Origin of the sequence: Roseinatronobacter ekhonensis (genome assembly GCF_900499075.1) — a bacterium.
GTDB classification, from domain to species: domain Bacteria; phylum Pseudomonadota; class Alphaproteobacteria; order Rhodobacterales; family Rhodobacteraceae; genus Roseinatronobacter; species Roseinatronobacter ekhonensis.
Map to the genome: position 1 here is coordinate 1 of NZ_UIHC01000028.1, position 40,898 is coordinate 40,898.

The window sequence follows — 40,898 nt, forward strand, 5'->3', positions numbered from 1 at the left end:
CGCAAGCCTCAAGCTCGAGGCGGGCTGGTGAGGAAAGAAAGTCAGGGCGGATCATAAGCAATAGCTGAATCGTTCCAAACCCAGCAGTCAAGTCAACAAATTCGGCTTCTGCAGGACTCGGAGTATATCCCTGGGAAAGTTTCAGTAAGTTTGGGGCTTTGGGATATCGGGCAGGCGGCTGATGAGTACGATCAAGAACATGGAAGAATTTGCGCGATTGTCCGGCATTTCACGCCCGACAGTTTCCAAATACTTCAATGATCCGTCGAGCGTGCGCAGTTCCACACGAGAGCGCATCGAACAGGCGTTGGAAGTGTTCGACTATCGGCCCAACATTTATGCGGTCAATCAGAACCGCAGCCTGACAAAGAATGTCGGCATTGTCGTTCCGTATCTGGCCGACCCGTTCTTTGCCGAGATCGCACGCATTATCGAGCGCCGCAGCATTGAAGCCGGGTTTTCGCCGATCTTGTATAGCTCGCATGGCGAGCAGAAAATCGAGAACGAGATCATGGAAGGGCTGACAGCGCTCAAGCCCGCCGGAGTTTTTTTCGCGCCACTGGGTCGTTTATCGGACCGCCGCGCCATAGAAAGGTTCTGTCGTGACGTTCCGACGGTGCTGTTCGACAGCAATATCGAAGGCATGGGAGAGGCATTTGTCGGGTCCGACAACTACAGTTTCGTGCAGTTGACCGTCGAGTATCTAGGCCGGACCGGATCAAGCCCCTGTTTTTTCGAAATGTCAAAGCCGGTTAACCCCAATGCCAACAAGCGCAGGAACGCGTATATCGCGATCATGGAAGCGGAAGGGCTGGAGCCACATGTCGTGTCTGTCGAGGGGGAAGGCTGGGGATTCGAGGAAATCGGACGGCAAGGCGCGCATACGGTGCTTGATTCGCAATCCCTGCCCACAGATACCGTGTTGTTCAGCAATGACCGCCTTGCCATCGGGTTTCTGGCAGGGTGCTATGAGCGTGGTTTGCGCGTCGGCCGGGGCGAGGGATGCGCCCTGCGCGTGGCATCGCATGACGACCACCCGTTTTCGCGCTTTACCTGTCCGGCCCTGACCACGGCGGCGCATCAATATGACCTGGTCGCGGATAAGTGCATGGAAACATTGTTTTCCATGATCGAATCCGGGAGGCGCTTTTCTGCGAGGGACGATACATTGATCCCCGCAAAGCTAATCTTGCGAGCCTCTGCCTGACTGAATATTTACGCGCGTAAATAAAATTCTTGACGCGGGAAAGTTTCCACGCGTAAATTTACCTCGCGAATATAGCATCCAAGCCAGGGAGGATAAGGATGTCCATCAAGACCGCACTTCGTGCGACAAGTGCCATTGCGCTCTGCGCATTTGCCACGACCGCCATAGCCCAAGACACCACGATCACCATCGCCACCGTGAACAACGGCGACATGATCCGTATGCAGGGTTATGCCGATATATTCACCGAACAGACCGGCATCAATGTCGAGTGGGTGACGCTGGAAGAAAACGTATTGCGCCAGCGCGTGACGACCGACATCACCACCAATGGTGGCCAGTTCGACATCATGACCATCGGCATGTACGAGACCCCGATCTGGGGGGCCAATGACTGGCTGGTGCCGCTGGATGACCTGTCCGAAGAGTATGACGTGGACGACATCCTGCCCGCAATGCGCAATGGTCTGTCGCATGACGGCACGCTCTATGCAGCGCCCTTTTACGGCGAATCTTCCATGGTGATGTACCGCACCGACCTGATGGAAGCCGCTGGTCTGGAAATGCCCGAAGCGCCGACATGGCAGTTCATCCGCGAAGCGGCTGCCGCCATGGATGACCCCGAAAACGACATCAACGGCGTCTGCCTGCGCGGCAAGGCCGGTTGGGGCGAAGGCGGCGCGTTCATCACCGTCACCGGCAATTCGTTCGGCGCGCGCTGGTTCGACGAAGAGTGGAACGCCCAGTTCGACCAGCCGGAATGGGCCGAAGCGGTCAATTTCTACGTGAACCTGATGAACGACTACGGCCCCGAGGGCTACGCCACCAACGGGTTCAACGAAAACCTGTCGCTGTTCCAGCAGGGCAAATGCGGCATGTGGATTGACGCGACCGTTGCCGCGTCTTTCGTGACCAACCCCGAGGATTCGACCGTGGCCGACAGCGTTGGCTTCGCGCTGGCTCCGAATGCTGAAGGCGTTGAAAAACGCTCGAACTGGCTATGGGCATGGGCGCTGGCCATTCCGGCAGGCACACAGCAGGAAGATGCAGCCAAGCAGTTCATCGAGTGGGCGACCTCGAAAGACTATATTGAGCTGGTTGCAGAGAACGAAGGCTGGGCCAATGTTCCGCCTGGCGCGCGCACCTCGCTGTATGAAACCCCGGAATACCAGGAAGTGCCTTTCGCCCAGATGACGCTGGATTCGATCAATGCCGCCGACCCGACCAACCCGACGGTTGATCCGGTCCCCTATGTTGGCATCCAGTTCGTGGCGATCCCGGAATTCGCAGGTATGGCCACAGAGGTCAGCCAGGAATTCTCGGCGGCCTATGCCGGTCAGCAAACCGTTGAAGAGGCGCTGGCAAAAGCCCAAGCCATCACCAACGAGACGATGGAAGCAGCGGGCTACCGCTAACTCCGGCCTATGATTTCAGGGGCGGTCCTTGCGCCGCCCCTGGTCTTCTCTCCCGATTTCCCTGATCGTCTGTCGACACGGTGCCGCTGCTTGCGCCTGTCCACGTTAGAGGTGCATCCAATGGCCACCAAAGCGTCCCGATCCGCCGCCCGACTAATGATGGCGCCCGCCGTGATCCTGCTTCTGGGCTGGATGCTGGTGCCGCTGACGATGACGATTTGGTTCTCGTTTCGCAGCTATCTGCCTTTGCGCGGGGGCGATCTGGGCGCCGCTGGCTTTGACAATTATGTCCGCTTCATCTCTTCCAGTGCGTTCTGGCCATCCATCCAGACCACGCTGATACTGGTCGGCAGTGTATTGGTCATCACGGTCGTGTTCGGCACCCTGCTGGCGCTTTTGCTGGATCAGCCGATGTGGGGGCAGGGGGTTGTGCGCATCCTTGTCATCGCCCCGTTTTTCGTCATGCCGACCGTGTCGGCACTGGTTTGGAAAAACATGTTCATGGACCCAACGAACGGGTTATTCGCGCATCTTTGGCGGTTCTTCGGGGCCGAACCCGTCAGTTGGCTGTCCGACGCGTCGTTGCCGTCGATCGTGATGATCGTGTCGTGGCAATGGTTGCCTTTCGCCACGCTTATCCTGCTGACCGCCGTGCAGTCGCTGGATGGCGAACAGCTGGAAGCCGCAGAAATGGACGGCGCGACCAAGCTGAAACGGTTTTTCTTCATCATTCTGCCGCATCTCAGCCGCGCGATCACGATCGTAATCCTGATCCAGACGATCTTCCTGCTGTCGATCTTTGCCGAGATTTTCGTCACCACAGGCGGCGCGTTCGGCACCCGCACCCTGACCTACCTGATCTTTCAGCGTGTTCTGGAAAGCCAGAATATCGGCCTCGGGTCCGCCGGTGGCGTTTATGCCATCATCCTCGCCAACATTGTTGCGATCTTCCTGATGCGGATCGTCGGCAAGAACCTGGATAATTGACCATGGCCCGTGATGTGACCTCTCGCCGCAAGCTGATCAACACCGCCGCCGCATGGGCTGTCGGTTTGGTCATCTTCTTTCCGATCCTGTGGACCTTCCTGACCAGCTTCAAGTCCGAGGCGCAGGCGATCGCCGCCCCGCCCCTGTTCCTGAATTTCGACTGGACGCTGGAAAATTACGGCGTGGTCATGGAGCGGTCGAACTATGCCCGCTTCCTGTGGAATTCGATCCTGATCGCGGGCGGGTCCACCATTCTGGGCTTGCTGGTTGCGGTGCCCGCCGCGTGGTCCATGGCTTTCGTGCCGTCGCGCCGGACCAAGGATATCCTGCTGTGGATGCTCTCGACGAAGATGTTGCCTGCGGTTGGTGTGCTGTATCCCATCTACCTGCTGTTCATTCAGCTTGGGCTGCTCGACAGCCGCGCGGGGCTTATCATCGTGATGATGCTGATCAACCTGCCGATCATCGTCTGGATGCTGTATACCTATTTCCGCGAGATTCCGGTCGACATTCTGGAAGCTGCGCGCATGGACGGGGCGTCTTTGAAATCAGAGATACTTTATGTGCTGACGCCCATGGCGATCCCCGGCATCGCCTCGACCATGCTTTTGAACTTCATCCTTGCGTGGAACGAGGCGTTCTGGACGCTGAACCTGACCTCGGTCGACGCAGCGCCGCTGACGGCCTTCATCGCCAGCTATTCCAGCCCCGAGGGCCTGTTCTTCGCCAAGCTCAGCGCGGCCTCTACCATGGCCATCGCGCCGATCCTCATCCTTGGCTGGTTCAGCCAGAAACAGCTTGTCCGTGGCCTGACCTTCGGCGCGGTGAAATAAGGAATATCTGTTATGGGACGCATTACGCTCGACAAGATCACCAAGAAATTCGGCGATGTCGAAGTCATCCCGCCGCTGGACCTGACAATCGAGGATGGCGAGTTCGTGGTCTTCGTCGGCCCATCCGGCTGCGGTAAATCCACGCTCCTGCGTTTGATCGCGGGGCTGGAAGATGTCTCTGGCGGGGAAATCCGGATTGACGGGTCGGACGCCACGATGGTGCCGCCCGCCAAGCGCGGGCTGGCCATGGTGTTCCAGTCCTACGCGCTTTATCCGCATATGTCGGTGCGCAAGAACATCGCCTTTCCGTTGCGGATGGCGGGGATGAGCCCGGCAGAGCAAGACCGCCGGATCACTGCGGCCGCCGATGTTCTGAACCTGACCGACTATCTGGACCGTCGTCCCGGCCAGCTTTCGGGCGGCCAACGCCAGCGTGTGGCTATCGGGCGCGCCATTGTGCGCGAACCGGCGGCGTTCCTGTTCGACGAGCCTTTGTCGAACCTTGACGCGGCCTTGCGCGTGGGCATGCGGCTGGAAATCTCGGAACTGCACAAGCGGCTGCAAACCACGATGATCTATGTGACCCACGATCAGGTCGAGGCCATGACCATGGCCGACAAGATCGTGGTGCTGCGTGCGGGTCTTATCGAACAGGTGGGTTCCCCGTTGGAACTGTATCGCGCCCCGCGCAACCTTTTTGTCGCGGGCTTTATCGGCAGCCCCAAGATGAACCTGATCGACGGGGCCGCCGCGGACAAGCATGATTGCAAGACCATCGGCATCCGCCCCGAGCATATTTCAGTGTCACCCGAGAGTGGTGACTGGAAAGGCACGGTCGGCGTATCAGAGCATCTTGGGTCCGATACGTTCTTCCATGTCACCTGCGAGGGGATCGCGGCCCCGCTGACCGTGCGCGTGGGCGGCGAGGTCGATGTGAAGTATGGCGACACGATCTGGCTACGCCCGGGCCCCGAGCAGATTCACCGTTTCGACCAGAATGGGCTGCGCATAGCATGAAACGACTGGACGGAAAAAATGCGCTGATCACCGGCGCGGCGCGCGGGATTGGCCGTGCCTTTGCCGAGGCCTATATCCGCGAGGGCGCGCGCGTGGCGATTGCCGATATCGACATTGCCCGTGCGCGCGCCACAGCCCAAGAGCTGGGCGACGCCGCCATCGCGATAGAGCTGGATGTGACCTGTCAGGACAGCATCGACAGCGGCATTGCCGAAACAGTCGCGCGTTTTGGGCAGATCGACATTCTGATAAACAACGCCGCCATTTTCACCGCCGCCCCGATTGCCGAGATTGCACGCGAAGATTACGCGCGGTGTTTCGACATAAATGTATCCGGGACGCTCTTCATGATGCAGGCCGTCGCCCGCCACATGATAGAGCGCGGCATCAGGGGCCGGATCATCAACATGGCCAGTCAGGCCGGACGCCGTGGTGAACCGCTTGTCGCCGTCTATTGTGCGACCAAGGCCGCCGTGATCAGCCTGACCCAATCGGCGGCGCTGAACCTCATCGAGCACGGCATCAACGTGAACGCCATCGCGCCCGGCGTGGTCGATGGCGAGCATTGGGACGGCGTGGATGCGTTTTTCGCCAAGTATGAGGGCAAGGCGCCCGGTCAGAAAAAGCGCGAGGTTGGTGCCAGTGTGCCCTACGGGCGCATGGGGCAGGCCAAGGATCTGACTGGCATGGCGGTGTTCCTTGCCTCTGACGAAGCCGACTACATCGTCGCGCAATGCTATAATGTCGACGGCGGCCAATGGATGAGCTGATGATGAATACCCGCCCCGTTCCCCTGTCTAACGCGACTTTGGCCGAGTTGCCCGAATACGTTGTCGGCCCCGGCTACGACCGCGCGACCCTGACGCCGGGGATTGTGCATATCGGGCTGGGCAATTTCCACCGTGCGCATCAGGCGTGGTATACTCACCGGCTGATGCAGATGGGGTTGGCAAAGGACTGGGCGATTGTCGGGGCCGGCGTGCGGCCCGGCGACAGCGCCATGCGCGCACGGCTGCTGGCGCAGGACTGTCTGAGCACGCTGATAGAACTGGACCCTACAGGCAAATCCGCCGAGGTGTCCGGCGCGATGGTAGATTTCGTCGCGGTTACGCCCGAGAACGGACCATTGATTGCGCGCATGTCCGACCCTGCGATCCGCATCGTGTCGCTGACCGTGACAGAAGGGGGGTATTACACAGACCCTGCCACGGGCGCGCTGGATACCCGTCATCCAGACATTCAGCACGACGCGGCGAACCCGTCCACACCGCGCACCGCATTCGGGGCGATTGTTGCGGCCTTGCGCGTGCGCCGCGCGCAGGGGCTGGGGCCGTTTACGGGCCTGTCCTGCGACAACCTGCAAGGCAATGGCACGATCTTGCGGCAGGCGATTGTCGGCCTTGCGCTGCTGTCAGACCCTGATCTCGCCAGATGGATCGACTCAGAGTGCAGTTTTCCGAATTCCATGGTGGATTGCATCGTGCCTGCGACCGGACCGGCCGAAATCGCCTTGGCGCGGCAGATGGGCGTGGACGACCAAGCGCCGGTGACGCATGAGAATTTTCGCCAATGGGTGATCGAGGATGATTTCTGCGCCGGGCGGCCCGACTGGGACCGCGCGGGCGCGGTGTTTTCGTCAGATGTTCACGCGTATGAAATTATGAAAATCCGCATCCTAAACGGGGGGCATCAGGTTATCTGTGCCGCGGGCGAGCTGCTGGGTCTGGGCACGATTGCCGCGACGATGGCGCATCCGGGCATTCGCGCGATGTTTCGGCATATCGCCGCACATGAAATCGCACCCCATGTCGCGCCGGTTCCGGGCATGACACCGCAAGACTATATCACGTTGATAGAGACGCGGTTTTCCAACCCCGAAATCGCCGATACCACACGGCGCGTGGCGTTTGACGGGTCCAGCCGCCATGCCGGTTTCATCCTGCCATCGGTGCGGGACGGGCTGGCGCGTGGTGTATCCGTCGAAGGACTGGCGTTCGTGTCGGCGCTTTGGGCGCGGTATTGCACAGGCCAGACCGAAGCGGGCGAGGCCGTCGCGCCGAACGACCCCAACTGGCCCGCCTTGCACAAGGCGGCGCTGGCCGCCCGCACCCGCCCCATGGCGTGGTTGGAGCAAGAGTCGCTCTATGGCAAGCTGCACCAAGATGCGCGGTTTGCCGACAGTTTCTGCCGCTGGTTGACCGCGTTGAATGACCACGGCGTCGCGGCCACGATTGACCGGTTTTGCGCTGAAAGGGTGGCATGAGCTACCTTGGGCTTGATCTTGGCACCTCTGGCCTGAAAGCCCTTCTGGTCGATGCCGATGGCGCGGTCATTGGCCAAGCCACACGCAGCTACCCCGTAGACCACTGGCGTTCGGGTTGGTCCGAGCAAGACCCCGCACATTGGGTTGCGGCCCTGCATGGCTGCGTGGCCGATTTGCACGCGCGCCATCCTGCCTTTGGCGGGGTGCGCGGGATCGGTGTGTCGGGCCACATGCACGGGGCGACCTTGCTGGATGCGCAGGGCGCCGTTCTGCGCCCCTGTATCTTGTGGAATGACACACGCGCCCATGCCGAAGCCGCCGAGATGGACGCGGACCCACCGTTTCGCGGCATCAGCGGCAATATCGTGTTCCCCGGTTTTACCGCGCCCAAGCTGGTCTGGCTGCGCCGTCACGAGCCGGAGGTTTTCGCGCGGGTTGCCAAGGTTTTGCTGCCCGCTGCGTATATGAACCATGTTCTGACAGGCGACACCGTCGGGGACATGTCGGACGCGGCGGGGACATCATGGTTGGATATGGGTGCGCGTGACTGGTCGGACACATTGCTGCGCCTGTCGGGGATGCAGCCGGATCAGATGCCGCGCCTGGTCGAAGGCTGCGCCGCTGCGGGCCAGTTGCGCGACGATCTGGCCCGCGACTGGGGGCTGACAGGGCCGGTGATCGTGGCGGGCGGTGCGGGCGACAATGCCGCCGCCGCCTGCGGGCTTGGCTTGACCGTTGAAGGGCAGGGGGCCGTATCGCTGGGCACATCCGGCGTGGTGATGGTAGTGCGCGACGGCTACAGGCCCGCCCCTGAAACTGCGGTTCACACCTTTTGCCATGCGCTGCCCAAGCGGTGGTACCAGATGGGGGTGATGCTGGCGGCGACCGACAATCTGAACTGGTTTGCCCGACTGACCGGCCAGACGCCCGAAGGCTTGGTCGGGGAACTGGGCGACCAAGTTCAGCACCCCGGAGAGGCCGTGTTTCGACCCTATCTGGCAGGCGAGCGCACGCCGCATAACAGCCCGCATTTGCGCGCCGGTTTCGACAGGCTTGGCGCCAATACCAGCCGGGTGGACCTGACCCGCGCGGTTCTGGAAGGCGTATGCTTTGGTCTGCGCGACAATCTGGATGCCCTGCGCGCGACAGGCGCCGCGCCGCAATACCTGTTTGCAACCGGCGGCGGCAGCCGGTCCGACTATTGGTTGCATCTGCTCGCCACGGTGCTGAACCTGCCTTTGCGCGCGCCGGACGAAGGTGTGCATGGTGCCGCCCTCGGCGCTACGCGGCTGGGTATGATCGCGGCGACGGGGTGTGCGCCCGAAAGCGTGGTGACGCCTCCGCGTGCCTGTCGCAGCTATGACCCGATCCCCGGTCTTGTCGCCCCGTATGAGGACGCCCATGCCAGCTTCCGGGCGGATGTGTCGCGTCATTTGGCCAATCTTGGATAAACGAGGGGCTGCGATAAAAGCCCGCCTCAGCTCGCCAGATGCGGCGCGAAGACAAGCCGTGTGCCGTAGCGTATGCGGGGCGCGATGGTCCGCAGGTCGGCCCTGCCCAGCCCGATGCAGCCTGCCGTGGGCCGCCCCGCCCCGCGCCATTGATGGATGAAAATGGCCGACCCGCGACCGCGTATCGCGCGTGGCCAGTTCCAGTCTGTCAGGATGATCAGGTCATACATCGGGTCGGCGCGGCGCAGGCGTTCGTGGCTGAAGGCATAGGGCGCGCGGACCATCAGGTTGTAATCCTCGTGCGCGGGGTCATCCGACCACAGGTCGCGTGGGCCGATGGGCAAGGCCCAATCGGTCGGTCGTGCCATTCGGTCGGGCCGGTACAGCATGCCGACAATGCGGTGTGTGCCGACAGGTGTCGCGCCGTCGCCTTCGCGTTTGTCGGCGCGAATTCCGCCGCGCCCGATGGTGCATGGATAGCGCCGCCCCAGAAAGCGTAGGCCGGTTCGGGTCAGCACCATGTCGAACCGGTTCACAGCAAATGCCCCGATTTCGCGGCCTTTGTGGCCAGATACCGCGCGTTCTGGGCGGTTTCGCCAACCTTTAGGGCGACGCGTTCGACCACCTCCAGCCCGTGCGCGTTCAGCATGTCGACCTTGCGCGGATTGTTGGTCAGCAGCCGCACCTGAGAGAAGCCCATCTGGCGCAGCAACCCCGCGCCAATCCGGAAATCGCGTTCGTCATCTTCAAAGCCAAGGCGGTGATTGGCCTCTACCGTGTCAAAACCCTGATCCTGCAACGAATAGGCCCGCATCTTGTTGGCCAGACCGATTCCGCGCCCTTCCTGGTTCAGATACAGCAGAACACCCGCACCCTCTGCCCCCATCTGGGCCAGAGCGGCATTCAGCTGCGGCCCGCAATCGCATTTCAGGCTGCCCAGAACATCGCCTGTGAAACAGGCGGAATGCAACCGTGCCAGCACGGGTTGCGCGCGGTCGGGCTGGCCGATCTCGATGGCGTAATGCTCTTCTCCGCCATCGCGGGGGCGAAAGATATGGACGCGTCCAGCCTGTGACGCGACCATGGGCAGGCGGGCGTTGACCACGGGCGCCATGATGCTGGCGCCTGCCAGTTCCCGCGCAAGCGGTTCCAGCGGCAATTCGGTCAGGCCAAGACCGGCGGTCAGTTCTGGCGGCGGAGCACCCAGAACCAGCGCGGCGGGCAAAAGCTGCGCGGTCTTGACCAGCCCGATCGCGCTGCGGTGCAAATCGGCGGACCCGTCCCGCGCCGATTGGAACGGCCCTTTCATGGGGTGGCGCAGGTCATCGGCCGGGTCTGCCATGGCACGTAGCCAGCCAAGCCCGCCGTCGCGCGGCACAAGAATGCGCGCAACATCACCGTCATAGGGGCGAGCTTTCAAGGTTTCTGCACGGTGGCGCGTCAGAACCAGAACAAGGCCGGGCAGGCGCACCGCATCCAGCCGTTCGGTGGTAGCAGTTTCGGCGGCCATAACCAGCGCAGGGCCATCCGGCCCGCGTATCACAATCGGCACGCCAAGCCGCAAATCCGACCGCGCGCGGTTTATTTGTTCCACCAATGAAAGACCGAACGCCATGCCAGACCCTTTTCCCTTTCACGACATGTAGCCCGCGCGCCGCGATATTGAAATAAAACCTGCATGTCCGACACATACGCGTGACAGCATTGTAGCATTTGTTGCGGTTGGGCATGGCGCACCGACATGTGGGTAACATGCGACCAACATAGGAGTGACCGCCATGCCGAAGCTGAACAGCATTCTTTTGGTAGATGACGATGACGACCTGCGCGAGGCGCTGGCTGAACAACTGGTCATGACCGATGAATTCGACGTGTGCGAAGCCGCCGATGGGGCCGCCGCCATGGAACAGATCCGCGCCGGACAGTTCGATCTGGCGGTGCTGGATGTGGGCCTGCCCGACACGGACGGGCGCGAGCTGTGCAAACGCATGCGCAAAGCCGGGTTCAAATCTCCCGTGGTGATGCTGACGGGGCATGATTCGGATGCCGATACCATTCTGGGTCTGGATTCCGGCGCGAATGACTACATCACCAAGCCGTTCAAGCTGCCGATCCTGCTGGCCCGCCTGCGTGCGCAGTTGCGCCAGCATGAACAATCGGAAAACGCGGTGTTCCAGCTTGGACCCTATATGTTCAAACCGGCGCAAAAGATGCTGATCGACGAGAAAGAGCGCAAGATCCGCCTGACTGAGAAAGAGACCAACATCCTGAAATTCCTGTATCGTGCACCCGAAGGTGTGGTGCCGCGCGATATTCTTCTGCACGAGGTTTGGGGCTATAACGCGGGTGTTACCACACACACGCTGGAAACCCATATCTACCGCCTGCGGCAGAAGATCGAGCCCGATCCTTCCAACGCCTCGCTCTTGGTGACGGAATCGGGCGGCTACCGTTTGGCATCGTAATGACCAAAGCTGGTCTTATTGTTGCCAGAATCTAATGTAATGGTAGTATGACAATATGATTGTCCTCGAAATCCCTACTGCGTCGGGGTCTAGACGCAGAGTTCCTCCCTGTTGGACTGTCCGGGCACGCTTTGCCCGGACTTTTTTTGTTGGCGGCTAGGGCGCTCAGGCAATCCGTCGAAAGGTCGAAACCCCGGTCGAATTGTCGAAAAACGGGACCGTGTCGGGCATGTCCTCGCCCGCGGCGAAGGCTTGCACTTCGGCCAGAACCACTTCGGTTATGAAGGGCAGGTTCAGTTTTCGGGCCTCTGCCAATGGCACCCAATGCAGGTGTGACAGCTCCTCGCAGGCGGCGGAAAAATCATCCAGATCGCCGGTGATCGCGCCTGCATCGGCTAGGAAAAACCGCGCGTCGAACCGGCGGGGGCGGCCCGGCGGGGTGATCGCGCGAAAGATGAATCGCAGCCCCTTGGCGCTGGGCCGCAACCCATGGGCGGCAAAGCCCTGCCAGTCGGCGGGCGCATCGGGCCAGTCACCCGGCAGGCCCATCATCAGCCCGGTTTCTTCCCACATCTCGCGAATGGCGGCAGCGGCCAAGGCGTCGGGCAGGTCATGTGCCTGCGCCAGCCTTGCGCGGCAAGGGTCGGGCATGGTCACGGGAATATCGGCATCCGTGGTATCTACCGCGCCGCCGGGAAAGACGAATTTGTCAGGCATGAACGCTGCCTTGGCTCCACGTTGGCCCATCAACACATCCGGGCCGTGCGCGGTTTGCCTCAGCAGGATAATGGTGGCCGCGTCGCGGATCGCCGTTTTGTCGATGACGCCGGTATTAGTGCTCTCGCTCATCGCCGAACCCGTGCATGCGTTTCGCCCATTGGAACGCGACGATCATGCCCTTGAACCGCGGCAGAAGGAAGAGGGTCATCGCCACTAGCAACAAAGCGGACAATACGAACAGAAGCGTAGGGTTCATGTTGTAGTTGAACATGACATAGACCATCAGCGGCACGACGGTTTTAAGTGTGACCAGCATGGTCAGATAGGCCGGCCCGTCATCTGCGCGCTGATGGCTCAGGTCTTCGCCGCAGGCGGGGCAACATTCGCGCACGGTCAGGTAGTTGCGCAGCATAGGGGCCGCGCCACAGGCAGGGCATTTGCAGCGGATACCGCGTAGCACGGCCTCACCCAGCGGGCGGTCGTCTATCTGCTCTGGGCTGTCGGTCTGTGAAAGTGTCATGCGCTCGCTCCTACTATGCTAGCCCGCATACGCCCCTGCCGCGAAAAATGCACCTGCAATACAGAATTTGCGTCAGCGTGTCGCAAGTTTGTGCCGATGCGGTGCTTGCATTTCATGCGACGGAAACCGTGCGGGCCTGCGTTGAACACATATCGGGCGGCCAGAGGGGCCGCGCAACATGAAGGACACCGATCATGAACAAGATACTCATTCCCGCAATCGCCCTGTCTGTTGCACTGGGGGCTGGCGTTGCCAGCGCGCGTGGCAATCACGATATGGGCCCGCGCAACCTGCCCAGCTTTGAAGAGCTTGACCGTGACGGCAATGGCGAGATCACGCCGGAAGATATTCAGGCATTTGGCGAAGCGCGCCGGGCCGAGATCGAAGCCAAGCGCGCCGAGCGTATGAAAGAACGTGCCGCGCAAATGGGCGAGCGCGGGCAACGTATGTTTGACCGCGTAGATGCCAATGACGATGGCGTTGTCGACGCCGAGGAATATGCCGCCTTCACCGACCGCATGGCAGAGCGTATGGAGAACCGTGGCAAAGGCCGTTGGGGCCGTCATTAAGCATAGCGGATGCGGGCGGGGCGCCTTTGCCCCGCCCGATGGAAGGATGACAGGTGCTGTCAGAGCAGGACGAGGCCGATTTGCTGGCGCGGTTCGCGCAAGGCGACTTGCACGCAGCGCAGGCGCTGACCGACCTGTTGGCCCCGCGCTTGCTACGCTTTGCCACCCGCATGCTGGGCGACCGATCAGAGGCCGAGGATGTGACTCAAGACACCATGTTGCGGCTGTGGCGCATGGCACCGGATTGGGAGGCAGGGCAGGCCAAGCCCTCGACCTGGGCGTTTCGGGTGGCGCGGAACCTGTGCACCGACCGTTTGCGCCGCCGCAAGCCCATGGTGCCAGAGATGCCGGACCTGCCCGACGACGCGGCAGGTGCCGACGCCCGAATGATGCAGACCGCCCGCGCGCAGGCGCTGGATGCCGCCTTGGCACAACTGCCCGACCGGCAGCGCGAGGCGGTTATCCTGCGCCACATAGAGGGGCTGTCGAACCCCGAGATTGCCGCCATATTGATGGTGGGGGTTGAAGCGGTCGAAAGCCTGACCGCGCGCGGCAAACGCAAGCTGACCGCCCTGCTGAGCGGCCGAAAAGAGGAATTGGGATATGACGCAGAAGATACCTGACGACGATCTGTCGCTGTTTCTTGAGGCCGGGAAGCAACAGGAATTGCCCGATGCCTTGCGCACCCGCATTCTGGCGGATGCCGAAATGTGCTTGGCCAAACAGACGGCTTCCGGCTGGCGGCTGGTGTTGCGCGACTGGGCGCGCGGGTGGGCCATGCCCTCGGTTGCCGGGGGTGTCGGGGCCACGCTGGCGGGGCTGTATCTGGGGTTGGTTATGCCCTTGTCGATGTATGACGCGCCGATCTGGATGGACAGCGCGCTGGGCGTTTTCGAGACGGTCACGGCACCGATTGTCGGTGTTCAAGACCCGCTGGAACTGGGGTTCTAAGATGACGGAGACACGGAAAAAGACAAGCCGCTGGAAAACATGGGCGTTGGTCGGGTCGGTCACGCTGAACCTGGTGCTGGTGGGGATGCTCGGCGGCGTGGTGCTGCGTGGCGGTCCAGATGGAAGCCTGATGCGCGCGACGATCGGTGCATTGCCGGATGACGCGCGGCGCGATATGCGCCGAGAAGGCCGAGAGGCGTTTCGCGGCACGCGCGGGCGCGGCGATCTGCGCGCGGCACGGGCCGATATGCTGGCGGCGTTGCGCGCCGAAACCTTTGACGAAGCCGCATTCCGCGCCGGGCTGGACGCGGCGCAGGGGCGATTGCTGCAAATCGGCGACCGTTTGGAAGGCCAGCTTGTGATGCGCCTGTCCACGCTGGACCGCGCGGCACGGGCAGAGGTGGCCGACCGGCTGGAGCAGCGCACCGAACGGATTGCGCGCGACCGCGGCCGCGACTAATTCTTGATCTTGCGGCCCAGCAATTCCAGCCGGTGCCCTTCCAGCTTATAGCCCAGACGTCGCGCAATCTTGTCTTGCAGTGCCTCTATTTCCGGGTCGCAAAATTCGATGACTTCGCCTGTGTCCATGTCGATCAGGTGGTCATGGTGGTCTCGCTGGCTGTCTTCGAACCGCGCGCGTCCGTCACCGAATTCCACGCGGTCCAGTATGCCCGCTTCCTCGAATAATTTGACGGTGCGGTACACGGTTGCCAACGAAATCTGCGCGTCGCGCGCATTGGCGCGGGCGTGTAATTCTTCGACATCGGGGTGGTCATCGGCCTCGTCCAGCACAGCGGCGATGGTGCGGCGCTGGTCTGTCAGGCGCACGCCGTGCGTCTGCAAACGCTGCATGATCGATTTTGCCATAGTGCTGCCCCTGAACTTCGGCCCGTTGGGGCCGAAGTTTACGGGTTTCGCGCGGTGCTGAAAACCGCCAATCGTGGTGTTACAGCTTGCCCTTCAGAAATCCGCCCAGCATGGATTGCAGCGATCCGAAATCCATGTCCTGCGCTTCGCCCTGCGGTGACAGTTTGTCGATCATGGCAGGCAGAGCTTGCGACAGCACGTCAGTTGCCTCTGACGGTGCCATATTCGCCTTCGCAGCCAGTTGCTGCACCACATCGCCGCCCAGCGCCTGTTCGATGTCAGCACCGGCCACGGCTTTGTTGGCCCCGTCGCCCAGCCAGCTTTGCACGGCATCACCCATGCCCGCATTCTGGAAATTGGCCAGCAATCCTTGCACACCGCCCACGGGGCTGTCCTTGGACAAAAGGCCCATGACCCCTTCCATCAGCTTGGGGTTTTGCATGACCATGCTGGCCAGACCGGCCTTTTGGCCACCGGAATTGAGCACCATATCGGTGAGGGATTTCAGAAGGCTCATATCGCGTTACTCCTTGCGAACTTATCACGCGGCGACAGTATCATGGCCGGGCTGCCCTGTCACCGCCCGTAATAGAAGCCAACGACATGTTCCGCTTCGGCAAAGAACAGCCAGCGTTGCGCCAGCATTCCGGCCAAGTGCAGCGCCAGTGCCAGAAAGGCTGCCGCATAGCTCGCAGGCAGCATGAGCAACAGAGCAGGTGCCAGCGCGCCCAAGCCCAGCGCGATCAGGCGCAGTTTATGCGCGTGTTTGCGGCCCACGATATGCACCATCTCTCGCAGCAGGTAGTTGCGCCCCGAATGTGGCGGTTCCAGCAGGCGGACACGGCCCAAGCCGCCAAGGCCCGTCGCCGTGCCTGCATCGCTACCGGAGGCGGCAAGCCGCCGATCGCCCGCGACCCAATGCGCGACCATGGCCATCGACAACGCCAGCATCAGCCACAAGGCAATTGTCAGCTTGGCAGCCAGAAGCGCGCCACCTGCGAGCCCGGCCAGCACAAAGACGGGCGGGGTGGACCAATGGTGCCAGCGCGGCACGGCGCGGATCTGAGCATAGATCATGGCGGTGGCGAAGATCGTGACAAGTGACAGCGCTCCACCGATCCAGCCTAGAACTGGCAGGGGTGTGTCCCAGAACGCAGACGCAGCGGCATGGGGTGCCATTATAGCCAGTGTGGCGGCGGACAGAACTGCCTCTCGCGAGAGCCAGCTAGAGCGCCACTGGGTAAACGCCAGCAGCGCGCGTTCGGGGTGGCCCAAGTGAAAGGCGGCAGCGATCAGCCCGATGCCCGCCAGACCGTAACCCAAGCCGAAAAACACGATTGCGGCGAACCCGGTGGGCGTGCGAAGGCCAAAGCCCAGCCACGCCAACAGCCCAAAGCCGATGCCCGACAGCGTGGTGAACAGGATCAGGGATGGGGCTGGATGCATCAGATCTTCTCCAACGCGCGGTCCAGCCAGCCAAGGAACCCCTTGGCCGCAGGTGCGTCCGCTGCCCCCGGCACCGGGTCGCACAGGCTGGCCAGATCGGGGATATCCAGATTGTCGCGCGCACGCGGCGGCAGGTATTTGTTGACCGGGGCGGTGTCTTGTTCCGGCATCAGGTCGAACCCTTCGCGTGCGGCAACAAGTTTCGACACGTCGCTGTCTGGGTCCGACAGGTCGCCGAAATGCCGCGCATTCGACGGGCAGGTGCGCACGCAGGCGGGTTCGCGGTCTTCTTCAGGCAGGTTTTCGTTGTAAATCCGGTCCACGCAGAGGGTGCATTTCTTCATCACCCTTGAAGCGCCATCCATCTCTCGGGCGCCGTACGGGCAGGCCCAAGCACATAGCCCACAGCCGATGCAGGCGTCCTCGTTGACCAGAACAATCCCGTCCTCTGACCGCTTGTAGCTGGCCCCGGTGGGGCAGACGGTGACGCAGGGCGCGTCATCGCAATGCAGGCAGGATTTCGGGAAATGCACCACCATGGGCGGGGCTTGGTCGCGCGCCACTTCAAAACTGTGGACACGGTTCAGGAAGGTGCCTTCGGGCTGATCGCCATACGCGTCCATATCCGACAAAGGCGCGCCGTAGGCTTGGGTGTTCCAGCCCTTGCACGAAATCACACAGGCATGACAGCCGACGCAGGTATCAAGGTCGATGACAAGGCCCAGTTTCTTCTGGGTGGTTTGCGGCAACTGGGTCATGCGGGCTGTTCCGTTGTCATGGGCTGCATGGAGAGCGGTGCGCGTTGCTGGGAGTCCCATGTCGCCACGAACCAGATGAACGACCCGAGCATTAGCGCGATGAAGGCGAAGATGAGAAGCAGGGTTCGGCCCATCACAAGCGCCTTTTGCAAATGGCCCGCGCACCGGATGCCGCGCGGCGTGTGACGCGCGTGGTGCCATGAGTATTTGGGGCAAGATGAAATTGCATGGGTCAGCCTTTGACCTGCTGCGTCACGGTTTGCGGGGCGGGTGGTACGGGGCTGTCCTGGGTGCCGGTATGCGGGTGGGCGACGCTCTGGCCTGCAGGCGCCTTTTCGACCCGCACGCGCAGGTCATACCACGCCGCCTGCCCTGTGACCGGGTCGGAATTGGCCCAGCGCAGCCCGTCGCCCTTGGGGGGCATGAGTTCATGGATCAGATGGTTCAGAAGCTGCGATTTGGTCGCTTCCGGCGCGTCGTCGTCCAGCGCCCAAGCGCCGCGCCGTTTGGCGATGGCGTTCCATGTCCAGACGGTATGGGGGTTGAGCGCGTCCATCCGCACCACGGGCAGGGTGATGCGGCCGTGGGGCGAGGTGAGGATGGCCCAGTCGCCTTGTTTGAACTGATGCGCTGTCCAGATTTCGCCCGACACATATAGCGGGGTCTGCCCGTGGATCTGGCGCAGCCATGCGTTTTGGCTGCCCCATGAGTGGTAGTGCGCCATCGGGCGTTGGGTCAGGGCGTGCAGGGGGTAGTCTGCCGGGTCTGTTACGTCATCGGTGAAGGTCGGATACCAGATTGGCAACGGGTCCATCGTTTGGCATAGCCGCGCGCGTAAATGGTCGGGGGGCTGGCGGTGGCCATGCCCCTCGGCGGCCAGTTGGAACTTGCGCAGCGGTTCGGAGTACAGATTGAACACATAAGGCTGCGGGCTGTCATAGATGCCGCGTTCCACCGCCCAATCCTGATAGGCGGCGTTCCATGGTTTGAAGAACTGCGCTTCTGCCGGGATATGGTCGATCCAGAAGCCGCCGTTTTCGATGTAGCGCGCGATCTGGTCGGGGTTGGGGGCGCCGCGGCCCTTGCCGTCGCCATTGCCGCGAAAGCCCGCCAGCGGCCCGACGCCGGGGCGGCGTTCATGGTTGGTGATGTAATCTGCGTAATCTTCGAATTTCGGTGTGCCGTCGTCTTTGACCATACCCGGCAGACCGAGGCGCGCGCCAAGGTCCAGAAGCACGGACTGGAAAGCCCGCACATCGCGGTCGGGCTGCACCACGGGCCAGCGGATGGAGTCTGCCAGCGCCTCTGCCTCGCAGATGGGCCGGTCGAGGAGCGAGATACAATCGTGCCGTTCCAGATAGGTTGTGTCTGGCAGGATCAGGTCCGCATAGGCCACCATTTCCGAGCTGTAGGCATCGGAATAGATGATATTCGGGACTTTATAGCTGCCGTCGTCGTTCTGATCGGTCAGCATGTCCATGACCGCGCTGGTATTCATGGAGGAATTCCACGCCATGTTCGCCATATACAGGAACAGCGTGTCGATCTTATACGGATCGCCCGCATGCGCATTGCTGATGACCATGTGCATCATGCCGTGCGCAGACAGCGGCGCGTCCCATGAGAACGCCTTGTCGATGCGTTTGGGCTGGCCCGTGTCATCCAGCAGCAGGTGTTCCGGCCCCAGCGGATAGCCCAAGTGCGGGCCATCGAGCGGCTGGCCCGGCGCATGGCCGGCATGCGGGCGGGGGTGCGCTTCGGGCGGTTTGGGGTAGGGCGGTTTGAACCGGAACCCGCCCGGTGTTTCCACCGACCCGATCAGGATTTGCAGCATATGCAGCGCGCGGGCGGTCTGGAAGCCGTTGGAATGCGCCGAAATCCCGCGCATGGCGTGCATCGCCACGGGGCGGCCCACCATTGTGTCGTGTTTCACCCCGCGAAAATCTGTCCAGGGTTGGTTGATCGTGATCTCTTCCTCGAACGCCACGCGGGCGATTTCCGCTGCAATGGCGCGGATGCGCGTGGGCGCGATGCCGCACCGCTCGGCCACCGCTTCTGGCGCGTAATCGTCCGACAGGTAGCGGTCGGCCAGGTGACGGAAAGCGGGCAGATGCGTGACACCCCCGATCTCGACACCCGCGCCAAGGTCGGGGGAAATGTCGGGCGCATCCCACGCTACGGCGTGGCCCGTGCGGCGGTCGCGGACCATGGGTTTGCCGTCCGTGTCGCGCAGGAACAGCCCCTTTTCCGGCCCCTTATGCGCGTTCACAAGGTAGGGCGCGTTGGTGTAGCGGATCAGGTAGCCAAGGTCGATCTTGCCCGCCCGCAGCAGTTCATGCACCAGCGACAGGATGAACAGCCCGTCTGTGCCGGGGGTGATGGCGACCCAATCATCGGCAATGGCGTTGTAGCCAGACCGAATAGGGTTCACGCCAATCACACGCGCGCCGCGCGATTTCAGCTTGCCAAGGCCCATCTTGATCGGGTTGCTGTCATGGTCTTCGGCCACGCCGAACAGCAGGAACAGCTTGGTGCGGTCCCAGTCGGGCTGGCCAAACTCCCAGAACGCGCCGCCCATGGTGTAGATGCCCGCCGCCGCCATGTTCACGCTGCAAAACCCGCCATGCGCGGCCCAGTTGGGGGTGCCAAACGCCTGCGCCCACCATCCGGTGAACGATTGCGACTGGTCGCGCCCGGTGAAGAATGCCAGTTTTTCCGGTGCCGTTTCGCGCAGCGGTTTCAGCCAGTCAACGGCGGTTTGCAGCGCCTCTTCCCACGAAATTTCGCGGAACTTTCCAGACCCGCGCGGCCCGACGCGCTTGAGAGGCGCGCGCAACCGGGCGGGTGAATTGTGCTGCATGATCCCGGCGCTGCCCTTGGCGCAGAGCACGCCCTTGTTGACGGGGTGGTCGCGGTTGCCTTCGATATAGGCCACCTTCCCGCCTTTCATGTGCACGTTTATCCCGCAGCGACAGGCGCACATGTAACAGGTGGTTTTGCGGACCTCGTCCGAAACCTGCGGTGACAGGTCCGGGGCTGGCTGGCTTGGCATACCCTATCCTCCCTTATCGCGTTCCGCGCGGGTGCCGAAGCGCGGGACGGTGTTTGTGCCAACAGAACAGAAACGGGACAGGGTTGTCCAGATGTATCAATTCGCGCCCTTGTCGCCTTGGGCCTGCGCGTGCATGTAAGGGTCAGACCAAGGAGAGACCGGATGCCGTTCACGCTTGCCACATGGAATATCAACTCTGTACGTCTACGCGCGGGGCTGGTGCAAAAGCTGCTGGCCGAAGAAGCGCCCGATGTGCTGTGCCTGCAAGAGTGCAAATCCCCGGTCGAGAAGATCCCGTTCGAGTTGTTTGCCGAGATGGGCTACGGGTACTGGGCCGCGCGCGGGCAGAAGGGCTATAATGGCGTGGCGATCCTGTCGCGCATGCCGTTGCAGGATGCAGGCCATATCGACTGGTGCGGCAAAGGGGATGCCCGCCATGTCGCCGCCACGCTGGAAAATGGTGTGACCATCCACAATTGCTACATTCCGGCGGGGGGCGATGTTGCGGACCGCGAGGTAAACGAAAAATTCGGCCACAAGCTGGATACGCTGACGGAAATGCGCGACCATTTCGGCGCCAACCAGCCTGAGAAATCTATCCTTGTAGGCGATCTGAACATTGCCCCGCGCGAGGATGATGTTTGGTCGCACAAGCAGCTTTTGAAAGTTGTCTCGCACACGCCCATAGAGGTGGAACACTTGGGCAATGCACAGCATGCGGGCGGCTGGGTCGATGTGACCCGCGCCGATACTCCAGAGGGGCAGCTTTATTCGTGGTGGTCCTACCGTGCCCGCGATTGGGATGCCGCCGACAAGGGCCGCCGGTTGGACCATATCTGGGCCAGCGGCGATATTGCAGGCGCCGCGCATGGCTCTCGCGTGTTGCGCGCCGCGCGCGGGTGGGAACAACCGTCCGACCACGCGCCGGTTTTTGCCAGTTTCGACCTGTAGCCACCCTTTCGTTTCGGGCCGCGCGCGCCCATATATGGCAAGAGCGTAATTTTTCGGACCAAGAGGACCAAGATGCTGGAATTTGGGACAGGCGCTGCGGGCGCGGGCGAAGACGTCATCAAGGACACGACCGACCAGACCTTTATGGCCGATGTGATCGAGGCCAGCCAAGAGGTGCCGGTGATCGTCGATTTCTGGGCGCCATGGTGCGGGCCGTGCAAAACGCTTGGACCGGCGCTGGAGGCAGAGGTCAAGGCGGCGGGCGGCAAGGTTCGCATGGTCAAGGTCAATGTCGATGAAAACCAAGCCGTGGCCGGGCAGTTGCGGGTCCAATCCATCCCCACCGTCTATGCCTTCTTTCAGGGCCAACCGGTGGACGGGTTTCAAGGCGCGCAGCAACCGTCGCAGTTGAAGGAATTTGTCAGCAAACTGGCCGCTATGGGCGGTGATGACGGGCTGGGCGCGGCGCTGGACGAGGCCGAGCAGATGCTGGAAGACGGCGCCGCGACCGATGCCGCGCAGGTGTTTGCCGCCGTGCTGTCCGAAGAGCCCGAGAATGCCCGCGCATTCGGCGGGCTGGCGCGCGCACATATCGCGGCGGGCAATCTGGATCAGGCAGAAGCGCTGATCGCCAATGCCCCGGCCGCGATTGCGTCCGGCCCGGAAGTGGACGCCGCCCGTGCCAAGCTGGCATTGGCACAGCAGGCCGCAAGCGCGGGACCGCTGGATGATCTGCGCGCGGCGGTCGAAGCGAACCCAGATGACCACCAAGCCCGGTTCGATCTGGCACAGGCGCAATATGCCAACGGGCAGGTTGAAGACGCGATCGAAACTTTGTTGGACCTGTTCCGGCGCGACCGCGAGTGGAATGACGGGGCGGCCAAGGCGCAGTTGTTCACCATTTTCGACGCGCTCAAACCGAATGATCCGCTGGCTGCCAAAGGACGCCGCCGACTATCGTCAATGATATTTGCCTGAGGGCGGGTTCGGGTTAGGTTGCAACGCATGACGCGTATCAAAGATTTCCCCGACCTTATCCCGGTCTTTCCCTTGCCGGGTGCGCTGCTTTTGCCGCGCGCCCGACTGCCGTTGCACATCTTTGAGCCGCGATACATCGCCATGCTGGAAGATTGTATGAAAACGCCGCACCGCTTGATCGGGATGGTCCAACCCCGCAGCGCGCCAGACGGCGCGGATCGGTGGCATTCCATCGGTTGTGCCGGGCGGTTGACCGCGTTTTCCGAAACCGAAGACGGGCGCTACATGATCACGCTGACCGGCGTGTCGCGTTTCCGTGTCCGTCAAGAGGTTGCCGGCTTCACACCCTACCGGCGGGCTGAAGTGGAATGGGCCGATTTCAATCGCGATTGTGGAGAGGCCGAGCATGATGGCGGCTTCGAGCGCGAGGCGTTCTTTTCGCTACTGGAAAAGTTTTTCGCGCATCACGCATTGTCCACGGATTGGAGCAGCCTGAAAGAGGCGGATGACGAGATGCTGATAAACTCTTTGTCCATGCTCTGCCCGTTCGACCCCGATGAAAAGCAGGCTTTGCTGGAAGCGCCTTCCTTGCCGACACGGCGCGAAACCTTGGTCACGCTGATGCAGTTTGCCCTGCATGGCGGGGATGACGAGACGCTGCAATGAGCGCGCCCGAACGCGGCTTTGACCGCCATATGCTGGAAGCGTTGGTGTGCCCCATCACGAAAGCGCAGTTACGCTATGACGCTGCGGCGCAAGAGCTTGTGTCGCGCCCCGCGCATCTGGCGTTCCCGATTCGCAATGGCATACCGATCATGCTTGTGGATGAAGCGCGCGAAATTGACTGAGCTGTGGTGAATATGGAAAAGCCCCGACCTTTCGGTCAGGGCTGTCCGAGTAGAAACCACGCGCCGTTGTTCAGGCGACGCGCTTGGAGATCGGGCGCCCGGTCAGGACCTTCTGACCGACCCGAATAACGATCATGCCATTTGCCAAACGCTTCACCACCGGCCCTTGTGCCAGAATGTGATGTCCGATGCGTATGGTCGCGAGCATGATGATGTCCTTCGTGTTGCCAGCAACCTAGCAAATCCGGCAACAACGCCAATCGGTGCTAACCACAATCTGCCCAATTCACGCCATTTTTTGCGGCTAAAAAGTTAACGCTGTCGCCGTTTGGCGGCTATTCGAGGGTTTCACCCCCGATTGTTGCGCGCATTGGAACGATCTGTTCAAAGCCAGTCGCGCAGTATGGGAATCAGCGGCAGGTCAGCGGCGGGCATTGGGTAGTCGCGCAGATTTTCTGGCCGCACCCATTTCAACGCCTGCCCTTCGCGTGATTGTGGTTGGCCGCCCCATTTGCGGCAGGCAAATAGCGGCATCAGCAGGTGAAAGCTGTCATAGCTGTGGCTGGCAAAGGTCAGCGGGGCCAGACAGGAATCCCATGTCTCTATCCCCAGTTCTTCGTGCAATTCGCGGATAAGCGCGGCTTCGGGTGTTTCGCCCGGTTCGACCTTGCCGCCGGGAAACTCCCACAACCCTGCCATGGATTTGCCGGTCGGGCGCTGGGCAAGCAGCACGCGCCCGTCCGGGTCAATCAGCGCAACGGCAGAGACAAGAACGACCTTCACGACCGGTAATCCGCGTTGATTTCGATGTACCGGTTGGTCAGATCGCAGGTCCAGACCTTGGCCGCGCCCACGCCCAAGCGCAGGTCCACACCGATCACAAGTTCCTGCCCTTGCATGTAGGTTGCCCCGATTTCCTCGGTGTAGCTGGGGGCGGCCTGCCCCTGATAAGCCACCAGATGCGGTCCGAAACGGATGGACAGACGGTCGCGATCAGCCTCTGCGCCGGACTTGCCAATAGCCATGACAACCCGGCCCCAGTTCGGATCTTCGCCCGCGACAGCCGTTTTCACCAGCGGCGAATTGGCGATTGCCATCGCGACGCGGCGGGCATCGGCGTCAGAGCGCGCGCCGGACACGGCAACCTCGACGAACTTGGTGGCACCTTCGCCATCACGGACAACCTGGTGCGCCAAGTCCAGCATCACGCTGTTCAGCGCGTCGGCAAAGCTTTTTGCCTCTGGGCTTGCAACATCGTCGATCAGCGGCGCATCGCTGGCGCCCGTGGCTGCGACCAGCAGCATGTCGGATGTCGAGGTGTCGCTATCGACGGTAATGCAGTTGAAGCTGGCATCCGTCCCGCGCGACACGATGGATTGCAGCGCGCTGCGCGTGATTTTTGCATCGGTAAAAATGTAGACCAGCATTGTCGCCATATCGGGTGCGATCATGCCCGATCCCTTGGCAATGCCCGCGATCTGCACGGTTTCACCGCCGATGGTGACACTTGCGGCCGCACCCTTCGGGTAAGTGTCGGTGGTCATGATGGCGCGGGCGGCATCGGGCAAGGCATCTTCTGCCAACGCGCCGGACAGCCCCTCTAGCACATCTGTAATGCGCTGGTCCGGCAAAGCCTCGCCAATGACGCCGGTGGACGAGGTGAACACCCGCGACGAGGGCAGTTCAAGCAACTCTGCAACGGCACCGGCTATCGCCTGCACCGATTGGCCGCCGGCAGCACCGGTAAAGGCATTGGCATTGCCGGAATTGACCAGAATGGCCGCGCCAGTGTCGCTGTCAGCGCCGATCTTGGCCTGCGCATCCAGCACAGAGGCCGCGCGCGTTGCTGACCGCGTGAAGGTGCCCGCCATCACGGTTCCGGGTGCCAGATGGGCCAGCATCACATCGGCCCGGCCCGCATAACGGACACCTGCCATGGCGGTGGCAAAGCGCACACCGCGGATGACCGGCAGTTTTGGGAATGCGTCGGGTGCCAGCGGAGAGATCGTCGCGTCCGGCTTGGCAAGACCTGCCTGTAGCATGTCGGCGTGTTTTAGCTGTGCCTTGAGAGCTTTGATCTTGGCTTTCAGCTTCTTGGTTTTCTTGCCCATCGGACACCCCATGAAAAAGCCGGCCCGCGACGGGGCCGGCGGCATGGGGTAAGTCCCTACACCTTGCGTGATTACTCGTCCAGAACCTCGGCGTCGCCGGATGCAACCGGTGCCAAGGCGTCAAGATTGCGCGAAATGTCGGCGGTTTCGGTAACGCGCGCGATCTCGGCCTCGACGGCTTCGCGCTGGATCGTTTGAACAAGCTGCTCGCGCACCTCTTCCATCGCGGGGGCCGTCGACATGCGGGTGTCGTTCAGGATGACAAGATGCCAGCCGAATTGAGTTTGCAGCGGGCCAGCGATTTCGCCGACTTCCATGCTGGTGACGGCCTCTTCGAATTCTTGCACCATAGCGCCAAGTCCGAACCAACCAAGCGAGCCGCCATTTGCTGCCGCGCCATCGGTCGAATTCTCACGCGCCAGTTCCGCGAAATCCGCGCCTTCATCCAGTTGGGTTTTCAGCGCCTGCGCCTCTTCCTCGGTTTCGACAATGATATGCGAGGCGTTGAACTCTGGCGTCGGCTCGCGCCCGTCGAACTCGGTGACAAAGGCGGTATAGGCCTCTTCGATGGCTTCGTCGCTGATCGCGGCTTCTGCCGCGCGGGTCAGCGCCGTATTGGCCATGAAATCGCGCCGCCCGTTTTCCAGCGCAACCTCGTCGGCGACAGACAGCGTCCCTTCGACCGATTGCATCAATGCGGTCTGGTCGATCAGTTGGTTCACCAAGGGCTCCAGCAGAGAGTCCATGGGCATCTGCTGGAATTGCTCGGGCAGGCTGGTGCGGGCTTGCAGAACATGACCTACCGTAATCTCGACACCATTTACCGTGGCGACAACCGTTTCCGGGCCGGGTTCTTGGGCGCTGGCACCCGTTGCCAGCCCGACAGCAAGGGCAAAGGCAGGCAAAGCTCGCGAAATTCTGACCATATTGGGCTCTCCATTTCCTGCGCGGCGGGCGCGCTTTGTTGACAGTCTCAGGGCCGCCCATTAACACCGCCGCATAGGTTCTGCGACGTTCGGGGCCGTGCGGTTCACCTGCCCTTCTATGGAAGCCTGCGCGTGCCGACAACCCCGGCGCGTGGCAGGCAGCAATGACGATTTGGTCAGCGGCGCGTGCGCGCGCCAACAGGTGGAGAGAGCATGCTGGGTCTTGGGGCAGTATCGAAAAAGATCTTTGGCACGGCCAATGACCGAACGGTCAAGGCGGTGCGCCCACTGGTCGCCAAAATCAACGCGCTGGAGCCGGAGTTCGAGGCACTGTCAGACGAGGGCCTTATCGCCAAGACCGAAGAGTTGAAGGCCCGCGTGGCCGAAGGCGCGTCATTGGACGATGTGTTGCCCGAAGCCTTCGCCAACTGCCGTGAAGGCGCGCGCCGCGCGCTTGGCCTGCGCGCTTTTGACGTGCAGTTGATCGGCGGCATCTTTCTGCACCAAGGCAATATCGCGGAAATGAAAACGGGCGAGGGCAAGACCCTTGTCGCCACGCTGCCCGCCTATCTGAACGCACTGGCGGGCAAGGGCGTGCATATTGTGACCGTGAACGATTATCTGGCGCAGCGCGACTCGACATGGATGGGCAAGGTTTTCGAAAAGCTCGGCATGCGCACGGGCGTTGTCTATTCGCAGCAACCCGACGCTGAGAAGCCCGACGCCTACGCCGCTGATGTGACCTATGCCACCAATAACGAGTTGGGCTTCGATTACCTGCGCGACAATATGCGCACACGGGTCGAGGACATGAACCAGCGCCCGCATTTCTATGCGATCGTGGACGAGGTCGACTCTATCCTGATCGACGAGGCCCGCACGCCGCTGATCATCTCTGGCCCGGCTGATGACCGGTCGGAGTTGTATACCAAGGTTGATACGCTGATCCCGTCGCTGACCGAAGAGCATTTCACGCTGGATGAAAAGCTTCGCAACACCACGCTGACCGAGGAAGGTAACGAGTTCATCGAGGAAAAGCTGCGTGAGACCGGTATGCTGGAAGACGGCATGTCGCTCTATGACCCTGAGGCGACCTCGCTTGTGCACCATGTAAATCAGGGCCTGCGCGCGCACAAACTGTTCCACAAGGACCAAAACTATATCGTGCGCGACGGGCAGGTTGTGCTGATCGACGAATTCACCGGTCGGATGATGACCGGACGCCGCCTGTCGGAAGGGTTGCATCAGGCAATCGAGGCCAAGGAAGGCGTGGCCATCCAGCCCGAAAACGTGACCTATGCGTCTGTCACCTTCCAGAACTATTTCCGCATGTATGAAAAGCTGGCGGGCATGACCGGCACGGCCACGACCGAGGCGTCGGAATTCAAGGAAATCTATAACCTTGGTGTGGTGGAAATTCCGACCAACCTGCCAATTGCCCGCTTGGATGAAGACGATCAGGTTTACCGCACCGCCAAAGAGAAGCTGCAAGGCGTGCTAGAGGAAATCCGCTCGGCTCACGCCAAGGGCCAGCCGATTCTGGTCGGCACAACGTCGATCGAAAAGTCCGAAGAACTGGCGGCCATGCTGAAAGAAGCGGGCATACCGCATAATGTGCTCAACGCCCGCCAGCATGAAAAAGAAGCCCAGATTGTCGGCGATGCGGGCCGCTTGGGTGCTGTGACTATTGCCACCAACATGGCCGGGCGCGGCACCGACATCCAGCTTGGCGGCAATGTCGATATGCGGGTCATGCAGGATTTGGATGAGAACCCCGATGCGGACCCGGCAGAAACGCGCGCCCGAATAGAGGCCGAAGTCGCTGACGAGAAAAACAAGGTCCGCGACGCGGGCGGGTTGTTCGTGCTGGCGACGGAGCGCCACGAAAGCCGCCGCATCGACAATCAGTTGCGCGGGCGGTCTGGCCGTCAGGGCGATCCGGGGCGCTCGGTGTTTTTCCTATCACTCGAAGACGATCTGATGCGGATTTTCGGGTCCGAGCGTCTTGAAAAAGTGCTGTCCACCCTTGGCATGAAAGAGGGCGAGGCGATCGTGCACCCGTGGGTGAACAAATCGCTCGAGAAAGCGCAGGCCAAGGTCGAGGGTCGCAATTTCGACATGCGCAAGGAACTGTTGAAATACGACAACGTCATGAACGAGCAGCGCCGGGTCATTTTTGACCAACGTCTGGAGATCATGCGCGCCGATGACCTGTCGGAAATCACCGGGGACATGCGCCATCAGGTCATCGACGATCTGATCGACGCGCATATGCCGCCCAAATCCTATTCAGAGCAATGGGATATGGACGGGCTGCAAACCGCCCTGCGCGACAAGATGGGGCTGGACCTGCCCGCGCCCGAATGGGGCGAAGAAGATGGCGTTGACCAAGACGTTGTCCGCGAACGTGTGGCCGAAGCGTCGGATGCGCTGATGGCCCAAAAAGAAGAGCAATTCGGGTCCGATACGCTGCGAAATCTGGAAAAACAGGTTCTGGTCGAAACGATCGACCGCAAATGGCGCGAACATTTGCTGACGTTGGACCATCTGCGATCTGCCGTGCGCTTCCGTGGCTATGCTCAGAAAGACCCGCTGAACGAATACAAGGCCGAAGGCTTCGTATTGTTCGAAGCGATGCTGAATTCGCTGCGTGAGGATGTCACGCAATACCTGGCGCGCATGCGCCCGTTGACCGAACAAGAGCAAAAGGAAATGTTGCAGAAGATGGCGCTGCAACAACAGGCCCAGCAAGTAGCGGATGAGAATGGCGGGGCTGCTCCGACACCGCTGGTCGACGGGTTTGACGAGAATGACCCGTCCACATGGGGCAATCCCGGGCGGAACGACCTGTGCCCCTGCGGCTCTGGCAAGAAATTCAAACATTGCCACGGCCAAATTCTTTAATTTGGGGCTGATTGCACGCGTTTCGGCATCAATACCGTCAAACGGCCAATCTTTGGCCGCTTTCCCGCCCGATTTCGGTGCCAGCTTATCCACAGGTGAACATGTGGGTGAGAGTGATGAACCGGCAATTGATTATACGCGGTGTAGCCGTTTCGACAGCGGCGATTGCGGCCTCTGTTTTTGCGGCGGGCCAGTTTTTCGGGGATCAGAGCGCGATTGCGCCTTCTGGTGTGGTGTCGGGCGATGCCACCCAGGTACGTGGGGCCGGCCTTGTCGGCGGTTCGTCTTTCTCGCCACCCCCGCAGACAACGCTGCCGGATGGCTCAAAGAGCCCATCGCTGGCATTCCTTGAAACCGATTCGGCCCCCGATCAAGCGGCGGCTCCTCGTGGTTCCGAGCGCGGGACACTGGAGTTCACGGCGCTCGATTCGTCACAGGACAAAGCTGCCGCGCCCGATGTGCAGAGCGACATCAGCCCCGTTCTTGCTTTGGCAGAGCCTGAAACACCGCTTTGCGCATCCGAGATGACAGCAAGCCCCGCGATTGACGGATTGTTCGAACTCCGCATCTCGGCGCCGTGCAACACCGGCGAACGGGTTGTGGTCAGCCATGGCGACCTTGCCTTTACCACCAAGCTTGATCAGGAGGGCAAATTTTCTGCCTACCTGCCTGCTTTGTCTGCCACAGTGGCGGTCGATGCCTTTCTGTCTGATGACACGCTTTTGCAGGCATCTACCGAAGTGCCCGATTTCGACCAATATGCACGCATGATCGTGCAATGGAGCGGCGAGGACACACTGGCGCTGCACGCCTATCACCGTGGCGCGACGTATGGCGAGGAGGGGCATATCCACTCTATGAACCCGTTTGACCCGGCGTTGGAAGAAGCGTTTCTTGTTTCCTTGGGTGACTCGGAGGCGCTGGAACCGATGTTGGCACAGGTTTATTCCGTGCCTTTGGCACAAGCCACGGACACGCGTTTGCAACTGGAACTTGGCACGTCGGCACAGACCTGTGGGAATGACCTGTCGGCCTACGTCATGTCCACGGCTGGTGCGCAGGCCGGTCAACCGCGCGAACTGCGTGTGGCAATGCCCGCTTGTGGCACCGGTGACGGGTTCGTGCAGGTAGATCTGCCGTTTGACGCCGCCACCCCAGAGGCCGCCGGGCTGGAATTTACCGCAGACCAGTCTTGAGAGCGCGATCCAGACAGCGCCTTGCCGGTCACAAAAGCCCGGTGGCGCGGAAACTGATTTCGCAAGATTTTCCAATAACAAGATGATCGTGCAGAGTAACAGATAAACACTCCCCAGCACGCTGTATCTGTTCGGTCATCGCGATATCGGCCTGCGAGGGTGTCGGGTCGCCTGACGGATGGTTATGAACAAGAATCAGGGCCGTAGCGTTCAGCTCTAGCGCGCGGCGCATGATTTCGCGCGGGTAGACCGGCACATGGTCCACGGTTCCGCTGCCTTGCACCTCATCCGCAATCAGACTGTTTTTGCGATCCAGAAACAGCACCCGGAACTCTTCGGTTTCCCGGTGGGACATTGCCGTATGGCAATAGTCAAGCAGCGCGTCCCAGCTTGAAATGACCGGCCGCCCCATCACGCGGGCGCGCGCCATACGTTGCGCGCAGGCTGCGGCCAGCTTCAATTCGAGCACAACAGCATCGCCGACACCTGCGACCTTGCGCAATGGGGTTTCCGGCGCCGACACCACGCGGGCCAGATCGCCAAAATCATCAATCAGCCGGCGCGCCAATGGTTTCACATCCTGCCGGGGGATCGCCCGAAACAAGAGCAGCTCCAACAGTTCATAGTCCGGAACGGCATCCGCACCCCCTGTCAGGAAGCGCGCGCGTAGCCGCTTGCGGTGGTCGCGCAGGTAAGACGGCTGTTTGTCGCGGCCTGTTTCTACATCGCGATCGGGCACTGCCCTGGCCGCGTCTGCGAACAAGGGCAACGCGCCATCTTGAAAACCTGAATCCGACTGTCCCATGCCGCAAGCCTGCACATTAAGCACTAACAAGAGGTTAAGCTGCATAAGCGTGCTCAGAATTGTTGCCACAACCAGAATCAGGTGCTACGTTTCTCACAAGTGTGAGATTTTCCCGTGATAAGCGGGTATCCGCGCACTTAAGAGGATTTGAGCAGTCAACTATAAAAAATTTTTCATACTTGGAGGACTATCAATGAAAAAAATCGCGCTCCCGGCCCTTGCACTTGCAATGGCCCCCTTCTTCTCGGCACCGGCGGCGGCATGGGAAGGTCACGTTGTTGAATGTTTCGACAAGGTCTATGTGGCCCCCGAATACAAATACACCAAGCACTTGGTGAAGCATGCCAAAACCAAGCTGGAGCATCGCGGCAAGGGCAAGCACATGCAGGTCGTGCGTGTGCACTACCCGGCCGTGTATGAGCAAAGCCGCACGCTCGTGCGCGCTGGCCACTACGTCATGAAGCCTGCGAAGTGCCATCACTAAGGCCATGCCCCGCCATCGTCACACCGACCTGCATTGCGGGTAACTTTGCAGTGTTGGCGTGATCTGGCGGGCCACAAAAATCCCTGTCGCAGTTAGCTGCGGCAGGGTTTTGTACAATTTGATGTCATAGCCATTTCACTCACACATCGGAGGCGCGCATGCGCAACGTATGTATCTTGGCGTTTTGCGGCCTCTTGCCGGGCTGCGCAGTTTTTTCAACAGAGTGCGCCGATGAGCGGGCGGCGTTGCGAGAAGCCGATTCAGCAATCGCACATGCCCAAAGCACAGGAAAAGGTGTCTTCACGGGGCAGTTCGCATCGCGCGGAATGGCGACATATCATTGCGCGCCGGGACGGTCGGGGCAGGTGCGTTGCACACAATCCGCAAGTGCCGCGCCATCCGCAAATGTTGAGGAACTATACCGCAAACGCGATGCTGCCGCCATGCGGGTTGCGCAAATGTGCAACGGGTAAACCGGCGCCAATGCCGCCTCAGATCGGCAGGCCGCGCATCAAGCGCGGCATGTCGCCGGTCAGGCCAGCGGCTTCTCTGATACAGGCGCGCCGCAGTCCGGGCAACGCACCGACCACCCCAAGCCCCAGATCGCGAATGCCTCTCAGCACCGGGTTGTCGTTGGAGAACAGGCGGTTCACGCCATCGGTTCCCACAGCCATGAGCATGGTGTCGAACCGGCGCCATTGTTGATACCGCTCCAGCACAAGCGGGCTTGCGATATCTTCGCCGCGCCTTGCGGCTTCGGTCACAACCTCGGCCAGCGCCGCAATATCGCGCAGCCCCAGGTTGAATCCCTGCCCGGCAATTGGGTGCAACCCATGCGCGGCATCGCCGACAAGCGCCAGCCGTGGCCCGATGAACCGATTGGCGACACTCAGACGCAACGGATAGGCATAGCGTTTGCCCGCAAGCGCGATCTCTCCCAGAAAACTGCCGAAGCGGGGGCGCAGCACGTCCAGATAGGCTGCGTCGTCCATCGCGTGAATTTCCGCAGCGCGCGCGGTCGTCTCGCTCCAGACAATCGAGGACCTGTTTCCCGGCAGCGGCAGGATTGCCAGAGGCCCCGGAGGCATGAAGAACTGATGCGCGACACCCTCATGCGGTAACGCGTGTTCGACCGCGCAGACCAATCCGGTCTGGCCATAATCCCACCCTGTGCGGCGAATACCTGCGCGCGTGGCAGTGCCACTGTCGCGCCCGTCGCAGCCGACAACAAGTCGGGCACGCAACCTTCGGCCAGAGGCAAGCTGAACTGTCGCGCCATGCGCATCCGCCGATTGCGCAACGACCGTTTCGCCCGAAAGCTGGGTGATTCCGGCGGCGTCCATCGCGTCTATCAGCGCGGGCCGCAAGTGGCGGTCTTCCAGCATATGGCCCATTGGGCCTTCTTCGATCTCTGCGTGGTCGAATTGCAGGAAAAACGGCGCGGCGCCTTCGCCTGCGCGCCCGTCGCTGGCAACGATCTTCAGCATCGGTTGCGCGTGCTCAGCGACACGCGGCCAAAGCCCGATTCCGTCCAGCACCCGAATAGAGGCCAGTGCGAGCGCATAGGACCGGCCGTCAAACCCGGCTTCGGCGCGCGTATCTTTCGGCAGTGCATCGACCACGACTACGCTCTGGCCCGTCCCTGCCAGCGCCAAGGCCAAGGCCGGGCCGTTCAGCCCGCCGCCCACGATCAGAATATCAGCATCATATTTCATATCGGGGCATATGCGGCAGCGTATGCCGACTGTCCATGTGGCATATTGATCGTTCCAATTTCATCTTGCTCCAAATACTCTGCCACAACACGGGCAAACCGCAAGACCGGGGGTTAGATGCAAGACTGGTTGACCAGAAGCGCCATGTCGCAGGGGCGCGCGATCGGGCAGGGGGCGCTTTGCCCGCTTGCCCTGACAGAGGCCTGTCTGACCGCGATCCATGACCACCCGTTGCGTGATCGGATCTATTCCACGACCACAGATTCCCGCGCGCTGGACGAGGCGGTGGCCGCGCGCAGCAGGGCGCGGGCAGGATTGCGCCGCAGCCCGCTCGACGGCGTTCCACTGTCATGGAAAGATCTGTTCGACAGTGCAGGCACAGCAACAGAGGCCGGGTCGGCCTTGTTGGCGGGCCGCGTCCCGGCCCGCGATGCGCATGTTCTGGCATCCGCCGCACAAGCGGGCGCGATCTGTCTGGGCAAAACCCACATGACCGAATTCGCCTATTCCGGTTTGGGCCTGAACCCCGTGACCGGCACGCCGCCTTGCGTGAATGATCGCGCCGCTGTGCCGGGCGGCAGTTCATCCGGGGCGGCGGCGTCGGTGGCCTTTGGTCTGGCGGCGCTTGGCGTCGGGTCGGATACCGGCGGGTCCGTGCGCATTCCGGCGGCGTGGAACGATCTGGTCGGGTTGAAAACCACGCATGGGCGTCTGCCGCTGGACGGGGTGGTTCCGTTGGCGCGCCGGTTCGACACGGTCGGCCCACTGGCCCGCAGCATAGAGGATTGCGCAGCGTTTCTGGCAATGCTTGAAGGGCGGCCTGCGCCCGATTTGCGCGGCGCTAGCCTTGCGGGGCGGCGGATTCTTGTGCTCGATGGTGCCGCATTCGAGGATATCCGCGCCGAGCCGATGCACGCGTTTGATGATGCCGTTGCCCGACTGGAGTGTGCGGGTGCGCGCTTGTCCCGCGTCAGTTTACCAGTCGTGGACGAGGTTCTGGCCCTATCGGCCATCATCTACACGCCAGAGGCTTGGGCCGAATGGCGCGACCTGATCGAAACACGCCCCGATGTGATGTTTCCACCCATTCTGGCGCGGTTCCGTTCCGGCGCGGATCATGCCGCCGCCGATTATATTGCCGCATGGAACAGGCTGAATGCCTTGCGCAAAGGCTATCTTGCGCAGGTGGCGGGGTATGATGCTGTCATCCTGCCGACCGCCCCCAACATGCCGCCCAATGCTGAACGTCTTATGGCCGACGAGGGCTACTATGCCACTGAAAACCTGCTGACCCTGCGCAACACCCGCATCGCGAACATGCTGGGCCTGTGTGCGCTGACCCTGCCGACCAACACGCCTTCCGCCGGGGTCAGCTTCATGTGCCCACCGATGGAGGATAACCGGCTGTTGCGGCTTGGCGCAGCAGCGGAACAGGTGGTGCGCAGCTAGAATTTGGGCTCGCGCGCGCTGTTCAACGCTAAATCTGGTGTGCCCTGCGCAGTCTGCGAAAATGCCACAATTTCGCGGGGTTATGGCGCACTCTTCACCCAAGAAGCTGGACGCAAGCGCAGCGGCGCGCTATGCTGCAACCAATATCGGGGCAAAAGATCCCGAAAACCAGAGGCAGTCCATGCAAGTTCCAGAGCGGTTTTCGAACCTGCCTGAATACGCGTTTCCGCGCCTGCGGGCGTTGCTAGATCACCATGCGCCGGGGGGCGAGGTGGTCGCGATGACGATTGGCGAGCCGCGCCACGAGATGCCGCCATTTCTGGCAGAGGTGTTGCAGTCCCATACCCAGCTATTCGCGAAATATCCGGTCAATGAGGGGATTCCCGAATTGCTGGACGCGATCAGCGGTTGGCTGTCGCGGCGCTATGGCGTCACGGTGCCGCAATCGCAGATCATGGCGTTGAATGGCACGCGCGAAGGGTTGTTCAACGCAGCCCTTGCGCTCTGCCCCGAGGAAAAGGACGGCAAACGCCCTGTCATCCTGACACCGAACCCGTTTTATCAGGTCTATGCCGTCGCGGCGCTGGCGGTCGCGGCAGAACCGGTTTTCGTGCCCGCCACGGCAGAGACGGGCTATCTGCTCGATTACACCGCCTTGCCGCCCGAATTGCTGGACCGCGTGGCAATTGCCTATGTCTGCTCGCCCTCTAACCCGCAAGGCGCGGTTGCGGATCGTGCTTATTGGCGTGACCTGCTTGCGCTGGCGGAAAAGCATGACTTCCGCATCTTTGCGGATGAATGCTATTCCGAGATTTACCGCAGTGCGCCGCCCCCCGGCGCGTTAGAAGCGGCGCGCGATGCGGGTGCCGACCCGGAGCGCGTGTTGAGTTTTCATTCGCTGTCGAAGCGGTCGAACCTGCCCGGATTGCGCTCTGGCTTTGTGGCCGGTGGCCCCGACAGCATTCGCCGCATTCGCCAGTTGTGCGCCTACGCCGGCGCACCATTGCCCGAACCGTTGCAGCATGTTGCCGCAAGCGCGTGGGCGGATGAGCGTCACGTCGACCGCTCGCGCGCGCTCTATCAGCAGAAATATGCGCTGGCTGACCGGGTCTTTGCGCAGACGCCGGGATACAAGGGCCCCGAAGGCGGGTTTTTCCTTTGGCTGCCGGTGCCCGACGGCGAAGCGGCGGCATTGAGGCTGTGGCGTGAAACCGGCATTCGCGTGCTGCCCGGCGCGTATCTGGCGCGCGAACAGGACGGGGTGAACCCCGGTCACAGCTTTATCCGTGTGGCCATGGTCACGCCCATTGATGAAATCCAAGCCGCGCTGGTCCGCCTGCGCGATTGTCTGTATCGCTGAGAGGTCTTTTCCGATGGCATCCTACAACATCAATCAGCGTGACCCGTTGCTGGACAGTAACCTGTCGGCCTTGGTGCAGAAACGCGGGCGCGAACTGGTGGGCCTGTGCTTTCTGGTGCTGGCCTTTCTGATTGCGGTGATGCTGGGGTCTTACACGCCGGAAGATCCGGGTTGGATGGCGGCCTCTGACGAACCCGTGCGCAATTCGCTGGGTCGCGCGGGGGCGACCTTGGCCGCGCCGCTGATGGTTATTCTGGGGTTGGCCAGTTGGGGTCTGGTGGTGTTCTGTCTGGGATGGGGCTTGCGGCTGGTTCTGGCGCGCGGGCATGACGGGCTGATGGCGCGCGGCGTTTTTCTGCCCATTGCATTGGCGCTGGCGGCGGTCTGGTGCGCCACCCTCGTGCCCGGCGCGGACTGGCAACCGGTGACGGGTCTTGGCGGCGTGTTCGGCGACACGGTTCTGGGTGCCGTTGTCAATGCCCTGCCAATGAGCGCAGGCGCGGGTGTCCGTGTTATGTCGGTGCTGATGCTGGTGGGGGCCTTGGCGGTCTGGGGCTATGTGCTGGGCGTATCCCTGCGCGAGGTTCTGAAGTTCGGCACTTTCCTGATTTCAGGTGTGGTGTTGCTGTATGCCGGCCTGGTTGCTCTGCTGCGCGGCGGTGTGGGCCAAGGCATAAAAGGGGCGCAGCGCGCTGGCGGGGCAATGTTGCAGGCCCGTCAGCAGGCGCAGACGCGGGCAATGCAGCGCCAGACGCCTGAGCCGGAGCCGGAACTGTGGGAAACCCACCCGCCCTACACAGCCCAACCCGCGCCGCGCCGCGCGCCGCCGGTCATTCGCGCCAACGCGCCAATGGCAGAGCCGCCCCTGTCTGCGCAACGCAGACCCGTGGAGCCGCCGATGTCGGCCCCCATGCCTGTTGCCGCACCGGCGCAAGCGGCCTATGACGACAGCTACGAGGAACGTCCCAGCCTTCTGGCGCGGCTCAAATCACTGAGCGCGCGGCCAGAGGCCCCGCAGCCGATGCCAGAGCCTGAACTGATAGAGCCGCCGCTGACCCATGGTGCGGCGATGGCCAACGCGCCAGCGGGCGACCAGATCCGCTCGCGCATTGCCGATGCGATCCGGCACCGAAAACCTGCAAAGCCGGTCTTCCAGTTTGATCGCGACCAGCGTCCCGCAGAGCCGCGCGTCACCGCGCCGGACCCGGAACCGCAGGTTGCGCAAACGCAGTCCGATCCGCAATTCTCCGCCCAGCTTTCGGCGAGCATCTCTCCTGAAATGCCCGCCGTTCCAATGCCAGACTGGATGCGCGCTTCTGCCCCCGTTGCCGATGCGCCGAAGGCCGCAGAGCCGGCACCTGCTGCGGCACCCGCGCCACGGGCCGGTGCCCATGTCTTGCAGCGCCGCGTGGTGGCTCCGACTGCGCGAAAGGTGCAACCGTCCCGCCAGGCGCAGGCCGAAGCGGAACCCGCCTTCCGGTTTGAGCCCGACGCGCCCAGTTTCGAGTTGCCGCCGCTCGGTTTGCTGCAAAACCCGTCAGAGGTGGAGCGTTTCAGCCTGAGCGATGACGCGCTGGAGGAAAACGCCCGCATGCTGGAAGCGGTGCTGGACGATTACGGCGTGCGCGGCGAGATTGTCAGCGTGCGGCCCGGTCCCGTCGTCACGCAATACGAACTGGAACCTGCGCCCGGTCTGAAAGCCAGCCGCGTGATCGGTCTGGCCGATGACATTGCACGGTCCATGTCGGCGCTGTCCGCGCGGGTTTCGACCGTTCCGGGGCGGTCGATTATCGGGATCGAATTGCCCAATGCGCACCGCGAAAAGGTCGTGCTGCGTGAAATTCTTGCCGCGCGCGACTTTGGTGACAGCAATATGCGCCTGCCGTTGGCGCTGGGCAAAGGCATTGACGGCGAGCCGATCGTCGCCAATCTTGCCAAGATGCCCCACTTGCTGATTGCAGGGACCACAGGGTCCGGCAAATCGGTGGCGATCAACACCATGATCCTGTCCTTGCTGTATCGGCTGCCGCCCGAAGATTGCCGGATGATCATGATCGACCCGAAGATGCTGGAGCTGTCAGTCTATGACGGCATTCCGCATCTGTTATCGCCCGTTGTGACCGATCCGAAAAAGGCGGTCGTGGCCCTGAAATGGGTCGTGGGCGAGATGGAAGAACGCTACCGCAAGATGTCGAAAATGGGCGTGCGCAATATTGATGGCTACAATGGCCGCGTGCGCGAGGCTTTGGCCGCGGGAGAGATGTTCAAACGCACCATCCAGACCGGATTCGACGATGAAACCGGCGATCCCGTGTTCGAGACCGAGGAATTCGAACCCGAAGTGCTGCCCTTCATCGTGGTTGTGGTCGATGAAATGGCCGACTTGATGATGGTCGCGGGCAAGGAGATTGAGGCCTGCATCCAGCGCCTTGCGCAAATGGCGCGGGCGTCGGGCATTCACCTTATCATGGCAACGCAGCGGCCCTCTGTCGATGTGATCACCGGCACGATCAAGGCGAACTTCCCGACGCGGATTTCATTCCAGGTGACCAGCAAAATCGACAGCCGCACGATCCTTGGTGAGCAAGGGGCCGAGCAGCTACTCGGCATGGGCGACATGCTGTATATGGCCGGTGGCGGGCGTGTCAGCCGCATTCACGGGCCGTTCGTCAGCGATGAAGAGGTGGAAGAGGTCGTCAACCATCTGAAATCCTTCGGCCCGCCCGATTACAAATCCGGCGTGGTCGACGGTCCGGAATCCGACAAGGAAGCTGATATCGACGCCGTTCTTGGCCTTGGCGGCAACACCAATGGCGAGGATGCGCTTTACGATCAGGCCGTGCAGGTGGTTATCCAAGACCGCAAATGTTCGACCAGCTACATCCAGCGCAAATTGGGCATAGGCTATAACAAGGCCGCGCGACTGGTGGAGCAGATGGAAGACCAAGGGCTCGTCACCCCCGCAAACCATGTCGGCAAGCGCGAGATTCTGGTGCCGGAGCAGGGGTAAACCGGCCGCGCAATGCCGTGGCAATGGCGCTTGGTCCCTTGCAACACCGTTTGCGTTCGCTGGCCGGTGCGCACAACCGCCGGCAAACGTCGCACCAGCCTCTCACGAAATTGGAAACGGATCCCGTTTGAGGTCACTGCGATAGGCTGTGACACTGGGCATCATGGGACCGGTGCATAAGCTATTCGACGGCTACCATTTCAGAGCACGCGGGCCAAGCAATGCGCCCGCCAGCACGACACTTCCGATCGCGACGGAATAGGCAGGCAGGACGAAAAGCACCATGTCCTTGTCGCAATAGAACGAATAGAGCGCCGCAGCGGCCCCACCAGCGGCCAGCCCAGCGGCGGCCCCTGTCACGCGCGGGCGCATCGACGCCCCGGATGACAGGCCCCAAAGCATGGCGGCCAGCAAGGGCGCGGCAAGGACCGGGACGGAGAGCAGGCATACCAGCAGGCTGGGCGTTGACAATGCGCCAGCCAGCCCCGCCAATCCCTGTTGAGCAAAAACCACCACAAATAACAGCGCGCATAGCAAAAGCGCGCCACCAAGCGCGATTTTGCGGCGTTCATCCGCGACGCCGGGATGCGATAGCGCAAGGGCATACGCGACAGACAGTGCCACCAGCGCCAGCGGCCCAAGCGTTTTCAGAACGGCCATGGACCCCAGGGTGGCCACGATATCCGGCCGCGCGCCCCAGAACAGAATGAATGCAACGACCGACACCGCGACAGCGGGCACCAGCGCCCGGCTGATTTGCCGGATCACGGGCGGCTGCGGCAGAGTGTCCGCAGCGAGGGCGGAAATCAGGTCTTGGGTTCTCATTCGATCATCCTTTCGCGCAACCGGGCAATGGTCTTTAGCGCCCGGTGCAGGGCGACACGTACCGCCCCTTCGGACATATCCAGCCGTGCTGCGGTTTCGGCGGTCGTCTCTCCCTTCAAGCCAAAGGCGCGCACGATCTCTGCCGCGCGTGGTTCCAGCTCACCAAAGATCTTTTCCATATCGCGTCCTTGGGTCGGGTCGGGGCCGGGCTCTGCCGCAAGCCCCTCAGCGAAATCATCAATCGACAGCTCGACACGTCTGCCGCGCGATCTAAACGCATCCACGACCTTGTGACGCGCGATTGCGTATATCCAAGGACGTAGGGGCGCATCGTCACGCCACAAGTGCCGCTTGCGGTGAATCGCAAGCAATACGTCTTGCAGCACATCTTCGCACCCCTCCGGTCCAAGGGCGGCGCCGCGCGCGCGCACGACTTTTCGCAACACCGGCGTGATTGCGGTTAACAATTTGTGATAGGCGCCCGTGTCCCCACGATTGGCCGCGCGCATAAGGTCCTCCAAAGAGTCGAGATCGTCCAACCTATTCACGCCCTCTGTTCGGTACACATACGCAACTTGTTACATAGCAAGGCCGAGAAGTTTCATATACTTCTTCTACTCCAAAACCCGAAAGTTCTCGTGTGTTATGACGCGGAAGTTATCTGACACCTTGTCGCGGAATTTCTTCCATTCCTGCGGGATGGTCTCACGCATGAATGCAAGGATGGCGTCGGCGAATTGCTTCTGACTTCGGTAGTAGCGATTGTGGGTGACATAATGGTGCAAGACCGCCCAAAGACGTTCAATTGGATTGAG

At 61.7% G+C, this 40,898-nt stretch carries 41 protein-coding genes and 1 pseudogene; 23 read left to right on the forward strand and 19 right to left on the reverse strand.

Features of this window, described 5'->3' with window-relative positions; translation table 11 throughout:
* Positions 1-181 precede the first annotated feature (181 nt).
* The 8 genes from ROE7235_RS12590 to xylB all read left to right on the forward strand — a co-directional run bounded on the left by ROE7235_RS12590 (position 182) and on the right by xylB (position 9,173).
* The gene (locus ROE7235_RS12590; protein WP_121095884.1) at positions 182-1,207 is read left to right on the forward strand and encodes a LacI family DNA-binding transcriptional regulator; all 1,026 of its coding nucleotides are present in this window, start codon (positions 182-184) and stop codon (positions 1,205-1,207) included.
* Positions 1,208-1,305: 98 nt separating this feature from the next.
* Complete coding sequence (locus ROE7235_RS12595; RefSeq protein WP_121095885.1) at positions 1,306-2,622, forward strand: ABC transporter substrate-binding protein; 1,317 nt, start codon at positions 1,306-1,308, stop codon at positions 2,620-2,622.
* A gap of 120 nt (positions 2,623-2,742) precedes the next feature.
* Positions 2,743-3,609: a carbohydrate ABC transporter permease gene (locus ROE7235_RS12600; protein WP_121095886.1), complete on the forward strand. Its 867-nt coding sequence runs from the start codon at positions 2,743-2,745 to the stop codon at positions 3,607-3,609.
* 2 nt (positions 3,610-3,611) lie between these two features.
* Complete coding sequence (locus ROE7235_RS12605; RefSeq protein ID WP_121095887.1) at positions 3,612-4,442, forward strand: carbohydrate ABC transporter permease; 831 nt, start codon at positions 3,612-3,614, stop codon at positions 4,440-4,442.
* A gap of 12 nt (positions 4,443-4,454) precedes the next feature.
* The gene (locus ROE7235_RS12610; RefSeq protein ID WP_121095888.1) at positions 4,455-5,459 is read left to right on the forward strand and encodes an ABC transporter ATP-binding protein; all 1,005 of its coding nucleotides are present in this window, start codon (positions 4,455-4,457) and stop codon (positions 5,457-5,459) included.
* Positions 5,456-6,229 (forward strand): L-iditol 2-dehydrogenase, encoded by a 774-nt coding sequence (locus ROE7235_RS12615; RefSeq protein WP_121095889.1) that lies wholly within the window; start codon positions 5,456-5,458, stop codon positions 6,227-6,229. Before ROE7235_RS12610 ends, ROE7235_RS12615 begins: the two co-directional genes overlap by 4 nt.
* Positions 6,217-7,722 carry a mannitol dehydrogenase family protein gene (locus tag ROE7235_RS12620; protein WP_121095890.1) on the forward strand — a complete coding sequence of 502 codons (1,506 nt, stop codon included), beginning with the start codon at positions 6,217-6,219 and terminating at the stop codon, positions 7,720-7,722. Before ROE7235_RS12615 ends, ROE7235_RS12620 begins: the two co-directional genes overlap by 13 nt.
* Positions 7,719-9,173: a xylulokinase gene (gene xylB, locus ROE7235_RS12625; RefSeq protein ID WP_121095891.1), complete on the forward strand. Its 1,455-nt coding sequence runs from the start codon at positions 7,719-7,721 to the stop codon at positions 9,171-9,173. Before ROE7235_RS12620 ends, xylB begins: the two co-directional genes overlap by 4 nt.
* Positions 9,174-9,199: 26 nt before the next feature.
* Here xylB and ROE7235_RS12630 read toward each other — a convergent pair whose 3' ends face one another.
* Entirely contained in the window at positions 9,200-9,694 is a 495-nt protein-coding gene (locus ROE7235_RS12630) for a L,D-transpeptidase family protein (protein ID WP_370743725.1), read from the reverse strand.
* An 11-nt stretch (positions 9,695-9,705) separates the two neighbouring features.
* Positions 9,706-10,788, reverse strand: coding sequence for a GTP cyclohydrolase II (gene ribA, locus ROE7235_RS12635; protein WP_121095893.1), 1,083 nt, complete (start codon positions 10,786-10,788; stop codon positions 9,706-9,708).
* Between the two features lie 163 nt (positions 10,789-10,951).
* Here ribA and ROE7235_RS12640 point away from each other — a divergent pair, with 163 nt between their 5' ends.
* Positions 10,952-11,638, forward strand: coding sequence for a response regulator transcription factor (locus tag ROE7235_RS12640; protein ID WP_121095894.1), 687 nt, complete (start codon positions 10,952-10,954; stop codon positions 11,636-11,638).
* Positions 11,639-11,803: 165 nt separating this feature from the next.
* Here the strand turns inward: ROE7235_RS12640 and ROE7235_RS12645 are convergent, their stop codons facing one another.
* Both ROE7235_RS12645 and ROE7235_RS12650 read right to left on the reverse strand, forming a co-directional pair.
* Positions 11,804-12,487, reverse strand: coding sequence for an NUDIX hydrolase (locus ROE7235_RS12645; protein WP_121095895.1), 684 nt, complete (start codon positions 12,485-12,487; stop codon positions 11,804-11,806).
* Positions 12,471-12,878, reverse strand: a complete 408-nt coding sequence (locus ROE7235_RS12650) for a DUF983 domain-containing protein (RefSeq protein ID WP_121095896.1) — start codon at positions 12,876-12,878, stop codon at positions 12,471-12,473. The genes ROE7235_RS12645 and ROE7235_RS12650 overlap by 17 nt, the downstream gene beginning before the upstream one ends.
* A gap of 194 nt (positions 12,879-13,072) precedes the next feature.
* Between ROE7235_RS12650 and ROE7235_RS12655 the strand changes: the two genes are divergently transcribed.
* Genes ROE7235_RS12655 through ROE7235_RS20150 form a run of 4 tightly spaced genes read left to right on the forward strand, consistent with a single transcriptional unit; the run spans position 13,073 to position 14,858 of the window.
* Positions 13,073-13,447: an EF-hand domain-containing protein gene (locus ROE7235_RS12655; protein ID WP_121095897.1), complete on the forward strand. Its 375-nt coding sequence runs from the start codon at positions 13,073-13,075 to the stop codon at positions 13,445-13,447.
* Between the two features lie 53 nt (positions 13,448-13,500).
* Positions 13,501-14,070, forward strand: a complete 570-nt coding sequence (locus tag ROE7235_RS12660; protein WP_121095898.1) for an RNA polymerase sigma factor — start codon at positions 13,501-13,503, stop codon at positions 14,068-14,070.
* Entirely contained in the window at positions 14,051-14,398 is a 348-nt protein-coding gene (locus ROE7235_RS20145; protein WP_183073501.1) for a hypothetical protein, read from the forward strand. The genes ROE7235_RS12660 and ROE7235_RS20145 overlap by 20 nt, the downstream gene beginning before the upstream one ends.
* 1 nt (position 14,399) lies before the next feature.
* Complete coding sequence (locus tag ROE7235_RS20150; RefSeq protein WP_183073502.1) at positions 14,400-14,858, forward strand: periplasmic heavy metal sensor; 459 nt, start codon at positions 14,400-14,402, stop codon at positions 14,856-14,858.
* On the opposite strand, the gene ROE7235_RS12670 is transcribed toward ROE7235_RS20150, so the two are convergent.
* The 6 genes from ROE7235_RS12670 to ROE7235_RS12690 all read right to left on the reverse strand — a co-directional run bounded on the left by ROE7235_RS12670 (position 14,855) and on the right by ROE7235_RS12690 (position 20,521).
* Complete coding sequence (locus ROE7235_RS12670) at positions 14,855-15,265, reverse strand: Fur family transcriptional regulator (protein ID WP_121095900.1); 411 nt, start codon at positions 15,263-15,265, stop codon at positions 14,855-14,857. The two genes, ROE7235_RS20150 and ROE7235_RS12670, sit on opposite strands and share 4 nt — an antisense overlap.
* Before the next feature lie 79 nt (positions 15,266-15,344).
* A complete protein-coding gene (locus tag ROE7235_RS12675) occupies positions 15,345-15,782 on the reverse strand; it encodes a YidB family protein (protein ID WP_121095901.1) in 438 nt (145 codons plus the stop codon).
* 59 nt (positions 15,783-15,841) lie between these two features.
* Positions 15,842-16,711: a dimethyl sulfoxide reductase anchor subunit family protein gene (locus ROE7235_RS12680; protein ID WP_121095902.1), complete on the reverse strand. Its 870-nt coding sequence runs from the start codon at positions 16,709-16,711 to the stop codon at positions 15,842-15,844.
* Positions 16,711-17,469, reverse strand: coding sequence for a 4Fe-4S dicluster domain-containing protein (locus ROE7235_RS12685; protein WP_121095903.1), 759 nt, complete (start codon positions 17,467-17,469; stop codon positions 16,711-16,713). Before ROE7235_RS12685 ends, ROE7235_RS12680 begins: the two co-directional genes overlap by 1 nt.
* The gene (locus tag ROE7235_RS20155; RefSeq protein ID WP_183073503.1) at positions 17,466-17,603 is read right to left on the reverse strand and encodes a hypothetical protein; all 138 of its coding nucleotides are present in this window, start codon (positions 17,601-17,603) and stop codon (positions 17,466-17,468) included. Before ROE7235_RS20155 ends, ROE7235_RS12685 begins: the two co-directional genes overlap by 4 nt.
* Positions 17,604-17,701: 98 nt before the next feature.
* On the reverse strand, positions 17,702-20,521 hold the full coding sequence (locus tag ROE7235_RS12690; protein WP_121095904.1) for a molybdopterin-dependent oxidoreductase: 2,820 nt from the start codon (positions 20,519-20,521) through the stop codon (positions 17,702-17,704).
* Between the two features lie 162 nt (positions 20,522-20,683).
* On the opposite strand from ROE7235_RS12690, the gene ROE7235_RS12695 reads away from it, so the two are divergent.
* The 4 genes from ROE7235_RS12695 (at position 20,684) to ROE7235_RS12710 (ending at position 23,298) form a co-directional block, all read left to right on the forward strand.
* Positions 20,684-21,472, forward strand: coding sequence for an exodeoxyribonuclease III (locus tag ROE7235_RS12695; RefSeq protein WP_121095905.1), 789 nt, complete (start codon positions 20,684-20,686; stop codon positions 21,470-21,472).
* A gap of 72 nt (positions 21,473-21,544) precedes the next feature.
* Positions 21,545-22,450, forward strand: a complete 906-nt coding sequence (gene trxA, locus ROE7235_RS12700; RefSeq protein WP_121095906.1) for a thioredoxin — start codon at positions 21,545-21,547, stop codon at positions 22,448-22,450.
* A 27-nt stretch (positions 22,451-22,477) separates the two neighbouring features.
* A complete protein-coding gene (locus ROE7235_RS12705; RefSeq protein WP_121095907.1) occupies positions 22,478-23,116 on the forward strand; it encodes an LON peptidase substrate-binding domain-containing protein in 639 nt (212 codons plus the stop codon).
* Entirely contained in the window at positions 23,113-23,298 is a 186-nt protein-coding gene (locus tag ROE7235_RS12710; protein ID WP_121095908.1) for a Trm112 family protein, read from the forward strand. Before ROE7235_RS12705 ends, ROE7235_RS12710 begins: the two co-directional genes overlap by 4 nt.
* 70 nt (positions 23,299-23,368) lie before the next feature.
* Here ROE7235_RS12710 and ROE7235_RS20160 read toward each other — a convergent pair whose 3' ends face one another.
* From ROE7235_RS20160 to ROE7235_RS12725, 4 genes are all read right to left on the reverse strand, one after another.
* Positions 23,369-23,506, reverse strand: coding sequence for a hypothetical protein (locus ROE7235_RS20160; protein WP_183073504.1), 138 nt, complete (start codon positions 23,504-23,506; stop codon positions 23,369-23,371).
* 176 nt (positions 23,507-23,682) lie between these two features.
* Positions 23,683-24,081: a (deoxy)nucleoside triphosphate pyrophosphohydrolase gene (locus ROE7235_RS12715; protein ID WP_121095909.1), complete on the reverse strand. Its 399-nt coding sequence runs from the start codon at positions 24,079-24,081 to the stop codon at positions 23,683-23,685.
* Positions 24,078-25,454 (reverse strand): bifunctional glutamate N-acetyltransferase/amino-acid acetyltransferase ArgJ, encoded by a 1,377-nt coding sequence (gene argJ / locus ROE7235_RS12720; protein WP_370743722.1) that lies wholly within the window; start codon positions 25,452-25,454, stop codon positions 24,078-24,080. Before argJ ends, ROE7235_RS12715 begins: the two co-directional genes overlap by 4 nt.
* A gap of 26 nt (positions 25,455-25,480) precedes the next feature.
* Positions 25,481-26,335, reverse strand: a complete 855-nt coding sequence (locus ROE7235_RS12725) for a peptidylprolyl isomerase (protein WP_121095911.1) — start codon at positions 26,333-26,335, stop codon at positions 25,481-25,483.
* Between the two features lie 213 nt (positions 26,336-26,548).
* Here ROE7235_RS12725 and secA point away from each other — a divergent pair, with 213 nt between their 5' ends.
* Both secA and ROE7235_RS12735 read left to right on the forward strand, forming a co-directional pair.
* Complete coding sequence (secA, locus tag ROE7235_RS12730) at positions 26,549-29,239, forward strand: preprotein translocase subunit SecA (protein ID WP_121095912.1); 2,691 nt, start codon at positions 26,549-26,551, stop codon at positions 29,237-29,239.
* 116 nt (positions 29,240-29,355) lie between these two features.
* The gene (locus ROE7235_RS12735) at positions 29,356-30,435 is read left to right on the forward strand and encodes a hypothetical protein (protein WP_121095913.1); all 1,080 of its coding nucleotides are present in this window, start codon (positions 29,356-29,358) and stop codon (positions 30,433-30,435) included.
* Between the two features lie 28 nt (positions 30,436-30,463).
* On the opposite strand, the gene radC is transcribed toward ROE7235_RS12735, so the two are convergent.
* A complete protein-coding gene (gene radC / locus ROE7235_RS12740; protein WP_121095914.1) occupies positions 30,464-31,240 on the reverse strand; it encodes a RadC family protein in 777 nt (258 codons plus the stop codon).
* 193 nt (positions 31,241-31,433) lie between these two features.
* Here radC and ROE7235_RS12745 point away from each other — a divergent pair, with 193 nt between their 5' ends.
* Positions 31,434-31,724 (forward strand): hypothetical protein, encoded by a 291-nt coding sequence (locus tag ROE7235_RS12745; protein WP_121095915.1) that lies wholly within the window; start codon positions 31,434-31,436, stop codon positions 31,722-31,724.
* A gap of 491 nt (positions 31,725-32,215) precedes the next feature.
* Here the strand turns inward: ROE7235_RS12745 and ROE7235_RS12755 are convergent, their stop codons facing one another.
* Entirely contained in the window at positions 32,216-33,439 is a 1,224-nt protein-coding gene (locus tag ROE7235_RS12755) for an FAD-dependent monooxygenase (RefSeq protein WP_121095917.1), read from the reverse strand.
* Positions 33,440-33,556: 117 nt separating this feature from the next.
* Here ROE7235_RS12755 and ROE7235_RS12760 point away from each other — a divergent pair, with 117 nt between their 5' ends.
* The 3 genes from ROE7235_RS12760 to ROE7235_RS12770 all read left to right on the forward strand — a co-directional run bounded on the left by ROE7235_RS12760 (position 33,557) and on the right by ROE7235_RS12770 (position 39,258).
* Positions 33,557-34,888, forward strand: coding sequence for an amidase (locus ROE7235_RS12760; protein WP_121095918.1), 1,332 nt, complete (start codon positions 33,557-33,559; stop codon positions 34,886-34,888).
* A 181-nt stretch (positions 34,889-35,069) separates the two neighbouring features.
* Positions 35,070-36,248, forward strand: coding sequence for an aminotransferase class I/II-fold pyridoxal phosphate-dependent enzyme (locus ROE7235_RS12765; RefSeq protein WP_121095922.1), 1,179 nt, complete (start codon positions 35,070-35,072; stop codon positions 36,246-36,248).
* A 13-nt stretch (positions 36,249-36,261) separates the two neighbouring features.
* Positions 36,262-39,258 carry a DNA translocase FtsK gene (locus ROE7235_RS12770; RefSeq protein WP_121095919.1) on the forward strand — a complete coding sequence of 999 codons (2,997 nt, stop codon included), beginning with the start codon at positions 36,262-36,264 and terminating at the stop codon, positions 39,256-39,258.
* 192 nt (positions 39,259-39,450) lie between these two features.
* Here the strand turns inward: ROE7235_RS12770 and ROE7235_RS12775 are convergent, their stop codons facing one another.
* The 3 genes and pseudogenes from ROE7235_RS12775 to ROE7235_RS12785 all read right to left on the reverse strand — a co-directional run.
* Positions 39,451-40,083 carry an NrsF family protein gene (locus ROE7235_RS12775; RefSeq protein ID WP_121095920.1) on the reverse strand — a complete coding sequence of 211 codons (633 nt, stop codon included), beginning with the start codon at positions 40,081-40,083 and terminating at the stop codon, positions 39,451-39,453.
* Positions 40,080-40,631, reverse strand: a complete 552-nt coding sequence (locus tag ROE7235_RS12780; protein ID WP_245963960.1) for a sigma-70 family RNA polymerase sigma factor — start codon at positions 40,629-40,631, stop codon at positions 40,080-40,082. The genes ROE7235_RS12775 and ROE7235_RS12780 overlap by 4 nt, the downstream gene beginning before the upstream one ends.
* A 66-nt stretch (positions 40,632-40,697) precedes the next feature.
* Positions 40,698-40,898, reverse strand: a pseudogene (locus ROE7235_RS12785) (IS630 family transposase); the annotation flags it as partial.

Excerpts from the sequence above, each read along its gene's own strand:
- ROE7235_RS12655 (WP_121095897.1), top strand. The coding sequence starts at position 13,073 with ATGAACAAGATACTCATTCCCGCAATCGCCCTGTCTGTTGCACTGGGG.
- ROE7235_RS12650 (WP_121095896.1), bottom strand. The coding sequence starts at position 12,878 with ATGACACTTTCACAGACCGACAGCCCAGAGCAGATAGACGACCGCCCG.
- ROE7235_RS12685 (WP_121095903.1), bottom strand. The coding sequence starts at position 17,469 with ATGACCCAGTTGCCGCAAACCACCCAGAAGAAACTGGGCCTTGTCATC.
- ROE7235_RS12775 (WP_121095920.1), bottom strand. The coding sequence starts at position 40,083 with ATGAGAACCCAAGACCTGATTTCCGCCCTCGCTGCGGACACTCTGCCG.
- argJ (WP_370743722.1), bottom strand. The coding sequence starts at position 25,454 with ATGCCGCCGGCCCCGTCGCGGGCCGGCTTTTTCATGGGGTGTCCGATG.
- ROE7235_RS12725 (WP_121095911.1), bottom strand. The coding sequence starts at position 26,335 with ATGGTCAGAATTTCGCGAGCTTTGCCTGCCTTTGCCCTTGCTGTCGGG.
- radC (WP_121095914.1), bottom strand. The coding sequence starts at position 31,240 with ATGGGACAGTCGGATTCAGGTTTTCAAGATGGCGCGTTGCCCTTGTTC.
- ROE7235_RS20155 (WP_183073503.1), bottom strand. The coding sequence starts at position 17,603 with ATGGGCCGAACCCTGCTTCTCATCTTCGCCTTCATCGCGCTAATGCTC.
- ROE7235_RS12640 (WP_121095894.1), top strand. The coding sequence starts at position 10,952 with ATGCCGAAGCTGAACAGCATTCTTTTGGTAGATGACGATGACGACCTG.
- ROE7235_RS12605 (WP_121095887.1), top strand. The coding sequence starts at position 3,612 with ATGGCCCGTGATGTGACCTCTCGCCGCAAGCTGATCAACACCGCCGCC.
- ROE7235_RS20145 (WP_183073501.1), top strand. The coding sequence starts at position 14,051 with ATGACGCAGAAGATACCTGACGACGATCTGTCGCTGTTTCTTGAGGCC.
- ROE7235_RS12670 (WP_121095900.1), bottom strand. The coding sequence starts at position 15,265 with ATGGCAAAATCGATCATGCAGCGTTTGCAGACGCACGGCGTGCGCCTG.
- ROE7235_RS12770 (WP_121095919.1), top strand. The coding sequence starts at position 36,262 with ATGGCATCCTACAACATCAATCAGCGTGACCCGTTGCTGGACAGTAAC.
- xylB (WP_121095891.1), top strand. The coding sequence starts at position 7,719 with ATGAGCTACCTTGGGCTTGATCTTGGCACCTCTGGCCTGAAAGCCCTT.
- trxA (WP_121095906.1), top strand. The coding sequence starts at position 21,545 with ATGCTGGAATTTGGGACAGGCGCTGCGGGCGCGGGCGAAGACGTCATC.
- ROE7235_RS12690 (WP_121095904.1), bottom strand. The coding sequence starts at position 20,521 with ATGCCAAGCCAGCCAGCCCCGGACCTGTCACCGCAGGTTTCGGACGAG.
- ROE7235_RS12675 (WP_121095901.1), bottom strand. The coding sequence starts at position 15,782 with ATGAGCCTTCTGAAATCCCTCACCGATATGGTGCTCAATTCCGGTGGC.
- ROE7235_RS12680 (WP_121095902.1), bottom strand. The coding sequence starts at position 16,711 with ATGCATCCAGCCCCATCCCTGATCCTGTTCACCACGCTGTCGGGCATC.
- ROE7235_RS12590 (WP_121095884.1), top strand. The coding sequence starts at position 182 with ATGAGTACGATCAAGAACATGGAAGAATTTGCGCGATTGTCCGGCATT.
- ROE7235_RS12760 (WP_121095918.1), top strand. The coding sequence starts at position 33,557 with ATGCAAGACTGGTTGACCAGAAGCGCCATGTCGCAGGGGCGCGCGATC.
- ROE7235_RS12645 (WP_121095895.1), bottom strand. The coding sequence starts at position 12,487 with ATGAGCGAGAGCACTAATACCGGCGTCATCGACAAAACGGCGATCCGC.
- ROE7235_RS12600 (WP_121095886.1), top strand. The coding sequence starts at position 2,743 with ATGGCCACCAAAGCGTCCCGATCCGCCGCCCGACTAATGATGGCGCCC.
- ROE7235_RS12735 (WP_121095913.1), top strand. The coding sequence starts at position 29,356 with ATGAACCGGCAATTGATTATACGCGGTGTAGCCGTTTCGACAGCGGCG.
- ROE7235_RS12745 (WP_121095915.1), top strand. The coding sequence starts at position 31,434 with ATGAAAAAAATCGCGCTCCCGGCCCTTGCACTTGCAATGGCCCCCTTC.
- ROE7235_RS20150 (WP_183073502.1), top strand. The coding sequence starts at position 14,400 with ATGACGGAGACACGGAAAAAGACAAGCCGCTGGAAAACATGGGCGTTG.
- ROE7235_RS12615 (WP_121095889.1), top strand. The coding sequence starts at position 5,456 with ATGAAACGACTGGACGGAAAAAATGCGCTGATCACCGGCGCGGCGCGC.
- ribA (WP_121095893.1), bottom strand. The coding sequence starts at position 10,788 with ATGGCGTTCGGTCTTTCATTGGTGGAACAAATAAACCGCGCGCGGTCG.
- ROE7235_RS12765 (WP_121095922.1), top strand. The coding sequence starts at position 35,070 with ATGCAAGTTCCAGAGCGGTTTTCGAACCTGCCTGAATACGCGTTTCCG.
- ROE7235_RS20160 (WP_183073504.1), bottom strand. The coding sequence starts at position 23,506 with ATGCTCGCGACCATACGCATCGGACATCACATTCTGGCACAAGGGCCG.
- secA (WP_121095912.1), top strand. The coding sequence starts at position 26,549 with ATGCTGGGTCTTGGGGCAGTATCGAAAAAGATCTTTGGCACGGCCAAT.
- ROE7235_RS12620 (WP_121095890.1), top strand. The coding sequence starts at position 6,217 with ATGGATGAGCTGATGATGAATACCCGCCCCGTTCCCCTGTCTAACGCG.
- ROE7235_RS12610 (WP_121095888.1), top strand. The coding sequence starts at position 4,455 with ATGGGACGCATTACGCTCGACAAGATCACCAAGAAATTCGGCGATGTC.
- ROE7235_RS12695 (WP_121095905.1), top strand. The coding sequence starts at position 20,684 with ATGCCGTTCACGCTTGCCACATGGAATATCAACTCTGTACGTCTACGC.
- ROE7235_RS12705 (WP_121095907.1), top strand. The coding sequence starts at position 22,478 with ATGACGCGTATCAAAGATTTCCCCGACCTTATCCCGGTCTTTCCCTTG.
- ROE7235_RS12710 (WP_121095908.1), top strand. The coding sequence starts at position 23,113 with ATGAGCGCGCCCGAACGCGGCTTTGACCGCCATATGCTGGAAGCGTTG.
- ROE7235_RS12595 (WP_121095885.1), top strand. The coding sequence starts at position 1,306 with ATGTCCATCAAGACCGCACTTCGTGCGACAAGTGCCATTGCGCTCTGC.
- ROE7235_RS12630 (WP_370743725.1), bottom strand. The coding sequence starts at position 9,694 with ATGGTGCTGACCCGAACCGGCCTACGCTTTCTGGGGCGGCGCTATCCA.
- ROE7235_RS12755 (WP_121095917.1), bottom strand. The coding sequence starts at position 33,439 with ATGAAATATGATGCTGATATTCTGATCGTGGGCGGCGGGCTGAACGGC.